The sequence below is a fragment of the Enterococcus sp. C63 genome (assembly GCF_040887215.1).
Classification (GTDB): Bacteria; Bacillota; Bacilli; order Lactobacillales; family Enterococcaceae; genus Enterococcus_B; species Enterococcus_B hirae.
In genome coordinates this window covers 403,699-461,369 of record NZ_JBFOFI010000002.1, presented here as the reverse complement: position 1 = coordinate 461,369, position 57,671 = coordinate 403,699, and the positions used below count along the sequence as shown (strand labels likewise).

The window sequence follows — 57,671 nt, the reverse complement described above, 5'->3', positions numbered from 1 at the left end:
CTGTTCTCCGTCCATCGTTCGAAAGATAAACGAACTAACGATCAAATCGGTGTCTGGATGTTTAGCTAAAAGCTTGTCATAATCAGATAAAACTTCTTTTTTCGGCGTATCATCCGCATCAAAAAATAAGATGTAAGTTCCTTGGGCTTGCATAATCCCTTCATTTCTTGCTAAACCAGGCCCTTGATTAGCCGTTGTGATCAGTCGAAATTTAGGGTCGTTCTCAATAAGTCTCGTAATGATTGCTTCCGTTTGATCTGTCGAACCATCATTGATTAACAAAACTTCATAATCAGTAAAATCAAATTCTTTTAAAGATGCGATCGTACGAGCAATCGTGCTTTCAGCATTATAAATGGGTATGACGATACTAAATTTTGGGTTACTCATTTTTCACTACCTCTCAACTAGCGAAAGATTTTCTCTTTTGGAAAAGCAATCTCTGCCAATGAATGAACATTCTCATCTTCTTCCAAGCCTTGAGAAGACATCTTATCAAAAAGAATTTTAATGGTTTGTAATAATATTTTTAAATCGAGCAATAAAGAATATTTCTTGATGTAAAGTAAATCAAACCGTAATTTACTGTTGTAATCTGATACGTATTTCCCATAAACTTGCGCATAACCCGTTATCCCAGCACGTACATTGTGTCTCAAATAGTAATAAGGATTTTCCGCATTAAATTGATCAACAAAGAAAGGACGTTCTGGTCGAGGACCAACGATCGACATGTCTCCCTTTAATACATTAAAGATTTGTGGTAATTCATCAAAACGAACTGCTCGGATAAATTTACCCACTGGAGTGACACGAGCATCGTTGCTCTTAGCCAAAACAGGTCCTGATTTGGCTTCTGCAGTCGCAGTCATCGAGCGAAATTTATAGATTGAAAATTCTTTTTGATTTTTAGTGATCCGAATTTGTTTATAAATAACCGGACCCGGTGAAGTAACTTTTACTAAAATAGCAGTTAATAACATGAAAGGTGAGGCTATGATCAGTAAAATCAACGAAACGATAATATCAAACAACCGCTTGAATAATTCATATTCTGGTGGAATCCTGAAGCCTGAAGCTTCAATAATACTTTCATCTTCAAAGTTCATGATGTTTGGATTGATCATCGTTAAGTTTTCAAATGTCGTATTGAGAAATAATTTCTTCTCATTTTTTGTCACTAGTTGATAGATTTTTACTTTTTCTGCTTCTTCAATATGTGAAGCCAGATAGACGATATCCATTTGATCAATCATTTTTTTCACATTTTCATAGTAGTGATCGATGACAACCGCTTCTACTTTATGCTTATTATTTTTTTTAGAACTGAAATTTTGTATGGCCGGTGCCACATCTTTTTCTGATCCAACGATCACGACTTTCTTATCACGACTGACTTTCAAGTACAACTTATAGATTAATATTCTGTAAAGACTCAATAAAATGGTCGCTAGCACAAATGACAGTAAAATTACGCCTCGTGGGAAAGCAAACCAGCGTCCAGCAAAGGTGACGACCATGATCCCCAATGTCATTAAGACTTGACCAATAACCGTGACAAACACGATATCGCTGACCGTTCGATTATAAAAAACATATACGCCCAATAAGATATTCAAGGCAATAAATATAACAGAAATAAAGATTGCTGAATGTTGAAAAGTTTCAAAATTCCGCATGGGTATTTCCCCATGAAATTTCAGTAAGAAACTGCTATATATGGCTACATTGTACATCAAAACATCCATTAAAATAATGAATATTCGTCTTGCAGCACTCCATTCCCCATTTTTATTCATATATACACTCCTAATCACAAAATAATGCACCTATTATCTTACCATAGCAGGGTTTAAAAGCCTAGTGAATAAACAAATTGTAACAGAATTACAAAAAACTACTGCTCTACAATTATAACGCTTGCTTTTAATATCTCATTTTACGAAAAAAAACTACCATGCTTTCTTAACTGATTGCATGATAGTTTCTATTTTCATTTCTTAATTAATCTGGTCTTAATGAAAAATCTCCAATTCCTTCTTTTGTCAGATTATCGTTATAAAAAGGATCATGGTTGATATATCCTGGCCATTTCACTTGCATTTTCTTTATCTCACCTGCAAAACGTTTTTGCTTCTCAGGCGTATCTTCATAGCCTCTTGATTTTGATTCAAAATGATAAAGTTCAACTTGATGGGCATAAACGTTATATCGACCTAGCTCATAAATTTTCAGGCATAAATCCACATCATTGAAAGCGACTGCTAATGTTTCATCAAAGCCATGGACCGCATGAAAATCACTGGCTTTGACCATCATACAAGCAGCTGTTACCGCTAAGTAATTGACATCGATGACTAACCGACCAAAGTAACCACAGTGTGTTTGGTCATAGTTGTTCAACGCATGACCAGCAACGCCACCAATACCAACTAACACACCAGCATGTTGTGTCGTATCATCTGGGTAGTAAAGTTTGGCACCGACACAGCCAATTCGATCAAATTGCGCATAGGCAACCATATTGGTCATCCACTCAGGCTCAATAACTTCCGTATCATTGTTTAAGAACAATAAATATTTGCCACTTGCTTTTTCTGCCGCTAGATTGTTGATCCTAGAATAATTGAAAGGTATATCGATCAATTCCACTATAAAACGTTCATTTAGTCGTTGCTGGTATTCCTTAAATAGTTCTTGCATCTTAGGATCGGTACTACCGTTATCAGCAACAATGATCTCATAGTTGGAATAGGTTGTTTTGTCAATAATTGAGTCGATACATAGTTTTAAGTCATCATATCCGTTTTTAGTGGGAATAATGACACTAACTAAGTCTTCCTGCAGCACTTCATAATTGACCTCGTAGAAACCAGAGATTCGTCCAGGACGAACTTTTCCTTTAATTCCTCTACGATCGAGTGCATCAGTCAATGCCTTGACTCCAGAATCATAAATATAGCTCTTCGCTTCACCATTGCTGGCAGTAGATCCCGGAATCGTGCGCCAGTGATACAGTACTTTATCAATGTGATAAATGTGATCAGCTGGGATCTGCTCAGTGATTCGTAGTACCAAGTCATAATCTTGAGAACCTTCATATCCTTTTCTAAATCCACCGATTCCTTTAACTAAGCTGGTACGATAAACCCCTAAATGTGAAATATAATTATTGCCCATTAAAGTATCTGGTGACCAATCCGCTTTAAAATGAGGATCAAAACGCTGACCTTCTGCATCGATCTTATCTTCATCGCTATAAATGACATCAAGTTCAGGACGCTGATTCAAGACGCTTGCGACTTCAAACAACGCATAAGGCGGTAGTTCATCATCATTATCTAACAACGCTATGAACTCTCCTGTTGCCATTTCCAAAGCAGAATTGGTCGCTAGACTGATATGCCCATTTTTTTCTCTAAAAACGACTTTGATTCGTTGATCTTTAGCTTGATACTTTTCTAAACATTTTCTGATTTTAGGATCAGTTGATGCATCATCACTGATACATAGTTCCCAGTGATCATACGTTTGTTTTAAAACAGAATCAATACATTTTTCCAGCCATTTGATTTCGACATTGTAGACTGGCATAAGTACTGAGATTAAGGGACGATATTCAAATCCTTTAGCATCTTGACGTTGCTTTTGGAGATCAAACTGTTCATGACGTTTGATCCATTCAGTATAATCCACAGAAGCTGGTTTCATTTCAAACTTGACACGTCGGATCGCTTTTTTCACTCCGTGTGTCCGTGCATAATTGAATCCTTTTTGAAGCAATCTTTTTTTCTTTTCCCAGTTTGTTTCAAGGCCATCGTCATATGGATAACGACCATTCAATTTCACCGCAATCCCATTTTGATGGGATTTTGTTTGGAAATCTAAAATCGCTTTACCTTTCATCCTTCCAGATAATCGGATGTTGAAACCACTTGGTATTTTCACATCCAGATTGTATAAATGATTGATATCCAAACGAACAACATTGGTGACTTCGGCAGATACTTTGTCCTTATCGACTTTAATGATCGGAATTTCTTTCGTCACCTCATCGACCGCCCAGCCAACAATCAATAAATCCCCAGTTGCTCTTTCACGAGTAATTCGGTCTATAAATACAGCAATCTCTTTTTTTTGCACGAGCTTTTGTTCTCCTTTATTAAAAATAAGTTCGTTCTTATATCTCGATAAACCAGGATTCGCCATTTTCAGCAACAGCTTCAATTAAAAAAGATTTTTCTCGTTCACATCTTATTTGCAATTCAAAACCAGCTTTTGTTCCCGCTGGCAATTGTTCCGCCTCATTTACTTCTGGCCGTTCAAACTGCAAGGCTTGAAAAAATGGTGCTTGGTTCACAGATAACTTATAGGATAACGGCTGACGTTGTGCGTTAGAAATTCCCCAACCATTGATTGTCAAAATTTTCGTTTCTGGGTCCCAATGCTTACTATCCACACATAGAGAAATCGCCTTTGCTTGAATTTTCTTTGCTGTTTCTTTCGATCGAAGCTTGCGGTTTCTTGGTTTAATTGCGAATTCTTCCTCAGTTATCAGTTTACAATAACGGTCAGTCGTCATCTGTAATTCGTTATCTAATTTTTCATTTGTCAATCGCACTTGTTCATTTTCTTTTTTCAGCGAAGTGATTTGTGCCATTAGACGTTGCTCGATCTGCGCTAAAGGTTTGACTGCCTCAAGTAGTTCTTTCATGGTTTGTGTCAATTCCCCGATAAACCGATAATGACAATGGATCGTCAATTCTTGACCTGCGACATCAAATAGAGTAAATTGTGGCGTTACTTCACCATCAAATAAATAGCAATCATTTTGTGTTTTGATTACTGCATTAGATTGGATGAAATCAATTTTGTTCCCCGCCAATTCCCCGCTAAATTCGATAAAACTTGGTTGATCAGCAAATTTAAAAATGACCGATTCGACATCCCCGGCAATTGGAAAAGTCAATGTTTGGTTTTCTCCCGTATAATTGTTGAAAGGATATTTTTGGGAGACTTCTTTGTTTGCAGTCTTTTGGATCACTTCCACCATTCGAACATAATTCGAATTTTGTGGTTGTGAGATGTGACTATTCTCAGTGTGTTTTTTCAAAGAAAAGAAGTATTGATAAACTTCTCCGAAAGGTCGCATTTTGAACTCATAGCGAACTGCTTCGGGTAATTCTTCATAAGTTGAATTTAATTCTGTGTCTCCGACAGCTAAGTAAAGGTAATCCTCAATATTAATAGATAAACCAGCTTTTTCAAACACTTTTTTAAAACCTTCGTGTGTGTAAAAAGAATTATGTGTTTCATCTAATAAGCCATAAGAAGCCCATGGTAACTCATTGTTGAATAAATGGATCAGCACAGAATTATGGACTAAATTCGGAAATGTGATTAAAATTTCTCCATCTTCGTTGAGAAATTCTCTCACTTTTTTTAATGTTTCAGCTGGGTTCACTAAATGTTCTAAAACATCGGCAAAAAGGATATAATCAAAGGTTTGCCCTGCATAATAGTTTGCCCACTCAAAACTTTCAATATCTCCATAAAAACCATCTTGTGAAAATTCACTGACAAAATCGAATAATTCTTTATCTAATTCGACGATACTTACTTGACAATTTTTGGCTCCGATTAAATGTTTAGTCAATCGGCCGTTTCCCGGTCCAAATTCCAAGACTTTGCTGCCTGGTTTAATTTGGGCAACAATTTTCCCTACACTACTTTGTTCATCTAAGTCCATTTCAAAATCATACTTCATCGGCTAGATAACCTTCTTCCCATTTATGGTCTAAGACCACGATTCCTTCCCCAATATATGAGCCATTAACAAATAAGTTCATATATTTTGTTTTGTAAACTAAAGGTACGGTGGCATTTTCTTCAAAAATTGCCACATCAAAATAATATTCACCAGCTAGCAGGCCTAGTTTTTCATATTCTAAATAGAAAACATTTTTGCCTTTTTTCCAAGGGATTTTGATGCCGTCCAACAGTGTATTTAAACCACAAACGTAAAAATTATCGACAGTTCGTAAGGCAATCCCTAAAACAGGATTCTTGATCGAATCATCTTTTACTTCATAGGTTACTTTGACATACAGTGTTTCGCCTTGATCAAGCACGTCAACAGGATTTTTTTCTTTATCCAATAATTCCGCACTCAGTACATCAACGATGTCAGGCGCTGCAAAACGTTCCATTTGATTTTTATTTCGATCAACTGTTTTGACTGATTTTTTCTTTAAAAAGTTTTCATAGTTTGTTGTGACATCCATGGTATCCCCATATTCAACTACTTCACCATTTTTTAGCCAATAGGATCGATCACAAAAACGGCGGATCGAACTGATGTCATGGGAAACGAATAAGATCGTTTTACCTGAGTTCTTGATTTCAGTAAATTTCTCCATACATTTCAACTGGAACTCAAGGTCCCCTACAGCTAGAGCCTCATCGACAATCAAGATATCTGGATTGACATTGATAGCTACCGCAAAGGCTAAACGAACAAACATCCCACTGGAATATGTTTTTACTGGTTGGTAAATATGTTCGCCGATATCAGCAAATTCAATGATGTCTCCGACCATTCCATCGATTTCTTCACGAGAAAAACCTAACACCATGCCATTCAAATAAATATTGTCATAGCCAGAATATTCGGGGTTGAACCCAGAACCTAGTTCTAATAGTGCAGATATTTTCCCTTCAATCTCCATTGTTCCAGATGTGGGCGTCAAAACGCCAGTAATGATTTTGAGCATGGTGGATTTTCCTGAACCATTTTCTCCGACAAAACCGATCATTTCCCCTTTTTTAATTTCCACATTGATATTTTTCAACGCATAAAAAACGTCATGGTAAGATTTTTTGAAGGGATTCAAAGCTTCACGAAAACGGTCAGATGGTTTTGCGTACATATTATAAGATTTTGTAATGTTTTTTAATTTAATCGCATATTCAGTCATATTCATACTCCTTACAGCACATCTGAAAAATGTGGTTTCAATCTACGGAACACAGCAGATCCAATAACGAAGATAGCTAGCGTAAATACCCAGAAATAGAGAGTATACATTCCGTGTTCCCAGAACCAAGCTTGTCCTAAGAAAGACTCACGATATCCTTGCACGACATAATAAAGTGGGTTTAGTTTTAAGATTTGAACGATCACTGGATTGAACTGACTCGGACTCCAAAGGATCGGCAATGTCCACATAACCAACTGTAGGACAATCGTGATCAATTGCATGATGTCTGGTAGAAATGGTTGAATTGATGCTGTCAACCATGTTAAGCCGGTTAAAAAAGCACACATACAGAATAAATAATAAATCAGTTGGAGCGTCATCCAAGTTGGATAGATTCCATGTCCAATAACCACCACTAAACCAACGAAAATAAAGAAAAGATGTGCATATAGATTCGATAAAATTTTCGTAGTTGGTAAAATGCGGATATTAAATACAACTTTTTTTACTAAATAAGTGTATTCTCTGAAAACTAACGTCGTTGATGTAAACGCGTCAGAAAAAAAGAACCATGGGATCATTCCCGTAATCAAATAAACAATAAAAGGATATTTTCCATCTGTCATCGCTGCCTTTAATCCAAAACCAAAGACCAACCAATAAATCAATACGGTAAAGACAGGATTAATGAATGCCCATAAAATTCCCAAAAAAGAGCCCGCATAGCGAGACTTAAAGTCATTCACTGAAAACTGAAGCAAGAGCTTTCTATTCTGGTAGATATCCTTCATAAATAAAAACAGATCTTTAAACATTTGTGTTCCTCCAAGCAAATTCTGTTAATTACAGTCATGTGCCATTTTACCACACTTTTACTCACGGACTGTGATATTCTTAGTTTCTTAATTTTCTATTAAGCAACTTTACGCTAACATTTTTATTTTACATAAGAAATAATTTAATTGCAATGAAGCAAAAAGCTAGCTGACCCAAGAATAACTTGTTTCAACTAGCTCTTATCTAAGTGTTTAATATCGACGTGCTACTCTTGATAGAGAGCCGTCTGTCGTTTCCCTCGTTTGTTGATTCGCTATTTTTCGCTTGTTTGCAACGTTTTTTAAACCATCATAGCGATGACTTGCCATTCCCAATAACAGATAGATGATAGGTACCCACGGAAAAGAAGTTAAAGTATCTTCCATAAAGGATTGGATCATCACTGCAAAGAATGCCCATAAAAAGGTTACTTGTCCATTCGATAAATCTGCTTTTAAGGTCAATCGACCTACATAGATTAAGACTAGTACCCCTGCGATGATGACACCCAGCAATCCATATAGATTTAAAAATGAATTATAACTATTGTGATTTCCTAAAAATTGATTTCCACGTTGAAAAATGAACGGTTTCATTCCAACCCAGACTTGTTCGCTTTTTTCTGAAATAGTCTCATAGAATTTCAACCAAATTTCTTCACGACCAGTAAAGAGATTTAGATGCTCGGAATGAGCTGCTAAGTAAGAAACTGGCAACGCAAAAATCGTGACAATCATGTAGGCTAAAAATGGCGCTCGTATTATTTTGAACAATTGTTTTGGCCAAATATCCAGTAAAACAAATACGATCATCGCAACTAAAGCACCTTTTGATTGACAGACCCAGATACCAATAATCCCAGCAATCACACTCGGAAATCCAACGAATACCCGAACATACCAGCGCTCAAATGAACTGGCAAACCCACTGATCAGTAAGGAGAGGGTCATTAAAGTACTACCAATCGTATTCGTGTTGATCCAAATATCGGAAACTTTATTATCAGGCAACCAAATACTTTCACCATCAGGAATTTTTATTTCAGTAAAAATGCGGTATAACGTAATGCCAAGAAAGACATAACATACTAAAATAAAAATCGAACGATCTAACTTATCAAACTGAATCCATTTAACCGTCAAACAAAAGACTATGATTAGCGGGATCAAAAGATCTACATTCATAGAACTTGCTCTTACTTCACGGAAATGATCAAACAGAAAATAAATAAGCATTGCCGCTGCTAAATAAATAAAGTCAGCTCTTCGTCCTTTATATACGTTTAAAATAAATAAAATGACAATGCCAAACGTAACAAATTGCGCACTGTTGTCATATAAAAAAAGCGCTTGAGCATTGCCTAGGCCTGCTGTCCATACAAAATAAATAGCAGAAAGAAATAGAATCAGTAATCCAACACTCATTTTATTTATTAATTTTCCAATAACCGTCTGAATAATCTCCATCCTCCTTTCATACTGTTTTATTATACTGTTTTTTAAAAACAAACGGCAATGCTATTTTTAGATTAATTGATAAAAAACTCACTTTTAGTGCTTCATCCAGTCTTTTTAAAAGAAAAAACATGGAACCTAAAAATAGGTACTGAGCAATTTCAGAAGAAGCAGTAAAGAAATTTACTTCCTTACACTCCCATATCAATTACTCAATACCTAATAATTACTTTCTCAACCGCCTGTATACGACCATTCATCTACTTGGTTATCCGTATTATTCACAGCATTATTGGCTGTAGATGGATCGTTTTCAGGATAGGTTACTTCAAAAATCATATAACCATCTTTATCAGGACCGTATAGTTGAGTGAATTGTGCTTGGTACAATTGATTATAATCAGTTAACGGGCGTTTGCTGACCACGTATTTGATTCCAAGCTTTTCAGCATCTTTAAAGTTGAGGGTCACAGAAAACATATCTGGACGATCTAAAACAAATGAAGTTTTTTCTTTAGCAATAAAGGCACGTGTGTGGGCATATCGATTATAATATTTTTCATATTTTTTATCTGGATCAATTTTAGCCCATGCCTTCATGTCTGGATAAAAGCGTACCGAATTAAAAGCTTTTACGCCTAATGTTGGTGTAAAGTTATACAGCTCATCTTCTGTTAACCATACTTGTTGTGGATCTGCCTGATCAATTGCTTTTATCTCTTTTGCCAGAGTCTTTTCAAAGATCGCACCAGTTCCTTCTACAACTGGGTTCACAAAGAAACCTGAAGCTACAATCAAAGCGATAAACGAAAGATAGAACAATCGACAACGTCGGAACAGAATAAATGCCAGGATTAACGTACCAACAATCACGATCATGGTGATCTCTAATTCAGTAAAGTATTTTGTCATTTTGGAATTGACCAAAGCATACGTAAAGATTCCCGCGTTCGCCAACAATAGGAAAAATTTATACCATGTTGGGATCACATCTTCTTGCCAAATATAGGCAATAAACCATATGGTTAAGAGGCAAGCTGCAAAACTAAAGGTTAAGATTGCTCTAAAAGGTGGCACGTAAGATAATAAAGTGAGTTCAGCGAGCCATTTTGGTAATCCTAAAGTAATCCAATAAATTGAAAACAGACAAAAGAGCATTAAAATCCGTCCAAACAGTTTTTGTTCACTATTTTTTTTACCAAATAAAACAAATGGGCTTGCTAAAAAGACGGTTGGGAAGAAATGATAAAACAGAGCAACTTCAGAATTATTAGAAAAATTGATATCTTTAAACGAAATTTTCCAGTTTGTCAGAAAATAAAAGAACTCTCCTAAATGCCATTTTCCTCCTGTACTTACTCGTTTTCCTGGATATAAGGTATTTAAAGAAGCCAGTAACGCATCTTTAGAGGTTAACCAAAAGTGGATCAGTACGCCACCTATAAATAATATTGCCCCAATGATCAGTACTGCATCAAACCAATCCCAAGTGATTCGCTTCCCATAATAGAGCAATAACCCAACAAAATAAAAGACAAGTAAATAAGCAAGCATAACTTGATGGGCTGGATAAATCACCAGGATAAAACCTAGACCAAATATGACGATCAAACTCATCATCATTGCTCGTACCCATTTTTTTTGATGTTGGTAAAAATAATGATAAAAAGCAACCATTAGTCCTAATGTGAAGAAAATCAAATCTCCCACGTGTTGCATGAACCACCACTGGACTGCTGGTGAGAAAGTTAAGGCAAAGGCGCCTACGAGTGATAAAGCTTTTTTTCTTTTTGTCAAAATCATTAAAACTTCATACCCCAATAAAACCATGACCACTAATTTCATTGCCCAATAAAACGAAAGCCCACGATCTCTTCCCAAGAAAAAGAATCCCCAATTGAATGGTTTACCAATAACTGTGATATCTTTAACAGGAGAATTATAAGCAATGATCATATTTTGTCCATTTAAGGAATAATCGGGATTTACTAAAGGATAGTCATTTTCAGCTTGTGAAAGATAAAAAGGTGTTTGCACGAGCCATTCATCTGAACGAACTTCCCTATTTTGCCCGAAGATGACATCAGTTTTCTTTCCGTCATCTCGTTGCGATACATATTTATCCCATACACCCAATGAACTACCATTCAAATTAAACGTTACAATAACTACAATGACTAGCAATCCGATGAGGTAACGAAGTTTTAGAAAGACATCAAGAACAGAGTGATCTGTGCGCTCAGGCTTCACGGCTGTTCGTTGCGCGCGTCTTGTTTGTTTTTCCATGCGATTCTCCAATTTCTAGTTTGTTCTTTTTTTACGGAAAAACAAGTTTGCTATTTCAAACTTTCAGCTGCTTCCAACATTTTTGCTAATGCTTCTTGCCATGTCGGAATGACAAAGCCTAGATCTTCTGCTTTCTTTAGACTCATCACAGAATATTGTGGGCGAACTGCTTTTTGTGGATACTCTGCTGAAGTGACTGGTGCTACTTCGACATCCGTATCTTTTAAGATTTCTTTGGCAAATTCATACCATGAACAGCTATTTTCATTGGATAACTGATATACGCCATAAGGTGCTTGTTTTTCAATCACATATACCATAAATTCAGCAAGTGTTCGAGTCCAAGTTGGGCGACCATATTGATCATTGACAATAGTTAAACGATCATGCGTTTCGGCTAAACGTTGCATTGTAAAGACAAAATTATGTCCATAGACACCAAATACCCATGAAGTACGGATAATATAATAGTCTTCTAAGATTTCTTGAACTGCTTGTTCCCCTAGTAATTTTGTGCGACCATACTCATTCAATGGGTTAGTTGGATCGTCTTCGCGGTATTCTTGGTCTTTCTTTTTGCCATCAAAGACATAATCCGTACTGATATATACTAATTTAGCATTCACTGCTTTTGCAGCCAATGCCACATTTTTAGTTCCATCAACGTTAATCTTCTCATCTAATTCTTTGCCTTCTTCTTCTGCTTTATCAACGGCTGTATACGCTGCACAATGAAAAATAATTTCTGGCTTTAAGTTTGTAATATACTCCATTGTTTTTTCTGCATCAGTAATATCCAGCTCAGCAGCATCAGTTGACACATAAGCCATTCCTTTTTCATCTAATAAATGGCGTAATTCCGTTCCAAGTTGACCATTTCCTCCGGTTAATAAGAACATTCTGATCTCTCCTCTTTTTTGTTTTAAAAAGGGGTCTGCAACATCTGTCACAGCTCCCCTTACAATTGCCAATAAACAATTCCTATTTTTATACTAATTTTTTTCTGCACGTTTTACAACTTCATGCGTGTCTTTTTTACCCGAATTTTTTGAGAGTTCCTTAAATCCGGCTTATCATCATTTATTGACCATTTTTGGCATAGGCTGCTTCCACAGCTTCTTTTTCTTTCTTCCACCAATCTTGGTGTTCTTCATACCATTTGATTGTATCAGCTAAACCATCACGGAAGTTGGTAAATTCAGGTTGCCAACCTAGCTCCTCACGTAACCTTGTCGAATCAATTGCATAACGTAAATCATGTCCTGCACGATCGTTGACATGGTCGTAAGCATCTTTGGGTTGTCCCATAAGTTCCAAAATCAATTCCATGACTGTTTTGTTATCTTCTTCCCCATCGGCACCGATCAAATAAGTTTCACCGATTTTTCCTTTAGTCAAAATCAACCAAACCGCAGATGAATGATCATTCGTATGGATCCAATCGCGAACGTTTTTTCCTTCACCATATAGTTTTGGACGTATACCACTTAAGATATTAGTAACTTGACGAGGAATAAATTTTTCAATATGTTGATATGGTCCATAGTTGTTTGAACAATTTGAGATCGTTGCTTGCAACCCAAATGAACGAACCCAAGCTTTCACTAATAGATCAGAGCCCGCTTTAGTTGAAGAATATGGACTTGATGGATTATAAGGTGTTTCAGCTGTAAATTTTTCCCCTTCGCCTTCTCCATGACCTGGTAAATCTTCACGTAAAGGTAAATCCCCATACACTTCATCGGTGGATACATGATGGTAACGAACATTGTATTTACGACAAGCTTCTAACAGGGTGTACGTACCAATAATATTGGTTTGGACAAAAGGAAATGGATCTTTTAGCGAATTATCGTTATGCGATTCTGCTGCATAGTGGACTACGGCGTCTGCTTCTTTGACTAAACGATCCACTAATTCTGCATCCGCAACATCACCAACGACCAATTCTACACGGTCACTAGGTAGCCCTGCTAAGTTCTCTTTATTCCCAGCATAAGTCAATTTATCTAACACCGTAACATGAACCTCTGGATGATGATTGACCACATAGTGGACGAAATTTGAGCCGATAAATCCGGCACCACCAGTAACAATGATATTTTTCATATAAAAATTCTCCTTGCAATCCTAAATTTCACCATAAACAAATGGATTTTCTGCTTCAAACTCTTTTAAAGTTGGATGATGCTGATCCTTTTCAGACATAATCGCTTTGGAAAGATCGATAGGCCAATCAATCGCTAAGTCTGGATCATCAAAGGCAATCCCACCATCAGCTTGTGCATTGTAGTAATTATCACATTTGTAAAGAAAATTGACATTTGGTGTCAATGTCACAAATCCATGAGCATAACCTTTAGGCACCAAAAGTTGTCGATGGTTGTGTTCAGATAAGATAAAGCCTTCCCATTTACCATAGGTTGGACTTCCTTTACGAATATCGACAATTACATCTAAAACAGCACCAGAAGTTACCCGAATCAATTTCGTTTGTGCTGCTTCTCCTTTTTGGAAATGCAGTCCGCGGATAACACCAGCTTCTGCCGATAATGAATGATTATCTTGAACAAAATCAAAATCTAAACCATGTTCAACAAATTTTGCTTTGGAATAACTTTCGGTAAAAAAGCCACGATGATCACCAAAAACATCCATTTCAATGATCTTCACATCTGTTAAATTAGTATCAGTTACTTTCATTACTTCAGACTCCCTTAATTGTTGGCCAACTGTAAAAGATATTGACCATATTGATTTTTTTTCAACGGTTGAGCTAATGCAAGTAATTGCTCTTTAGTGATATATCCCATTCGGTAGGCGATTTCTTCTAAGCAAGCTACCTTGAGATTTTGACGTTTTTCAATCGTTTCAATAAATGTGGATGCCTCTAGAAGAGATTCATGCGTGCCAGTGTCTAACCAAGCAAAACCTCTACCCATCAATTCAACAGATAGTTTTCCTTTTTCTAGATAGACTTTGTTTACATCAGTGATCTCTAATTCACCACGTTCAGAAGGTTTGATGTTTTTCGCAATCGAAATAACATCATTATCATAAAAATATAACCCTGTTACTGCATAATTTGATTTTGGTAGCGCAGGTTTTTCTTCGATTGACAGAGCCTGCATCTTTTCATCAAATTCTACAACACCAAAACGTTCTGGATCATTAACGTGGTAACCAAACACTGTTGCTCCAGTATCTTTAGAAGCAGCGCGTTGAAGCATTTTAGATAAGCCACCACCGTAATAGATGTTATCTCCTAAAACTAAGCACACACTATCATCACCGATAAATTCTTCACCGATAATAAAAGCCTGTGCTAGCCCATCTGGACTTTCTTGCACTGCATACTCAATTTGTAATCCTAACTCTGCCCCATTACCAAACAGTTCTTTAAATCTTGGTGTATCTTGAGGAGTAGAGATAATCAGGATTTCTTTGATACCCGCTAGCATTAGTGTAGACATTGGATAGTAGATCATTGGTTTATCGTAGACTGGCATCAACTGTTTTGAAGTTGCCTTAGTTAGAGGGTATAAGCGTGTACCACTTCCCCCAGCAAGAATGATTCCCTTCATGAGTATAAATTCTCCTTTTCAATTTAAAATTCACCTTGTTATTATCTCATCAAACTTGTTATTTGTCATGGAATTATTAACGATTTAACTATCTTTTATTAATTCCAAACCATTTTCTCTTCACAAGCGCCTTGATCAGATTCAACCGCCAGGTAATTTTTTGGGTTAGTTTAGTGTTTGTTTTGATTTCACTCACATTAAAATCATGTCTACGATAAAGTGTCAATGTTTCTCTAATAAACCCAACACGAGTTCCACCTAACATCCCAATCCACATATCATGCATTGGTACTTCAGAAGGAATTGGTACTATTTCTTTCTTTAATGAAGATCGAAAAGCCATGCCGGCACCGATATAATTACTCCGAATCAAATTATTGAGCCAGCCTGTTCGGGAATGCCGATAGGAAAAATACGACGCGTGTATCTCATTGAGTTGACCATCCACAATCACTAGATCACTCACTACTACTAATTGTTGCGGATTTTCTTCAAAATATGCGGTGATCTTAGCCACCTTATTAGGTAGCCAAACATCATCTTGGTCTGCTAAAAAAATGATGTCACCTTTAGATTGTTGAATGGCATGGTTGAAGTTGGCAATGACACCTTGCCTTGGTCCTTCAACAAATTTGATTCGATTGTCTAGTTGCGTGTATTCCTTTATAATTTGACAAGTTTCATCTGTCGATCCATCATCTGAAATAATCAATTCATCCTCAAGTGTCAGTTGGTTTAAAATACTATCCAATTGTTCTCTTAAATATCTGCCACCATTAAAGGTAGCCATACAAACTGATCGCACAAATTCACACCCTTCAGTTTTCAGTAAATGATTGTAATGTCAAACGCCATATTTTACGATTTCTGACTGTTAAAAATTGTTTTACTGTACGTAACAATAATTGTTTTCGATGACGCGGTAACATTTCTTTATCATAATTTTGATAAAAAGTTTTTTCAGCTTTCAGTATCGACTGATACCTTGTAACAGAAACTTTCTGATAATCAAGAACTGAAAGATCATGTTCCATTTTTTCAGGTAAGATAAAAACCGTCTTTTTGAACTGATAGATCGTCCAAAAAAGCCAATGATCCAAGAAATCAAGGGGGAAATCTAAATTAAAACCGCCAATTTCCTTTAAAAATTTGATAGAAAAAACAGCGCCTGAATTAATCGCCATGATTCGTCTTTGACTGAGCTGTGATCGCTCAACCTTTTCAACTTGACGATTGATATAGCGATCCGCAAAAACAGGCGATATTTGGTTGCTTCCAGCATAAACCAACGGAACTGCTGCAACCAATTCATCTGTCCAATCAATCGTTAATAGCGTATCAAAATACGTTGCAGTCAATTGACTATCATGATCAAGTGTAACGAAATAGCGAATATTCTGCTGCGCATGATTCAACGCATAATTATAAGCCGTAGCCAGACCAGGATTTGATGGATCATGATAGTAGCTTATATCTTTGTCTTGTTCTAATAATGGCTCCAATTGCTTAACGGGACTATTATCATAAACAACCAGTTGAATCTTCTTCTCTTTGACAGCTTTCATGAGCAGATCAAAAGAAGGCGATTGACTAAAACGCTGCTGGTATAATACGATAACGACTACTATTTTGGGTATGGTCAAAAGAAAGTCCACCCCCACTTATTGAAAAATTTCACCATTGACTGTAAAAAGATACGAAAAAGTTTAAAATTGCGATGAGCACCTTTTCCATATAAATGAACAATCGTGTATAACGGCGTATAAAGGAGTTTTTCTCCTGCTTTTTCAAAAGTTAAGCAAAGATCATTATCTTCAAAATACATAAAATAGCGATTGTCAAACCCGTTGACTTTTTTAAATTTATTGACATCAACGACCATAAAACTACCAGAGATCATACGCACGTAGCTATTGGTTGTTTCTGACAAATCATGGCATTCGAATTTTGCTAAACGTTGAGCAAACAACTGCTTGACAAAACGAGCCGGAATAAACCGCAATACATAATCGAATACATCTAATTTTTGGCGAATCAAATGTTGTGTCGTTCCATCTTCATTTAATATTTTAGGTGCTAACATGGCACATTCTGGATGTTCCTGCAAAAGTTTGACCAAATCAACGACTGTCTGCTGATCCACCAGAATATCTGGGTTAAAGATCACAGCATAAGAAAAGTCACTCGTTAATAAATTATGGTTATGTCCATAACCAAATCCTTTATTTTCCTGATTAAAATAGATTTTGACAAACGGATACTTTAGATATTCTTTCAATCGTTCTTGGTAGTCAATCGACGAAGCATTATCGAAAATCAAGATCTCAACCATGGCTTGGTCATTTATGCTGGCTAGAAGCGTATCTAACGTTTGAAAAATCTTTTGACTATTAGCCGTTACGATGCTAATTAAAATCGGTTGTTTTTGATTTATTTTCATTAGTGTCTAGTCCATTTCCTTTTATATTTCTGTATGACTTGTGTTCGATATTCTTTATTGCCTAAAAAACGTAAAGTTTTAAGAATGTACTGATGCTTCTCGTTGATCAATCCAATCAACTCAAACAATAAAATAGCCGCAAATAGCATCGAAACGATCAAAACAATCGAACCGAGACGCCCAGTATAGTTCATGATCATGGCAGTAAATGAAAACATCAATGCCATAGCATAAATGGTCAAAACTGCTCCTTTATGCGTAAAACCTAGACTCAATAATCGATGATGTAGGTGTTTTTTATCTGCTGTAGAAAAAGAGACACGGTTCGCTTTTCTGCGAATAATCGCAAAAAATGTATCAGTTACTGGAACGCCCATCACAATCAATAATGAGATGGAAGAAACAAATGTTACATTCTTCAGACCTTGTAGAGAAAGAACAGCCATCATAAATCCTAAGAACAATGCCCCAGTGTCTCCTAAGTAAATTTTGGCAGGATAAAAATTATAAGGAAAAAAGCCAATAATGCTTGCCACTAAACAGAATATGACGATTGGTATGTATACTGTAGAAGCATGTAGGAAAAAATATCCGATAATACCAATTGTAATCAACCCGATCAACGAGATTCCGGTTGCCAAGCCGTCTAATCCATCAATCAAATTAATTGCATTAGTGATACCGAAAATCCAAAAAACGGTCACAGGAAAACTCAGCCAACCCAATTCGATATAACCAAAAAAGGGCAATGTTACTGAATCAATGTGAATATCTGCCACAAAATAGACGATCAACGCTGCTAATAAGATCCCGACAGACTTTTGTTTAGGCGTCAACTCGTATTTATCATCCAGTACTCCCGTTAGAATGATCACTAAGGAAGCTAGTAAAATAGGAATGATATAAAATTTGGGAATGATGTCACGAAAAAACAATAAGGTGGATACGACAAATGAAATAAAAATGGGTAGTCCCCCAGCTGAAGGCATAGGTATTTCATTAATACGTCGCGCATTCGGTTTATCCACCATTCCGGTTTGGACAGAAATAATTTTAAATATGGGCGTTAGTACTAAAGATAACAAGATTGTTAAAAAAAATTTGACAACCATACTAAATGAAACAAGCATATTGGCACCTACTTTAATTAAGAGTCTAGAATTATTATAAAACACTCAAGCAATAAAAACTCGCAGTTCTATTTTTTTTTATGAGAAAATTTATTTTTGAAACGAATCCACCATTTATTTGTAGAAACTCGTCTTTTCTTGATTTCGTTACCTGTTATGTATTCTTGCACAACAGCATTGATGATTCCGCCAAATATAATGATTGTAGCAGCAAAATTGAGCCATAGCATCAAGACGATGAAACTCCCGATGATTTGGTATCCACTGACTCTTGTTGCAAAGTATTTTGCGTAGATTCCAAACACCTGAGATAGCAACATCCAGCCGACAGTAGCAAAAATCGTTCCCGGAATCACTGCTTTTAGTTTTAATTGCGCATTCGGTACTATCACATAAATCAAAAACATAATGATAAATAAGACAACTAAGGTAATCGGCCATTTCAAAGTTTGGAACTGGATGATCACATTGCCAGAAAAATTAAAAATCGGTTGGAGCGCTTCAAGTATCATTTGACCCAGTCCTAAAAAAATCGTTACTCCACTAATCGCAATCATGAAAAGCAAAATCACTACTAATGAAAAGAAACGGACGATCAAAAAATTCTTTCTATTTTCTACACCATAAGCCTTATTCATGGCAATTTGTAAAGCGTTGATACTTTGACTGGCAGACCACAAAGCAGCTAAAGCAGATAACGACAACAAGCCACCGGAACTTTGCGTTAACAAATTTCGAATTGCAGGACCGATAAACTGATAGACCGTCTCAGGGATGATTTGCCGCACATAAGTCAATACTGTCTCTTGATCGATTTTTAGAAATGGCAAAATATTACCAAACGCAATAATTAGGGGAAATAAAGACAATAATAAATAATACGCCACAACAACTGACGTGGTACCCATTTCTGAATCAGTGATCCGTTTTTTTGTTGTTGCAATAAAACGCATTAAATTTTCGTTTTGCTTTATTTTCCCTAATAATTTCATCAAATTCTCCTTATTGATCTAGCTTCTCAATACGTACCTTCTTCACCTTGAGAAGTTAAGATTCTTGGTCCATCTTTCGTAATTGCCAGTGTATGTTCATATTGGCAAGACAAGCCACCATCTCTTGTATAAGCAGTCCAGCCATTTGGATCCATTTTCATTTTCCAAGTTCCAGTATTAACCATTGGCTCAATGGTAATAACCATCCCTTCTTTTAACCGTAGACCTTTTCCTGCTTCACCATAATGAGGGACAGCAGGTTCTTCATGGATCGTTGGACCCACACCATGCCCAATAAAGTCACGGACAACCGCTAAGTTTTCACTTTCAACATAAGTTTGGATAGCATGACCAATGTCGCCAATTCGGTTCCCAACTTGCGCTTGTTCGATTCCCAGATACAAAGCTTTTTTTGTCACTTCCATCAAGCGGTCAATTTCCGGTGTTGACTCTCCCACTACATAAGCCCAACAAGAATCAGATATGCCGCCTTTTAAATCGATACACATATCCACTTTCACTAAATCGCCATTTTTCAGCGGTTTTTTACGTGGAAATCCATGACAAATTTCGTCATTGATGCTAATACAAGTCGCATACTCATAGCCTTCAAATCCAATTTGAGCCGCAATCCCACCATGGCTTTCAATATAGTTACGAACAAAAACTTCAATATCCCAACTCGTCACGCCTGGTTTGATAAAATCTCGCAGATTTTTATGTACATCCGCTAACAACGCGCCAGACTCAGCCATTGTTTCAATTTCTCGTGCTGATTTCAATGTAATCATATTTTCGTCTCCTTTTTACAAATCTTCCTCATTTTACCATAGTGTCCGGTCGTTCGCCAAATCAGATTCTCTTCACATGACTTGTTTTCTTTTAGTAAAGGTTTTGGTATAATCTGTAAATGTTAGAGGATCATATATCAATAAGTAGGAGGCAACCCATGGCTTTAGCAAAAATCGTTTACGCAAGTATGACTGGCAATACAGAAGAAATTGCTGATATCGTAGCAGAAGCTTTTGAAAATTTAGATATTGATGTTGAAATCAATGAGTGTACTCAAGTGGATGCAGATGAATTTGAGGATGCAGATATTTGTGTCGTCGCAACTTATACATACGATGATGGTGACTTACCAGATGAGATCGTAGACTTATATGAAGATTTACAAGAACTTGACTTGTCTGGAAAAATCTATGGCGTTTGTGGTTCTGGAGACACTTTTTATGATGAATTTTGTAAGTCCGTAGATGACTTCGATGCTGCCTTTGCGAAAACAGGAGCAGTCAAAGGAACAGAAAATGTTAAAGTTGATTTAAACGCTGAAGAAGAAGACATCGAAAAACTCGAAGCATTTGCTAAGGCGCTTGTTTCAAAATTATAGGCCAAAGCAGTCAGCTCACAGCTGAGAACTTTTGGCAAAACTTCAATTATTTGATAAAAAGAACGTGTGATGCTGGAGAGAGTTAGCATCACACGTTCTTTTTATCATGTTTTTAGAAGCTTTTTTAATTTCAAAAAATCAATGTGTATGTTTGAGAAAGACTTTCGAGAAATACTTCAAGTAGTTTGTTTAATTCACTTGGATCGTTTCTTTCGTATTTAGCGTCGCATTGATGCTATCTTGGATCATTTTTTCAATTTGTTCCTTGGTCGGATGAATGATACTTGAAGACATCAGTGCCGCTAATCCTGTAGCGATGATCCAAATTGTGTTATGCAAAGACTCAATTTGTTCCGCAGATAGATCAGCATACTCTGGATCTTTCTTGACCGTCTCGACAAAATAATTATAAGAGAAGTTTTGCATCTCCCTTCCCCCACCATATTCTTCTAAGTACAGAGAACTGTATAATTTTTTCTCTCGATTGGCAAAATCAATATAGTTTACAGCTAAATCGATAATGGTATTTCCTGTATGTACAACTGGGAACACTTCATGCTTCAAGTACTCGTAAATCTGAGCAAATAAGGCTTGCTTCAGATCATCCATGTTTTTGAACTCAAGATAAATCGGTTGAGTCGAACAATTCATTTTATTTGCAATATTCCTTGCCGTAAATTTTGAAAATCCTTCTGTGGTAGCCACTTCAAAAGCGGCTGCCAAAATCTGATCTTTTGTGATCGTCTTTTTTCTTGCCATAATTTTTTAATCTCCTTGAAATTATTTATAACGCTTCCACCATTGATTAATTTAATTGTAACATGATTATTTTGTTATGCACAACTTGTTTTTTTATTTTTAAAAAATTACTTTAAAAACAATCAATTTTATAAATTTTAGACATCATTTAGAAGAACACCCATTTTTTATTTTACGATTCTGGCAGATTGTCTCTAAAAGAATTAAATGTTATCATACAAATAGCTATTGGATGAAACATTAGGAGGAAATGGATTATGTTAGAAAATTTTAATGAGAACCTCGAAAAATATGCACGATTAATTGTTGAAACCGGCGTAAACGTCGAAAAAGACCATACAGTTGTTTTACAAATCAACGTCGATCAAGCCCCATTAGCTCGCTTGATCACCAAAGAAGCCTATCGTTTAGGTGCAGCTGAAGTGATCGTACAATGGACGGACGACGTGATCCAAAAAGAATTTCTTTCTTACGCTGCACAAGACCGTCTTGAAACTGTTCCACAATATAAAATTGATCAGACTGATGATTGGATCGCTAAAGGTGCTAGCCGAATCAGTGTTGTATCTGCCGATCCAGATGCTTTTGGTGGCGTAGATGGAAAACGAATCGCTACGTATCAAACTGCCGCTGGCAAAGCAATGATGAATCTAAGAAAAGCGACCCAAGCAAATAAAGTAAGCTGGACTGTAGTCGCTGCGGCTGGTAAACAATGGGCAGCTAAAGTTTTCCCAGATTTACCAGAAGAAGAACAACTGGATGCGTTATGGGATCAAATTTTTAAAACAACTCGTATTTACGAAGAAGATCCTGTACAGGCTTGGAAAGAACATGATGAAAAATTAGCGAAAAAAGCCGATGAATTAAATCAAGAACAGTTTACTGCCCTGCACTATACTGCCCCTGGCACAGATATCGTCATTGGCCTACCAAAAAATCATCTTTGGGAAGGCGCAGGAAGTTACAACTCCCGTGGAGAAAAATTCATGGCAAATATGCCTACTGAAGAAGTGTTTACTGCACCTGATTACCGACGGATCGATGGTTATATCTCTAGTACAAAACCATTGAGCTATGCAGGTACGATCATCTCAGGGATGAAGTTTACTTTTGAAGCTGGAAAAGTCATTGATTTTTCTGCTGAACAAGGTCAAGAAGTATTGGAAACCTTGCTCAACACTGATGAAGGCGCACGCTCATTAGGGGAAGTAGCACTCGTTCCCGATCCTTCGCCAATTTCTCAATCGGGTATTATCTTTTACAATACGTTATTTGACGAAAACGCGTCGAATCACTTAGCTCTAGGATCTGCGTATGCCTTTAGTGTCGAAGGTGGTACTGAAATGACCGATGAAGAACTTGTGCAAGCTGGTCTTAACCGTAGTCAAACCCATGTTGATTTTATGGTTGGTTCTGACCAAATGAATATTGACGGTATCCGTGAAGACGGTTCTACTGTTCCAGTATTTAGAAATGGTGACTGGGCTTAATCTGATAAAACGATGCAAAAAAAGAGGAGAAATCTTAAACGACCTCCAAAAGTTAGATTTTTGGTCTAACTTTTTGGGGTACTACAGACTTCTTCTCTTTTTTGTGATGATTATTTCTATTACAGACAACACTTTTCCCCGCTACTCACTGAAAGATGGTCGAATAAGCGATTTTTTGATCCTGTTGTTCAAGTTTTTTATAAAAATTATTTATACTATCTATCACGAAATTCGATTAATACATTTTCTGTTTTTTGATAAGATTGACAAAAACAACATTCATTATTAAAAATTAGAAAAAATGATGGAGAGATAGTATGCCTTTTATTGTTTATTTTTTTGTCTTACTATTAACACTTTATATCCCTCTGCCGACTGTATTATTATTTTTTCATCGTTTAGCTAACCAACATGATATGCTCACGACTATTCACAAATTCATTTTGCTATTTTTGGTTTGTTTAGATTATCGGTTCAGTTTCTACTGTATTTATCAATGTAAAATAAAGAAACAATACTACTTGTACCTTATCTTGATTAATATTATCGAATTAGGTATTCATTTTTATTTACTGGTCAAGTATCAAACTGTTTGTTTAACTATCATCACTTTGAGCCAATTGTTGTTGCTTATTTGTATGTTTACTTTTCCTTTATCAAAAAAATTTAGAAAAGCTGTCTTTCACTCACCAGAAAAATCGAATGTAGCGTAGAAAACTATCTTGGTCCCACACAAACAAAAAAACCTGAACCACAACGGTTACAGGTTTTTAACGTTCCTGACTGGAATTGAACCAGCGACCTATCGCTTAGGAGGCGATTGCTCTATCCTACTGAGCTACAGGAACAAGTTCTCAATAGTATTATTTTAGCTTGTTTAGGAATCACATGCAAGCTTCTCTTAGAAAAATCATTTTTCTTCCTAAGCAAAACGTTTCCACTAGCTTTTGACGAGTGATAAAATAGAGTTATCTAACAAGTGATGAGGGAGGTTTTATTTATGAAAGACAAACCAAAAGAAGAAATATACGCTGAACGCTTTGATGCTTCTAAACAAGAACGAGAACAACTATCAAAAGAAGCCATTAAACAGCATGAAGATGAAAAACCTTAGAAAAAAGAAAGTCGCAAATTCAAGTTTACTAAAAAAGAAGATTTGCTGTAGAGAAATGAGATAAATCAGTGGCAAAAAAGCAATCTGATTTTCAGAATGATATCGAAAAAATTTCAAAATAGCTTTTTATACGATAACGCCCTCCAAGAATTCGTCGAAAACCTTGGAGGGCGTTATATGCGTTGAGCAACAAATATTTTACGTTCATTTTAAAAATAATCATTTAGAATAGGTTGCTGACTTGGAAAGCATGGCGCCATTTCTAATAGAGCTTCAGTTGACAATTGGATGTGATTGTAAAAAACAAGTTCTTCCATCTGACGATACCCCATTAATAATTGAGTCATGCGTTGAATGGTTCCACTGATGGTTGGTAATTTTGTTTCTGTTACTTTTTCAATTTTCACCTCTGCATTTGATACAGTGATCTCAAAGATCCCTTCATTCCACAGTGCGTAAGGATCTTCTGTTACTTCTAAAGCAAAAGTGAGCGCTTGTTTTTTGAAAGGATAGTCTTTCAGAAACAACTCAAGATCAACAATTCTGCCCATCATATATGGCGTAATCGTCATTTGTGCAAAAGGATTTTTAAGCAAATAATTTTGATCACTACCTGAATAACCACAAGCATAGTCAAAAGAAGCAAACGCCCCACTATGGGAACTAACAAACCTCACTAATCCTTGAAAGGCTTCATGATTCAAATAGCCCCATTCCACTACTACAAATGTTGGTGCCGTTAACTGGTAAACCACATATCCCGCTGCTTGACCAGATTCATCGTAATACAGCGCATAATGATTATCTGTCTTTTGCTTAAACTTATAGGTATACCACCAGTCTTCTCTACTTAATCCACCACGCTGATTCACTGGCATTTGTTTATAAATCATTTCTATGACTTCTTTTGCTTGTTCAAAAGTCACTCGTTTCATTTTGCCAGCCGTCTTTTTCACGTTCGGTACATCTCGACTATCCAATTGATAATTGATTTTATCAAACAATTGCTCATAACCGTAGCGACGATAAAATGGGTAAGAAAATGGAGCAAGATAAGAAAGACTTACTTTTCTTTCACGGCAATCTTTTAAGATTTTTTCCATGATTTGATTGATCCCACCTTGTCCCCTAGCTTCAGGATAAGATGCTACATAACCGATTCCTGCCATTAAATACTGCTGCCCATAAAATTCAACAGAAAAAGGCGTCGCCATTACTTGGCTAGTGAGTTGCTCTTCCTCGTCAAAAAAACCATAATTCCATGAATTTTCAACGATCAGTTTGAATCGTTCACGTCTTGCAGGTGTATCCTGCGCATTAAATGCATAGGTTGCTAGTTCAAACATCGCTTCTTGATAAGCAACACCAAGTTCTTTTACTTCATTTGCCATTTTTGTTACCCCTTCCATCAAAAACAATAAAAAATTGTGTCAAGTTCAGTGATCCAACCATAGTCACTTTATCAAAATAAAAATGTTATTTCAATAAATCACTATTTAGCTAAATCAACTGCTTCTTGCCACAATTAGTTTTTTACTAGTAAGTTTCTTCGATCATTACTAACATTTTTTTGAAGCGACGTTTTTTAAAATACATCAACATCGTTCCTAAAATCATATCATTTAATTTTTGTAGCATCCCATATGATTTCATTTGTTCCGTATAACGTACTTCGCAGATTTTATCATCTAACGCTTTGATTTGATAATGGACGACATAATCATTTTTTGTGGTAGATGTTCGAAATTTATACGACTGATTTTCAATAACTTCCTCGATCTTGATGCGAGCGCGGCTATTTTGTGAGAATTGTTTGACGTATTCAAGGTTTTTAAGTTGTTTACGAGTAACCGATTTTCCAGTCGCTTTACGTACATCAAAAAGGACAGAGTCCATCACTTTATCATAGAAAAAGGATGCTGGAATATTTAAAGTTTTAACGATTTCCATTAGCTATTTTTCCCCTTTGCTTCTTCTCTTTTTTTCCCTTTTAAAAAGAAATGTATACCTAAACCTGCCAGAAATAGTCCTGTAGCCATACTATACAAATCATAGTTTTGCGAACTAGGATTTAAACAATACAATACGATCAGTGAACCAATACTACATAAAAATAAGCCGTTTTTCATCATTTTGAACCCTTCCTATCTTACAACCAGTTAAACTGCTGTTGCTTGAAAATATAAAACAGTGCCCCATGGTTGTGCTTTGATTAATGCTTTTGCTTTTTGTGCTGCTGCTTCTTTATCTTGTGCGCTCGTCTCAAAAAACAATTTGATCCCTTGTTTTTCTTTAAATGTATATGAAAAGCCATCTTCATTGTAACCTTCTAATAACTCTTTGATAGCATCTTGTTGCATGGCACTTGCGATTGAAATCATTTTAGTTCCTCCTAGATTATTATTTAGAGAGCAGAAACAAAAAATGCTTCTGCTCATTGATTTTTATTGTTCGCCTGCTGCTGGATCCATCTTATTCGCTGAGATAACGAACGGTGCCCAGATCAAGAAAGTAACAACCATACATACTAATGTCACGATTGGCGCACGCCAGTCTGCTCCGGTAGCTAGGAACGAGAGTAAGAATGGTGGAACAACCCATGTGACTTGTTGCGATACTGGGGCGACCAAACCAAAGTAAGTTGCTCCCCAACCTATAGCTGTTGCAACAACAGGTGCTAATAAGAATGGGATGAACATGATAGCGTTCAATACAATCGGCAAACCAAACATAACTGGTTCATTGATGTTGAAAATACCAGGTCCAATCGACAATTTAGCAACTGTTAAATAATCAGCACGTTTAGAAAGGAGTAAAATAGCAATCAATAGAACGATCGTACCACCAGAACCCCCGAACCAAGCGAAGGCATCAAAGGATCCACGAACCCACATATAAGCCTTACCATCTTCAATTGCATCTAAGACTGCAGGTGTTCCTGTTTTGCCATTGTAACCTTTTTGGAAAATATCGATATTGATCAATTGTGCTTGACCCCAAATTCCTTCTAAAACTGGAGCTAACACGTTTGGTCCATGAATACCAAAGAACCAGAAGATCTGAACAAAGACCGTAACGATCAAAACAGCACCGATCCCTTGAGATAATCCCAAGAAAGGTTCAGCGATATATTTTTGAACTAAATCAATGATCAATTGTCCGTCAGCGATACGGCCAACGATATAATTAATAATAGCAATGACATATAAAGCGATCGTTGCTGGCAGAATTGCGGCAAAAGCCTTCGATACTGCTGGTGGTACAGAATCTGGCATTTTGATCGTAATGTTGGCTAACATTAATTTACAGAAAATAATGACAGAAATAGCACCCATGATCATGACTGTGAAATAAGAGTTTCCATTTAAATGATCAAGTTTTAGCCAACCCCAAAGACCAACAGATAAATTTCCATCCGCGATTGTTGCCCCTAATTCTGTTCCATTGATGGCATCAACGATATTTTGCGGAACATTCACGTTCAAAGCGGCTGACAATGAAGGACCAAAAGAAATTCCTTGGATCAAAGTTGCCAGACCAACGATCCCTCCGGCTAGGTCATTGACCCCATATGCTCTCGCAAGATTGTATCCCCAAGAAAAGGCAAAAATCAAGCCGGCAATTGCTAATGTTCCATTCCATACAAATCCATTAATTCCAATAATAACATTTAATACTGCAAAAATTCCTTTGTCCGCTGCTAAACTATCTGCATACGTACTATTAAATTGCTGTGGTAAATCTCGAATAATTGCATTGATCATTACAGCGACTGATCCCGCCATTGTTGCAGGTAAAGTACCGATAAAAGCGTCACGCAAAGCAACTAAATGTTTCTGCGCACCAATTTTTGCGGCAACCGGAAGGATGTATTTCTCCATCCAATTTGTTAATCCGTTCATTTTTATATCCTCCTATAAGTTGTTTATATAAAGAATTGCTTCCTCATACCAAATTAAAAAAATCCGTTCAAAATTTTTTCTTCTTCCGTTCAAAAAAGAAGGTTCTATTTTCGTTCATCTGTCTTTATTCGACATTGATTCTTCGGTAAAGTTCAATAAGTTCTTCTGCTAAATCAGTAAAAGCAATCGACGTCATTAAATGGTCTTGACTGTGTACGGTCAATAACGTGACCTGAACATGGTTTCCTTGTGCTTCTTGTGTCAACATTTGCGTCTGTGAATGATGGGCTTGGACTAATGATTCCTTTGCATCCATTATTTTTTGATCCGCTAACTCGAAATTACCTTTTTTAGCCGCAGAAATCGCTTCCATTGCATCGCTCTTGGCATTACCACCAAACATGATGAGTCCCATGATGGCTTCGAGATTTTGTTGATCTTCCACATTTTTTCCTCCATTTCCTATAGATTTATTGCATCAAATTTTCGGCTTGTTCTAGTACTTTTGCACCATTCATCATGCCGTAATCTTGCATATTGATTACATCTAGCGGAATCCCTTTCGGTGCTAATTTTTGCTCAAATTGAGCTTTCATAAACCGTACTTGAGGTCCTAAAAGTAAGACATCGACATTTTTTGCTTCAAGATTATTATCAGCATCTGAAGCTGAAACAGCAAAAATATCTGCCTCCATTCCTTTTTCTTCTGCAGCTTTTTGCATTTTCGTAACTAGCAAACTTGTACTCATCCCCGCAGAGCATACTAACATAATCGTTTTTTTCGCCATTTTCTCCACTCCTTTTAATTTGTTTTACACATTTTTATAATGCAAGAAGCATGCCAAACAAAAAAAGAACCAAAATAGCGTTTTCATAGCCTTTGGTCCTTCTTTTCTGTGCGCACACTGATGTTATCTGTGTAAAAAAATAGATTAGTGTGTTTTATTTTTTAATTTTATTTTCAATAAACATTTGCGTTAAGAAGGCAATCTCATTTTCTGGGATATTCACCTGATATTTCCGTTCCAATCCAATAAGATTCGTTCGAACGATGTCCATTTCTAAACGATAAATTTTTGAGAAAGTAGACAGATTCTCAAATTCTCGGGTCTTCTCATGCTTGATCAGTCCATCCAGTAAAAAGGCTAAATGAATCACGATCCCAATGTCTACTCCTGGCTCTACTATAATTGAGAGATCCGTTTGGATTTGCTGGATGTTTTTTTGTAAAGAATGGATCAAAATCTCTACCGAAGAAATCGAATTTAAAGAATCTTTTAATGAATCAACGATTTTGGCAGTTGGAACTTCATCATCAGCGATCCGCTTGAGCATATTCAATTTCTCATCGTTGAAGACATCATACGCTGAGAAAAACGGAATATTTTGGTAATCCACATCTACCGTGCCCGCAATTGCTTTGATCTCATATTCTTCTAATAATGCATCAATGTGTCGCTTAAATGATTCTCGTTCTAAAAACTGCATTTGGATCACTTCGACCTTTTTCTGGTCGATTACAGGAACAATCCGCTGGTATAATTTAGCTGCTACACCTTCCCCAGTAAAACAAGTAACGATCACCGCTTTTTTACGTTCATAGGTCTCAGTTTGTTCTTCTTTGAATTGGTCCTTGACGATCGTTTCAAAGGAAATCTGGATACTTTGATAGATATCTTCCAAGCTCCGCCCAACATTCGCCATCCGTAATGCCTCAATCACGATCATCGTACTACTCATTGTAATTGCTTTCGTTTTGATTCCAGTCTCTTCAAAAATCAAGTCACCAAAGGTATTTAAAGAACCCATATCCGTCAGTAAGATCAATCCATTCGTCAGACTTGCCTGACGATTTTGAACATAAGCCAGCACTTCTTCATACATCGTTTGGACTTCCATGGCTAACGGCATATTAAATGCTGTACCTAATTTCGTTCCTAATAATTCTTGCGCCATTTCCAACATACTTGAGGCGGTTTGTCTGCCGTGCATCAAAACTAAGACCTCAACTTTATTTTCTTTTACTGGTTCACTTTCGCCAAGATTAATGGAAAGAAACATACTGATAAAACCAATTTCGTCAAACGGAATTTCAATTTGTTGTTCTTCTTCAATGATCGTAGATAAATCAATGGCTACTTGAAATTCCTTTTTAAAATTTTTGCGTACGTTGTTGAGATCAGGATGAACAATCATGTGTCCTTCTTTGACCCGATCCAATGTACTTTGCAAATGAAGGGCAAAGGCAAATCGAGCTTTTTCATTGTAGATTCGATCCAATCTAGCTTCTGCAACATCGTATAACTCGTTGGTTAACCGCCAAATATCATCTGGCAACAGATCTTTTGGAATCGTACTCTTTGTCAGCTCTTTGACATAAGTTTGGAAATAAGCATCCACATCTTTCGAGATCAAAGTTTCTAAATCAATACTTTCGACACCCGTTTCTGATAAAGAAAGCATTTTTTCTTCGATATCATTATAGACCTGCATGTTTCGTTCTGGATCTTGTGACCAAACAACATCAGCAAAACCAGGCTCAAAAGTCAGGTATTGACTCTTACTATCCATAAAGCGATCCAAACGTTCAGGTACTTCTTTGATTTTCAACAACCCTTTTTGTACTTGGAGAGACAGTTCTTCTTTACGAATAATCAGTTTTTCTTCATTATGTGTCCGATAATGTAAAAATGACTTCGCACATACTAATTTCAAATCACGCTTGACTTGTCCGATATTTCCTTCTGCATCATAAAGCATAAATGCCAAAATGGCTTCTTTTTCGATATCTATACGTTGATTCAAACGATTGGCTTCTTGTTTGATAAATAAAGAAATGATTTCATAACGTTCATCTAATGAACGAGAAGCCAGATTTGGTAATGTGATTGCCATAGGAATTCGGCGATTAAAGGTTGTCAAAAAACTTTCAGATGACTCGGTGGTTGCTCCAATGATCTGAACAGATGCTTCATGGACGTGGGCGCTTTCTCCCAACGGACGGTAGACCCCTTTATCAATAAAAGTAAACAACATTTCTTGTCCTTCCGGTGGTAAACGATGAATTTCATCAAGAAACAAGATCCCACCATTCGCTTTCGCAATCAACCCTTGACTATCTTGCGATGCCCCAGTATAAGCTCCTTTTTTGATTCCAAAAATATGTCCAAACAGTAACTGTGGATTCTGCGCATAATCCGCACAATTAAAGGAAACAAAAGGTGCATCTTCTGAGAGCATTTCAGAATCAATCGCAAAATGATACATACATTCTGCAAACATCGATTTACCCGTTCCTGTCTCACCAAAAATGATTGTATGCAATCCTCGAGGAGGATATAATATGGCTGCCTTAGCTTGCTGGATGCTTACTTTCAAAGAATCATTTTCACCAACTAGTGTATCAAACGTCACTTGGGTCGATGCATCAACGTGAACTTTGTCAGAGGCTGTTTTTTGCGGAGGCAATGAATAGACAACTGGTCTGCCGGAACTTTTGATAATATAGCGGTCTTTATAGAGATCGCTGAGATATCGACTTGCATTACTTCGATCGATTTTTAGATGTTTTGCCACATCACTTGCCGTCAATCCTTGCTGTTTCTCATGCAATAGATCCAATATTTCTTCTTGTCTTTCGTTCATACAATCCCCCACTATCCTCAAATAACGCTGATTGCGTTTTCAATATAATAACACAAAAAGGCGCTTATTTGCGCCTTGCTCCTTTATTTTTCTGCTTTTTTTGTTTGTTTTTAAGCTTTTTCTTTGGCGTACTATTTTTTTCAACTTGTTCTTTTTTCGAAGGACCAAATGGAGCAGTTTTTTTTGTGTTTTTGTCATTGGCTTCTTCTTTTTGTGAGAGTTCTTTTTGTGGCAATTCTTTGACTAATTGTCCACCATGAAGAAAAATCTCTTCCATATCAATCGCCATATGACGTGTTAATTTTTTCAACTCTTTAACAGTATGATCTTGCACAAATGTGATCACGGTTCCGTCTTTCCCCATCCGTCCGGTTCGCCCTGAACGATGCAAATAAGCTTCTTCCGTTAAGGGAATTTCGGCATTCACAACATAAGGTAATTGTTCGATATCTAATCCTCTGGCTGCTACGTCAGTCGTGAACAACATCGTGATTTTCTTATTCTTGAATTGATCAAGTGCTGCTTTACGTAACAATTTATTTTGATCGGAAGCTAAGCTGCCAACTGAAACACCACGAAATTGTAATTTTTCTTCCATTGTCCCTAATTCATTGAGTTGGTTGAAAAAGACTAGTCCATGAAAATCTGTGACATAAGCAAGCCGTCTCAAATATTCTTCTTTTTTACGAGGTGGTATCCTTAAATAGTAATGTTGCTGACCTTTTCTAGAGTCATCGTCTTTTGTGACATCAACAACTGGGATGGAAGCCTTTGTGATTTCTTCAATTTTACTGATTGAGCGATCAGCTGTTGCTGAGAAGAATACTAATTGATAGTCCACAGGGGCTTGTCGCACAATTTGTTCCACTAATGAACGATTCCCTTCATCAAACAATTGATCTGCTTCATCAAAAACAATCGTTTGCAACTGATGAGCTTTTAATTTTTTGGTCTTCATCAATTCCAGCACCCGTCCAGGAGTCCCTACTAAGACTTCTGGTCGTTTTTTCAAACCTTCGATCTGCCTTTTGACGTTAGCTCCGCCCACAAGTGATTGGACTTTTAATGCCAATCCTTTTGACCACTCACGAGCCACTTCTGCGACTTGAATTGCTAATTCTTGTGAAGAAACAAGGATTAGTAAAGTACTTCCCCCCTCTTTAGGGACATTCAGCAGCAAAGGTAAAAGATAAGCTAATGTTTTGCCTGAGCCGGTTGGTGAAATACCAATAATTGATTCTTTTTCTTTAAGCGGTTGAAAAACAGCCTGTTGGATCAGAGAGGGTGTTTGAAATCCCTTTTCCTGCCATTTTTCTTGCCAAGCTTGTGGAAAGTTTTTTACAAATTCATTCATTTTAAAAATCGTCCTCATTATCGGCATCAAATTTGATGCCACCATTTATTCTAAGATCGTAAACTACTTGGTTCACATTGCGAGCAAGTTCGATCCATTCTTCATATCGTAATCCCCAAGCTGGATCGTTTGGATGATTGATCACATTGGCAAAATCAGCTGCCTCTTCTGCCATGGGATTTTCAGCTGCGGTAATTGCTAATGCATCAATTTCCTGATGTTCTCGATCATGGAACTCTGCCTTTTCAATCGCATTGACCCCATTCATGACTAATGTTCCTGAATTAAAGTAGATTTCTGAAGGTAAGTAAGAATCCCCGATTTTACCAGGTTGAATCGTGACATCAAAGGTCTCATAACGCAAGATCCCCCAACCTAATCCATCAACACCAGTTGAGATCTTTCGTGGGAAATAGTGAGCTTCTGAAGGCATCCCAAACCATCCTATCGTAGCATAAACGAGATAAACGCCCAGATCCATCAGCGCACCACCAGAAAAACGGGTAGAGAAAATATTTGGTACTTCTCCTGCTAGTACTTGATCGTAACGAGAAGAATATTTCATATAACTAAAGTTGGCACCGAGGATCTCATCTTTCAATGGAAGATAGTCAGCAATTTTTTTGAATCCTGCTTCATGGATGTTTCGTGCAGCTTCAAAAAAATAAACATTTTTCTCATTCGCTAGATGAATGATTTCGTCCATTTCTTTAGGCGTACTAAATGCCGGTTTTTCAACAATGACATTTTTTCCTGCTAAAATGCCTTGTTTTGCTTGTTGAAAATGCAGGCTGTTAGGCGAAGCAATGTATACCGTATCAAGATGTTCCAGACCAAAAAAAGTTTCTAAATCTGTCGCATAGGCAATATCTCCCTCATACTTGGCGCCAAATTCTTGTGCTTTTTCTAAATGTCTCGAATAAACTGCTGTTAATTCATATTGTTTCGTGCTTAATGCTGCTTGCACAAATTGATGGGTGATCCAGTTGGTACCAATAATTCCTAAATTGATCATTTCATTTACCTTCTTTCTATTTATTCGGGTCTTCAAACGATGCCTCTACATCAAATGGTATGGCTTGTTTCAAATTGACACAATCCGCTGTTACCTGACAATTATAGGCTAAAACATTCACGCCGTTTAACTGTCCGTAGCGTATGATATTGGCTAACTCCGGTTGCATTGCTTCGTTGATTGTTGCCAGATGAAGGTGTTCAAACTGTGCGATAAACAACACGTAAGTTTCATAGCCTTCCTGTCGCGCTTCCACTAATTCTTTCACATGTTTTAAACCTCGTAACGTTGGCGCATCAGGAAACGCCCCAATTCCTTTATTTTCTAAAGTCATTCCCTTTACTTCGACGAACACTTTTTGTCCTGAATCTGTTTCTAAATAAATATCAAATATGGACTGTCGATAGCGGACTTCACGCTTGAACTTAACGATTTTTCCGATCAACGATGGCAACTGGATTGTTCCAGATAAAATTCCTTCTAATGCCAAACGGTTGGGAAGTTGACTATCGATATTGAACCAGTTATCCCCTTTTTTCACAGCAATTAAATCATAATCTGTTTTCCGTTTTAAACTAGGTGTATATGCAACCGCTACTTTCGCTCCTGGGAGCAGGACTTCTTTACCTCTTCCAGTGTTTTTCACATGTGCTACGATCACTTCTCCTTGTTGGTTCAAGCAATGAGCGATGAAACGATTCGGTCGTTCAATAAAAAAAGCGATTTCTACTTGCTGGTACTTCAAAAACGGTCACCTTTCTTCCTACTATGTATCCTACCATAATTTCACAAAAAACTCTTGAAAAACCAGTCGAAAGTCCTAGAGAAATCTTTATTTTTTTTAGGTACAATGAAACTGACAGAAAATGATCGTTGGAATTAAAAGAGGTTAGGAGTGACAATCGTATGATACGTAAAAAAACACTTTATGGAATCCTTGCATTTTTTGCTATTTTATTTGGAAAATTCTTTCTGAAAAAGAAACAGCCAACCACCAAAGACTTTGATCCAACGCAATATCATGGAACCTGGACCTTTATAGATAAAAATCAACAAAAACAACAACTACTGGTCACAGAAACGTTTGATTTATCTATCAACGGTCACTCCTTAGTAACGGAATTGGTCGAACTAACTCCACAGCAACTCGTCTTGCGAGATCAATATGGTTTTTATTTGATCCTATCATACAGTGATACGACCTTTTATGATGAATCATCCGATACTTCTTATACGTTGACAAAACAAAATAGCTCCTCAAAAGAGGGTGTGACAAGAGCGGCTAACTCTGAAAAATAAGTCGAAGAATTTCCAAAAATCTCCTCCTGTTTTTGGAATTCTTCGGCTTATTTTTGATAGAGCCACTTCTTGAACGACTTTTAGAGCAAGTCCTGTATCCCAAACTCTTTTCATTCCCTTAATCATTGATTTACCTTTCTGTATTTCTTCGTTTATTTTACGTTTTTTGTCTAGAAAAATAGTCATTTGATGTTTTTTTTGATAAACTTACTAATGATGGTTTCATACCATGAAAGGATGATTAAACATGACACCAAATCGAGAAGATTACTTGAAAATCATTTTGGAATTAGGCGGAGACACGACAAAAGTAAATAATAAACAAATCGTTTCCAGTCTTGCTGTGTCCCCAGCTTCTGTTAGCGAAATGATTTCCAAACTTGTGAAAGAACAACTCGTTGAGCATTCTCCTTATCAAGGAGTTCAACTTACGGAGACTGGCTTACAAAAGGCAAGTAGTTTGATTCGCAAACATCGTTTATGGGAAGTTTTTTTAGTCGAACATTTAGATTATAGCTGGAACGAAGTCCATGATGATGCTGAGGTGTTGGAACATGTGACTTCAGAACAACTTGCTGACCATTTAGAAGACTATTTGAATCATCCTATGCACTGTCCACATGGTGGAATTATTCCTAAAAAAGAACAAGTGGTTCATGAAGAACGTAGACAAACATTAGAGTCTTATCCAGTTGGTTCTAAAGTTCGCATCGCTCGAGTGTTGGATGAAAAAGAACTATTGGACTATCTTGTGACGATTGACTTAAACATTGATGAAGAATATGAGATTGTAGATGTTGCCGCTTATGAAGGACCGATCACAATCCAAAATCAACAAAAGAAAATCCCTGTCAGCTTTAAAGCAGCCAGTACGATTTTTGTCGACAAATTATAAAGGAGTACACCCATATGGCTAATGAAAAAAATGTCTTATTTACAATCTTTGGTGGTACAGGTGATTTAGCACAACGCAAATTGTATCCTTCCTTGTTCCGCCTTTATAAAAAAGGAAATCTAGGAAAACATTTTGCAGTAATCGGTACTGCTCGTAGACCTTGGAGTGATGAACATTATCGTGAAGTGGTCGCTTCGACGATCCAGTCCTTGAATCCGACTGAAGAAGAAGCAAAAGAATTTGCTAGTCATTTCTACTATCAATCACATGATGTAAATGATTCTACCCACTACAATACTTTAAAAGACCTAGCTGACCGCTTAGATGAAACCTACCAATTAGCTGGCAATCGCATCTATTATTTAGCCATGTCTCCAGAATTTTTCGGTACGATCGTTTCTCATCTTAAATCGCAACATATCGTTACTGAAAATGGTTATAATCGCTTGATCATCGAAAAACCATTTGGTTCAGATTATCAATCTGCATTCGAGCTGAATGAAAAGATCCGTCAAGTCTTCCCTGAACAAGATATTTTTAGGATTGATCATTATTTAGGTAAAGAAATGATCCAAAATATCTCAGCAATTCGTTTTGCTAATAACATTTTTGAATCACAATGGAACAATCGCTATATCGATAATATTCAGATTACATTCGGTGAAGCTTTAGGTGTTGAAGATCGTGGTGGCTACTATGATCACAGTGGTGCTTTAAAAGATATGGTCCAAAACCACATTCTACAAGTACTAGCACTTTTAGCGATGGAACCTCCTGTCGCCTTTTCTGAAAAAGAAATTCGTGCAGAAAAAATCAAGGCACTGAAAGCTGTGCGAATCTATGAAAAATCTGAAGCATTAAAAAACTTTATCCGTGGGCAATATGCACCTGGTGAGTTAGATGGTAATACATTTAAAGGCTATCGTGAAGAAGATAAAGTAGATCCTGAATCTACTACCGAAACTTTTGTAGCTGGGAAGTTTGTCATTGACAATTTCCGCTGGTCAGGTGTTCCCTTTTATGTACGCACTGGGAAACGTTTGACAGAAAAAGGAACTCGGATCAATATCGTCTTTAAACAAGTCCCAGTCAATGTTTTTAAAACTTCGGTCGAAGATGAACCTTGTGAAGATAGGACATTACCACCAAATGTTTTAACGATTTATATCCAACCAACGGAAGGTTTCTCTTTAACATTAAATGGAAAAGAGGTTGGACAAGGGTTTAACACTGAATTTAGAAGATTAGAGTACCGCAATAGCGCTGAAATGGTTGAAAACAGTCCTGAAGCTTATGAGAAGCTGCTTTTAGATGCTTTAAAAGGTGATGGTACAAACTTTTCACATTGGGAAGAAGTTGCTCAATCTTGGCATATCGTCGATGTCATTCGTAAAGCTTGGGATCAAGTGGAACCTGACTTCCCTAATTATAAAGCTGGAACAATGGGACCAGAAGCTGCATTTGAATTGCTGGAAAAAGATGGGTTTGAATGGATCTGGCAACCAGATGGCTGGTACCGTGATCGTGGAAAGCTAGAAGACTAGCTGTGTGTAACGTTTAAAGTAAAAATTTACTAACATTAAGAGTCTGGGATATTAATCAGTTATGTTCTGATTAATATCCCAGACTTTTTGGCTCCTCTCGACTCTATATGGATAATGAAATCACTCTATTAAAACGAAAAACATCAAAGCTAGTAACTCTTACTAACTTTGATGTTTTTTAGATAACTTTCCTTTAGTCACCAAACATGACCAAATTTTTATTCAAATCCTTCTGCCACTGCTTCTGGATAGTTTTCTTCAACGATGTGCGCACAGCGTCCACATAAGTGTGGTAATTTTTCATCAACGCCTACGTCTTTGCGGATTTGACGACAACGATCGCATGTTTGTCCGTCAGCTTTTTCTACTAAAATGGCTACGTCATCAAATTTCACCGCAGCTTCTGGTACTTCTGCGTTAGCTGACATCACTTCATAGTAATCTGGTGACACGATCAACAATTGTGGAATATCCGCATCCACAGCTGTCAGCAATCCACGAACTTGTTCATTTGGATAGATCGTCAACTTCGCTTCCAAAGATTTACCGATCAATTTATTGTTTCGTGCTTCTTCTAAAGCTTTTAACACTTTATCACGGAAGTCCATAAATGCTGCCCAAGTATCCATCAATTCTTCTTGATTTGGATACTCTTGGTAACCTGGAAGTTCACTTAATTGAACAAACTCTTCTTCTTCTTTTAAGAAAGACCAAATTTCTTCTGCAGTATGTGGAATAATCGGTGTTAATAATTTTGTTAAAGCTACTGCTGTTTGATAAAACACAGTTTGCATACAACGGCGTTGGTAATCATTTTCTGATTCGATATAAACAACATCTTTAGCAAAATCCAGATAGAATGCAGATAGATCTACTGTTAAAAAGTTCATTACGGTACGATAGATGTGCATGAAGTTATATTTCTCATATCCTTCTTCACGAATTTCTTTAATCACTTCGTTCAATCGGATAGTCATATATTTATCTACAGAACGTAATTCTTCAAATGAAATCGTATCTTTTTGTGGATCGAAGTCTTCAGTATTTGCAATCAAGAAGCGCATCGTATTTCTGATTTTGCGGTAAACTTCTGCTACTTGGCTTAAAATATCCATGGATACACGTACATCTGCTTCATAATCCACACTAGCTACCCACAAACGTAAGATATCCGCGCCAAATTGTTTGATCACTTTATCTGGCAAGATCGTGTTACCTAACGACTTACTCATCTTACGCCCTTCGCCATCCAGAGTGAACCCTTGAGAAAGGACAGATTTATACGGTGCAACCCCATTGATTGCCACACTTGTAGTAATACTTGAATTGAACCAGCCACGGTATTGATCAGAACCTTCTAAATACATATCAGCTGGGAATGATAGTTCTGGACGTTGACGCAAGACTGCTTCGTGAGAAGAACCTGAATCAAACCAAACATCCATGATATCTGTTTCTTTCGTAAACTGTCCATTCGGTGATCCTGGATGCGTAAAGCCTTCTGGAAGAAGATCTTTCGCTTCTTTCTCAAACCAAATGATTGAACCATGTTCAGCAAACAATTGCGCTACGTGTTCAATCGTTTCCGGCGTAATGATTGCTTCCCCATTCTCAGCGTAAAAGATTGGCAATGGCACACCCCATGCACGTTGACGTGAAATAACCCAGTCGCCACGATCACGGATCATATTATAAAGACGTGTTTTCCCCCAAGGAATGATCCAATCTACTTTTTCTACTTCCTCTAAAATATTTTGTCGGAAATCGTCGATTGATGCAAACCATTGTGGTGTAGCACGATAAATCACAGGTTTTTTTGTACGCCAGTCATGAGGATAACTATGCGTAAAGAAGTCAAGTTTTAATAAAGCACCTTTTTCTTGTAACAAATCAGTAATCATTGGATTCGCTTTGTCGTAAAAGACCCCTTCAAATCCTGGTGCTTCTTCTGTATAAACCCCTTTTGAATCCACTGGAGAAACTACTGGCAATTTATATCTGTTTCCTGCAATATAGTCATCTTCCCCGTGACCTGGTGCTGTATGGACTAATCCAGTACCAGCGTCTAAAGTTACATGGTCACCTAAGATGACTAATGATTCCCGCTCATAAAACGGATGCCAAGCAGTCATGTATTCCATTTCCTGACCAGCAATCTCTTTCAACACCTGAACATCAGACCAACCGATTTCAGTTTGAACTTTTTCTAATAAATCTTTTGCAACGACAAATTTACGTCCATCTGCTTCGATTAAAACGTACGTATAAGTTGGATTTACTGCAATTCCTTGGTTTGCTGGTAATGTCCATGGCGTAGTTGTCCAAATAACGAAAGCTGTATCTTCATCTAACAACCCTTTGCCATCTTTCACATTGAAAGCCACAAAGATAGAAGGAGACTTCACATCTTTATATTCGATTTCTGCTTCAGCAAGTGAAGATTCACTTGACGGAGACCAATAGATTGGTTTCAATCCTTTATAGATATAGCCTTTTTCAGCCATTTTACCGAAAACACGGATTTGTGCCGCTTCGTAAGAAGGATCCAACGTGACGTATGGATGCTCCCAATCGCCTGCCACTCCTAGTCGTTTGAAATCTTCTCGTTGTTTGTCGACTTGTGAAAGGGCATATTCACGACATTTTTCTAAGTACTCTGACATTGTCATTTCTTTTCGTTTGATCCCTTTATTGGCTAATACTTGTTCAATCGGTAAACCGTGAGTATCCCAACCTGGAACATAAGGTGCACGAAATCCTGACATTGATTTTGAACGGATAATGATATCTTTACTGATTTTATTTAATGAATGTCCTAAATGGATATTTCCATTTGCATAAGGAGGTCCATCATGTAAGATGAAACTTGGCTTTCCTTCATTTAATTCTTGTCTTTTTTGATAAATTTTATTTTCTTCCCATTCTTTTTGCCAATCCGCTTCACGATTAGGCAAATTACCACGCATTGGAAATTTTGTTTTACCTAGTTGTAAGGTTTCTTTCATTTTCATAAACCAGTTACGCTCCTTCTTTCATCATTTTAAAGAACACAAAAAAGCATGTTCATCCAAAGGGACGAACATGCCGTGGTACCACCCAAATTCAGTTACATGATCATGTAACTCTTAAAAACCAATAACGAGGTCAACCGTTGTTTCTTACTCCTATTTCAGAAACAATCTTCGTAGAGGATCTTTCACTTTGCAGGGTCTTGCCGAACTTCCACTATCATCGGCTCGCTGAAAAGAATGACAAAATGCTTTTCTGTTCTACTCTTCGTCATCACCAGGAATGATCGAAATATCGATCGCCTGTGTATCAAATGCAGTCATTGGTGCTTCCATGATGCCTGTGTCTGAGTTTACATCAGTTTGATTTTCATTGTCAAGTTGTTTTGCTAAAACTTCTTTGATCACTTCATGACTATCTGACACATAGCTTGAGAAAGGTTGTAAAATTTCATCCCATTCTGGACTTTTTACTTGTTCTAATTGAGATTCTAACATCAAGCTGATTCGTTGGTGGAAAACTCGTGTTTTTTTCTTTAAGTCTTCTGTTTCAACTGCTAGCTGTTTTGCTTTTTCAGTTGCATCTGTTAGGATTTGTCTTGCTTTTTCTTCCGCATCTGTCGTTAATTGGTGCGCACGTTTTTCAGCCGTAGCCACTAATTCATCCGCTTTGTTTTGAGCAGATGTCACGATTACTTCGGACTCTTTACTTGCACTTGTTTTAACTTTATCCGCTGTGTCTTGAGCAACGATGATTGACTGATTCAATGCATCTTTTAGTTCATTGAAATATTCTAATTTTTCTTCTGAATGTTTCACTGCTTTTTCAAGTTCACGGTTTCGTTGCGTGATTTCTTCATAGTCACGAACAACTAAATCTAAGAAATCATCTACTTCGTCTTGATTGTATCCCCGCATTTTTGTGGGGAATGTTTTGTTTTGGATATCTAATGGAGTTAAAGCCATGTGTAAACCACCTTTTTGTTTTATTTACGTAATACACCAAATAATACCCTGTATTTTTCTTTTTTGGTTTTTCCTTCAAGTTCTTGAATTTGGATTCGACCAAATCCTCTGATCGAAACGATATCTAATAACTCAAGTAAAAAATCAGGGCGTGTATTTTCTGTCCAATTTACTTTTACTTTTCCAGACTCAATCAGCTGCTTCGAACGCTGTCTGGAAATATTATAAATCTCCGAGATCACGCTGTCTAGTCTCAATGAAGTCACTGTACCTCTTTCTTGTGTCCAACCATCTTTTGGCACAAGTAATTCCGTATACTTGATTGGCTCCATCCGAACAGAGACTTTGCCGATTTTTGTTACTTGCGTTGCTACAAACTGTTCAACTTCTCTTGCAATGAACACTTGCCAGCGATCACCATCAGAAATGATATCACCAAAGTAAGCTCGTTTGATACCTGTACCAACCAATGTACCTAATACTTTTCCATGAGTCAAACTAGCAAACTTACTCGGATAATGGATTTCATAAAGTGACACCTCAAAATCTTCGTCAGTAGGCTCATAATAGTCAGGAAAAATCAAACATCGCTTCCGTTCTGCTTGCTCATAACCGCCATAAAATGAAAAGTGTAATTCACTATCTTGACGGATCAGCGTCTCTAGTATATAGGATTGTCTTGGATCAAGAAAGTCAGTAAGATAAGGTGCATATTGCCCTTGTACCTGTTCGATCCAATCACCTACTGAATCGATGAAAGAACGTTCATCTGCACGGAAATGCTGATAAACATTAGCATCCATATTTTCCCCTCCTATCAGCTACTCCTTTGATCGTTTTAATAAATTGCCATGACTATCCATAAAACGATATGTTGAAGACCTTGTATTGCTAAGTTTAAAATCAAGATCGCAGCTAGAATCGTAAAATCAATTCCACCAAATCGAAGTGGAAGTCGATCAAATAACTGGATATACGGTTCACAGATTTTTGCTAAAAAGCGACCAATCCCTGATTGATATCCTCCTGGAAACCAGGATAAAAGTGCATAAACCATTAACAAAAGACTGTAAAAGTAGGCTGCTCGTCCCAGCAGATTAAGTAATATAAAAATAATATAAATTGTCGTTCCTCCTCTTATAGGTCAAATAGGTTCACGTCTGCAAAAGATTGTGCTGTTGAACTATCGATTTCCATTCCAGTTGGCGTGCATAGAAAAATCTCGTCACCTACTCGCTTAATGTCACCATCTAATGCATAGACAGTGCCAGTTAAAAAATCAACGATTCTTCTCGCTTGTTTTTCTTCTACTAAATGGAAATTTACTAATGTTGCTTCACCAGCAATGATTCGTTTAGCAATAGCCATTGCTTCAGAATAAGCTCGTGGTTCCATGACCGTAATTTTTCCAGCTAAATTTGTTTTAGGTGTAAAAGAAGTTTTTGCTGTTTCTTCTTTACGTGTTTTTTTAGCTGGTGTTTGATGTAATTCAATCACTTTTTTTGTTTCATTTGCCGCTACACTTTCACGAGCAACAGGACGTGTTGTTTGTTGCGCACGTGGCTTTGAGACAGCTCTTGGCTGGCTCATTTGAGATTGTGTTGGCTGTATTGGTTTCTTTTTTGTTGTAGGCTGTGCTACAGCCGGCTTAGATGTTTCAGGATACTCCTCGTACTCTTCCTCATCAGCTAATCCGAAAAAATTAGCAATCGCACCTCTATTTAAAAGTGGCATTATTGTTCCTCCTCGTCTTTGAATAGCGCTGTTCCTACACGGATGAATGTGGCACCTTCTTCGATTGCCAGTTGAAAGTCCTGACTCATTCCCATGCTTAATTCCGTACATGGTGCATGCGAAAAACCTTTCGAATGAACAAGATCACGCAATTCTTTCAGCGTTCCAAATACTTTGCGAATTTGTTTAGCAGAAGCCTCTTTAGGTGCCATCGTCATTAAACCAACAACCTTTATTTTAGACAAAGCAACTAAAGATTCGATAAAAGGAACCAGCTCTTCTGGCGAAAAACCATGTTTGGATGCTTCACCAGATACATTCACTTCCACAAAACAATCGAGGGGTTTTGTTGCCCTTTTTTGTATTTCTTCTGCTAATTTCAAACTGTCTAATGCGTGAAAGCAATCAATTTCATTTATAATCAATTTTACCTTTCTACGCTGCAAATTACCAATTAAATGCCACTTTACATCAGGATAATTAACTAAATCTTGTTTTTTTTGTAACAATTTATCTACGCGGTTTTCTGCGCAGTTTTTTACACCCTGTTCAATCAATTTTTCTGCCGTAGCAGAATCCACTGATTTGGTGACAGCGACTAGTGTGACTTCTTTCGGATCACGATGAACAAGAGCACACGAGTCCTGAATCTCTTGCTCGATTTTTAGCAAGTTGTCAGCAATCATGTGCTCTTCCTCCTTTATTTTTTACGACGGAAAAATGGTGGTGTACTTAATTCATCGTCACCTTTTGCTTTTGTTTCTTCACGATTGAATGTATCAAATTCTTTTTTTTCGATAGGTTCAAAATTCGTTTCTTCAACTCTAGGACGGACATTTTGTTCACGTCTGATGTCCCAGTCACCAAAACTGCTATTTTCTTCTTCAGCAGAGATTGGTTTTGCTTGATCCATATCTAAAACTGTTTTTTGAGTAGATGATTGCATTTGTGTTTGTCTAGCCGGACGACTAGACTTGCGTTCCTTTTTTGATTCGTCGATACCCGTTGCAATAACCGTTACACGGATTTCATCGCCCATTTCTTCATTGATTGATGTACCTAGAATGATGTTAACATCGCCTGTAGCAGCATTTGCTACGATATCTGAAGCATCTTGAGCTTCAAATAAAGTCATGTCTAATCCACCAGTGATGTTAAGCAAGACTTGCTCAGCTCCATCGATTGATGTTTCAAGAAGTGGAGAAGAAATAGCTTTCTTCGTCGCTTCGATCACACGTTCTTCACCGCTTGCTACACCGATACCCATTAACGCTGTTCCTTGGTTTTCCATAACAGTTTTCACATCAGCAAAGTCAAGGTTAACGTAACCAGGGGCTGTAATCAAATCTGAGATCCCTTGAACCCCTTGACGTAATACATTATCAGCTTCACGGAAAGCTTCTAACATTGGTGTTTTCTTGTCAACTACTTCAAGAAGACGGTTGTTTGAGATAATCAATAATGTATCGACGTTTTCTTTCAAACGTGCGATACCTTCAGCAGCAAATCTGCCACGTTTTGGTCCTTCAAAAGTGAATGGTCGAGTTACGACACCGACAGTTAAAGCACCAAGTTCTTTAGCAATTCCTGCTACGATTGGAGCAGCACCTGTACCAGTTCCGCCTCCCATACCTGCAGTAATGAAAATCATGTCAGCGCCATCTAAGGCTTCGCGTAAAGCTTGTTCACTTTCTTCGGCAGCTTTTTGACCAACTTCTGGTTGAGAGCCTGCACCTAGTCCGCGTGTATATTTAGGTCCTAATTGGATAACTGTTTCAGCTTTTGAATTTTTCAATGCTTGGACATCTGTGTTGGCAGTGATGAACTCAACACCTTTTACATTTTCTTCAATCATACGGTTAACAGCATTTCCACCGCCGCCACCGACACCGATGACTTTGATTACTGCGCCGTCATTGATATTATTATCAATTGAGAATTCCATATTTTATTCCTCCCAGGATGAATTAATCAAAAATTTTTGAAAAGAAACCTTTAATTTTAGTTGTTACATCTTCGTCTGATTTCTTTTGTTCAGGTTCGTCGTAGACCGTTTCTTCTGGAACATCATAGCTATCATTATCATATGATGTCACTTCTTGTTCTACAGTTGTGTGATGCGCGACCACTGTTTCACCTGTCACAGCAATTTTAGCCAATTGATAGACTTCACTCAAGTTAGCTGAGTAATCCACGATGCTGATTACATTAGTAAAGACTGGATTACGAAGTCCCATTTGGTTAGGTACATATAGCTTAACATTCACACCAAAAATCTCTTGTGCCAGATCAACAACACCTGGAAGGCTTGCAGCACCACCAGTTAGTACGATACCACCAGGTAACTCTAGTGCTTCGATTTGGTCTAACGCTTCTTTGGCTTTATTGAAAATCTGTTCCATACGGGCTGAAATCACTTCTGATAAATAGCGTTCATCCACTTTGACAGGTTCAGATTGACCGATCACATCTACTGGAAACTCTTCATTTGCAGAAGTACGTTCTGGATAAGCATCCCCATAATTGATTTTTAACGCTTCAGCATTATTGAATGACGTATTCAACACAATCGAGATATCTTTTGTGACGAACTCGCCACCTTCTTGATCTAGACTAGTGAACTTCAATTGTTTGTCATGCATAACAGCTGTTGTCGTTTGTCCACCGCCCATATCAATCACGATCGTTCCAAAATCTTTTTCTCCATCTGAAAGGATTGTTTCTGTTAAAGCTAATGGTGTAATGACTAATTCATTGACAACCAATCCTGCATTTTCTACACATTTACGGATATTATGAACAATCGTCTTTGGCCCAGTAAATAACAAGCCATACATTTCTAATCTGACACCGATCATTCCACGAGGATCTTTGATTCCTTCGAATCCATCAACGGTAAAGTCTTGTGGCAAAATTGATACGATTTGACGTTCAGGAGGAATTGAACGAACAAGGGCAGCTGAAGCCACGTTTCTGACATCTTCATCGGTGATTTCTTTCGAATCCCCGTTTACTGCAATCATTCCTTGGCAATTTTCCACTTCAAGCAAGTTTGCTGGTAGACCAACACTAACCCCTTTGATCTGTATTCCTGCTTTTTCTTCTGCTTGTCTTACTGCTCGTTGTATCGCTTGGACCGTTTTATCGATATCAACGATAATGCCGCGGTTAATCCCTTCTGATTTTGCGTTTCCTACTCCAATAATATTCATTTGGCTGTCGATATATTCAGCCACGACAACTTTGACAGATGTCGTTCCAATATCAAGGCCTACATACATTCCTGTTTTTGCCATGAACGGGATTCCCTCCTACTTACTATTCCATATACAAGCGAACAACTAACGTCCGTTTTTAAATATACTTTAATAGATATATTCACTGCCTTCAATTCTACCATAAATTACCGGTTTTTAGAAAGTAGATTATCACTTTTTAAAGCTGTTTTATTAATTTTCGGTTAAATCTGAAGACGATGAACTTGAATTGTCATCGATTTGGCTAGATTCACTTGTATTCTCTGACTGACCTGCTTGATTTGACTCAACTGATTCCGAAGATTGGTCTGACTGATCACTTGATGCTCCCGATTGTCCTGTGAGATTTTCGGTAGAACTTGTCTGCACAGATGGATCTGTTACTCCGCCATTCTCCTTCTTGCTTTCACTGTAAGGATAAGAGAAAATCCCTACCTCCATATCAATGACGCCCTTTTCCTTCATCTCTTTAGCGACTTGTGGATAATATTTCATTTGACTGGCTAGATTTTGAATATTGACGATCACTTGGTTCCCATCATTCATATTTAGTTGGATCAAATTTTTATTGCTCTCTTTTGGTGTATATTTGATTTCTGAAATTGCTTTTTGTAATTCTGAAGTTAATTGATTATATTCTTTAACCAATTGACTAATTTTGGCGTTATCTGTGAAATTCTCTAGAATTGGTAAATTCTTAGTCGGATTTGCTACTTTTTCCTTTAAGACTTTCCCATTTTCGATTACAGGAAAATATTCGCCGTCCTTCATCACTAAAGCAATCTCTTTGTATTCTTTGATAGCCAACTCAAAAGTATTGATTGACTTAAAATGCAATTGTGCGCTCTCTACTCTTGGTTGTTCTTTTTTCAATGTATCAAGATATTGGTTTTTATGGAAATACTGACTCCAAACATTTCCATCAATTGCCAAATGAGAGTCGGCAATGGCTGTTTGACTCGTAATCATTTGGTTCCCTGAAACTGTTATCCCTTGCAGTCGACTATAAGGGGAAACATAATAAATCAAAAAAATCAGTGGGATCGTTAGGATTGAAATAATAAAAGTCAGTCTTCGATAAAGAACTTTATTTCGTTGATTTTTCAGATTCGGTAGCCGATTTAAAAAAGAGCCATTATAAGGACTACCAATTTTTGGTTGTTCAATTTTTTCAAATGGCTCAGAGTCTCCTTTTTTCATTGGATCAGAAGCGGTTGCTTCTTGCTTCTCACCTTCCGCTGAGTCTGCTTCTTTAGTAGCGGAAGTGGATGCTGCCGGCTCATTTGTATTTTCATTTTTTTCTTCTTTTTGCTCTTCTTTTTGTTCTTCCTTTTTTTCGTGTTCTGCCAAATATTTCCGGTTGGCCTTTTGCCAAGGAGTTAGATTTTGTTCACCCTCAGATTCATTTGGCAGCTTGTCTGGCTTTTTTTTCTTACTCACTAAGACCACACCACCTTTATTTTTGAATTAATGATTTTACTAGCTCGTACATTCTTTCTGATGCGTCTGGGATTCCTTGCTGTTTAGAAGCTAAAGACATTTGTTTTTGTAATTGATCATTAGTCATGATCTCTTCAATCGCTTGTTTTAGGGAACGTCCATCTAATTCGTCATCTTTGATCATCTTCGCTGCATTGTTTTTGACTAAGCTCATTGCATTTTTTGTCTGATGGTCATTCGTCACATAAGGACTTGGAATTAGAATAGCTGGCAAACCTAAAGCTGTTAATTCAGCAATCGAAGTCGCACCTGCTCTACCAACCAATAGATCGCTTGATGCCATTACTTCTGCCATTTTATTGATATAAGGCTGTATGCTGACATTGGCACAAGCAGGAACTTTCGTTTGGATATCTTTATAATAGCGTTCGCCTGAGGCATACAGAACCTGGTATTCCTGATCGAACGACATTAAAAATTCTGTCACTGCCTGATTGATTTTTAAAGCCCCTTGACTACCACCAAAAATCAAGACTGTTTTTTTCTCTGGATCAAGTCCATAAGTGGCTAAAATTTTCGATTTATCCATATCCGCAACTTCTTGCGCCCGAGGATTACCGATCAAAGACGATTTTTCTGCAGGAAAAAATGGAGCAGCATCTTCAAAAGAAAGTGCGATTCGATCCACATAGCGACTTAAAAATTTATTGGTGATGCCAGGCACACTATTTTGTTCATGGATGATCGTAGGAATCGCTAACTTAGATGCCGCATAGACTACTGCACCCGACACGTAGCCCCCAGTCCCAATCACCACATCTGGTTTAAATTCTTTTAAAATTTTTTTTGCTTCTCGAATACTTTTTAAAAAAAGTTGGATAGTCTTCAGATTATCTAGCGAAAGCCTCCGCTGAAATCCTTGTATTTCTAGCGTACGAAAAGGCATCCCGGTCTCAGGAACAATCTTATTTTCTAAGCCTCTTTGCGCTCCAACGTACATAAACTCAGTATTCGGCTCTTTTGTTTTTACATAATTGACGAAGGCTAGTGCTGGATAAATATGCCCGCCAGTTCCGCCACCAGTAACCAAAATTTTCATTCATTCTCGCTCGTTTCTACTTTTGTATAGTTAGTTTATTGACAGCTTCCATAAACCGTTCGCCTCTAATTTCAAAATTAGGGTATTGATCCCAACTTGCATTTGCTGGGGACAATAAGATCGAATCACCCTCTTCACTCAATTCAAGGGCGATCGGTACAGCGGCTTCTGCGTTTTCAGCTGCCTTGATCACAGGGATACCTGCTTTCTTGCCGGCATCCGCTAATCTATTTTGAGTTTCCCCAAAAGTGATCAACGCTTTGATGCCTTTTAAAGCTGGTATCAACTCATCAAATGAATTTCCCCGATCCAGACCTCCAGCGATTAATACTAATTGATCTAACTGAAAACCACTTAATGCCATTTTAGTAGCTAAAATATTAGTTGCTTTTGAATCGTTATAAAACTTCCTTCCTTGAAATTCCCCCACATACTGTGTACGATGCGGTACTCCATGGAAATGGTGTAAAGCATTTTTGATCGCTTCATTTGAGATACCATATAATTTAGCAACTGAGATGGCAGCTAGTGCGTTCTCAACATTGTGTGAACCAGGAACACCCAATTCTGTAATATCCATGATTTGTTCTTGGTTATAGTAGATACTACCATCTAAAGAATAGGCACCTTTAGGTAGTTTTTGTTCCGTCGCAAAAGGTAACACCGTTGCTTTAGTCTTTTTACTGAGTTCTCTTAGCTCTTCTTGATTCCAATTCAAAATCAAATAATCTTTCTCTGTCATATTCTGTTGTAAATGCCATTTTGCTTTTACATATTCTTTTCTCGTTTTGTGGTAATCGATATGAGCCTCATAAATATTGGTTACTACTGCTACATGGGGACGAAAATCAGTGATTCCCATCAATTGGAAACTAGATAGTTCCATAACGATTTTATCGTCAGCTGTTGCTTCTTGCGCCACACTACTAGCTGGATAACCGATATTCCCGGCTAGGCGAGCTGTTCCTGGCAAATCACCAGCGTTCAATAACAAGCCTGTCATAGTTGTTGTTGTAGTTTTACCATTCGTTCCTGTAATCCCAATAATCGGACATTCCGCTACCTCGTAAGCTAATTCCACTTCCGTAATTACCGGAATACCCAGTTCTTGTGCTTTTTGAACAAATGGATGACTATACGGAATCCCCGGATTTTTCACCATCAAAGAAAATTCTTCATCCAATAATTCAATCGGATGGCTTCCAGCAATCACTTTGACTCCCAGTGATAGCAACTCTTGTGCTTCTGGATTTTCATCAAACGGCTTTCCGTCATTAACAGTGACAAGTGCGCCCAACTCATGTAACAGTTTGGCCGCACTAAATCCACTTTTCGCTAATCCAAGAACAAGGACTTTTTTGTTTTCATATGTTGAAATTTTTTTCATTTCCTGTCATCTCCTACCAAATGAACCATAGTGTTATTAAAGAAGTTACAATACTTACTAACCAAAAAATGATGTCGATCTTCCATTCCGACCAACCACACATTTCAAAATGATGATGGATAGGAGACATTTTGAAGATACGTTTTCCTGTTAATTTGAAAGAAGTAACTTGAAGCATTACACTTGCTGTCTCCATAACATAAATCAAACCAACTAATAACAATGTCCACTCTTGGTTTAGCATAATAGAAATTGCTGCCAATAATCCACCTAATGCCAGAGAACCAACATCGCCCATGAATATTTTGGCTGGTTTACGATTATAAGCAAAAAAGCCAAGTAACCCACCAAGCACACTTAAACAAATAATTAAGACATCATATTGTTGCTGATGCCAAGCAATGATCCCGTACGTTGCAAAAGAGATCGTTCCTAGTCCAGCAACTAATCCGTCAATCCCATCTGTCAGATTAACCGCGTTTGAAAAACCAACAAGCCAGAAAATAGCAAATACCCCATAGAATAGTCCAAGTGGCAACTCTATTCCAAAGAAATTTAACGTACCAGGATAGCCTTCTGAACGATAGACAAGATAAAAAATGATCCCGCCAATGATCTGCCCTAGCAGTTTTTGTTTAGAGTTTAGCCCCATGTTTCGTTTTTTAAAGATTTTAATGAAATCATCTAAAAATCCGATCACACCATATAAGGCTAAAACAAATAGTAGGATGAAAAGAGTAGGCGTCAACTGATTTTGCCAAGCGCCAACCCAAATTCCGGTTAATATTGCTGCAACTAAAAACACCAATCCACCCATCGTTGGAGTTCCGGCTTTTACATTATGCCATTTTGGTCCTTCTTCACGAATCGCCTGCCCTTGTTTTTTCATTTGAAAATACCCAATAAATAGTGGCATTGCTGCAATAGTCATTGCACAACTACTAACGATAGGAATCAATGCTTGTGTCCACTCCATACTCTTTTTCTCTCCCAATTCTATTCTTATTCTTCTAATGTAAAACTTAATTTTTTATCAGTGATTTTTTCATAGGGTGCTAAACTTTGCTCCTTACAGTAACCATCGCCATGGAAGGTGACTTCAACCCCTAAGATTTTCCCTAACTTCATAATATCTGCTTTGGACCAATCGGTGACATCAGGCATTAGTTTTTCTCCACCTGTATACAAGATCAGTTTTTCGCCAGAAATCAATTGATCACCATTTGCAGTAGATTGTTTCTTCACTTTTTTCCCATCACCTACAACGATAGGTTGCAATCCACTTTTCTGTGCATCTGCTGCGGCAACGTCAGCACTTAGATTACGGTAATCTGCTACAGTGATTTTTTCTGTTTTTGCTTCTGGTGAATTTTCTTCTTCACTTTCTTGGAAGTCCATCGCACGTTTCATCAATGGATTAGCGATTTTAGCTAAAGCCATTCGATCGTAAGTCTTAGGATGTTTCATCGTAATGTATAAAACATACTCTGGATCTTCAGATGGAACCATTTCGACGATGGAATATAAGTATGCTGTATCGCCAGTTTGGTACCCACCTTTATCAGAAGCAATCTGTGCCGTACCAGTTTTAGCTGAAACATTATAACCCGGCACACTATATACCCCATATGCACTACCATAATTTTCGCTTTCAACTACGTCACGCATATATTCTCGTACTTTTTCGGTCGTTTCTTTTGAAAATGGTTGCCCCAATACTTCCGTTTGCGTTGTACGCTCTTCATTCGTTGCAGGATCTACAACTTTACTGATGTAGCGTGGTTGGATCATCGTTCCATTATTTGCGACGGAAGTGAAAGCTTTCATCATTTGGAAATTTGTAACACCAATCGCTTGCCCATAAGAACTCATTGCGCGGTCAACGATATTTTCTGTTGGCAAAGCACCATTTACTTCATCATCTAGACCTGAATGAGTACTTTGACCAAAACCTAATTTTTGTAGGTAGTTGTACCAAGTACCGCCCATTCGTTGCTCTAGCATTACCATCCCAACATTACTTGACCAAGATAACGCTTGTCGCATCGTAAGAACTCCTTTTGCTCCAAAATCGTGGTCGTTGATCGTCGCATCAGCAACTTTTATTTTCCCAGATTGGTACGTTTCATTCTCATTGAATTTCCCTTCTTGGATCGCTGCTGCAGTCGTGAAGACTTTCATAGTTGAACCAGGCTCATAGCTATCTTGCACTAAGAAATTACGCCAAACAGCATCCTTGCCGGTTAAGCCTTCCATCGTTTCAGGATTAAAAGTAGGTCGTTGACCCATTGCTAGAATTTCTCCAGTTTTCGCTTTCATCAACATGGCTGTTAATTCTTCTGGTTGGTATTCTTCATTCACTTGATCCATAAGCGTTTCAAGATAACTTTGTAAACGACTATCCAACGTCGTATAGATATCTTGTCCGTCAACTGCTTTCACTTCTTCTGCCACTGTTCCTGGTAGAGGATTTTGGTAGTTGTCTTTTTGGTAAACGATCTTCCCATTTTTACCACTTAAAATATCATTATAAGCAGCTTCTAGTCCGAGCTTTCCAACTAAGCCATTTTCATTTTTATCTGGAACAGCATAGCCGATAAAGTGGGAAGCAAATTCGCCGTTAGGATACATCCGTGCGGGATGATCTTCAAAATACAGACCGACTACTCCTGCTTTCTTCATATCGTCTTCTATATTCTGTTTGGTCTCTTGACTGATATTTTTTCCATAAGAACCAAATTCAACTTGATATAGATTATTTTTGGCGCCATCTTTTAAGATTTGTAAGGCATCGTTCTTTTCTATAGAGAGATTTTTATTTAGTATCTCGGCGATTTTGTCAAAGTTCTTTTCTTCGGCATACAATTTTTTGTCACCAGAAGTATAAGTTTTTGAAAGGATTGCTTTGATTGAGTAAGAAGTGGCATCTTCTGCCAAAGCGACCCCATTCCGATCATAGATCGTTCCACGTTTTGCTTTTACGACCTCGCTCCCTTTGTAAAGTTGTTCGGTCTTTTCTGCCAAAGAGGTTCCTGCCACGTGACCACCGATCACGATATAAGAAAAACGAACGGCAAATAAAAAGAACAATCCAATACTCGTAGCAAATAAAATGATACCTACTTTTTTGCGATTGTTCGTCGGATTTAGATTTTTCTTTTCCATAAACCGCCGGAATTTATTTTTAAGACTCATTTACTTCACTTTCCTTAAATTGTCGTCATTGATTGACAACCCTTTTTCTTCTGCGATTTTTTTGATTCGTTCAGTACGTGATAATTCATTTTTTTCCTGTACTAAACTAGTTTTTTCTTGGTTTTTTTGAGTGATCTCTGTTTGAATCGTTGTGATTGCTTTTTCGACACCACTGATATTTGTTCGTAACATGACTGTTAAGACACATAGTGCGATCACTGAAAAAATAATACTTACTACTGCTAATTTTTCTAAAACAGAAATATGTTTTAGGCGTTTAGCCGGTGATTGAGGGCGTACGATTTCTTGATTTGAATCTGGCAATTGTTGTTCTGGTTGATCAACCACTTCTGGTAAATCATATGGATATTCTTGGACTTTTTTTAATTCTGCCATTACGCTACTCCTCTTTCACTCGTATTTTTTCAGCAATCCGTAATTTTGCACTACGTGATCGATTATTTTCACTTAGTTCTTCTTCTGATGGAAGAATCGGTTTTCGATTAATCAACTTCAGCTCTGGCTGAAATTCTTCAGGAACAACCGGTAATCCGGGTGGTAAATCTTGAACGGTACTGTATTCTTTGAACATACTTTTGACAATTCGATCTTCTAATGAATGGAAGGTGATCACACTGATTCTTCCATTGATTTTTAATAGCCGAATCGCCTGTTCTAATGAAGCTTCTTCTGCACCTAATTCATCATTTACTGCAATTCTTATTGCTTGGAAAATTCGTTTAGCTGGGTGTCCACCTTTTCTTCTTGCTGGTGCAGGAATCACATCTTTAATGATTTCTACTAATTCACCAGTTGTTTGGATCGGATGGATTTTTCTTACTCGTTCAATTTCTCGAGCAATTTGTTTAGAAAATTTTTCTTCGCCATAACGAAAGAAGATTTTTACTAATTCATTATAGGAATACTCATTAACAACGTCATACGCTGACAGAGGTGCTGATTGATCCATACGCATATCCAAAGGAGCATCCTGATGATAACTAAAACCTCTTTCAGCTTCATCTAATTGTGGAGAAGATACGCCTAAATCATACAAAATACCATCGACTTGAGGAACATGCTCTTTTATCTTTGCTTCTAATTCACGAAAATTCGCTTTGATAAAAGTAACCATACCTTTTTCAATGTATGGGGCTAACCGTACTTTTGCATGATCAATGGCTTTTTGATCCTGATCGAATGCATAAAGGTGCCCGTTTGTATTTAATTGGCTCAAAAGATATTCACTATGTCCGGCACCGCCTAGTGTACAGTCTACATAAATGCCATCTGGTTTGATGTTCAAGCCATCTACCGTTTCTTTCAACATGACTGTATAGTGTTGAAATGTCTCAGTCATTAGTCAGCCTCTTCCTATTCTTATAGTCCAAAATCAATCATATTTTCAGCAATTTCATCAAAGTTTTCTGCTGCCACTTCAGAAAATTCTTGCCATCGTGCCTCATCCCAAATCTCGATTCGATTGGATACACCAATGACAACACATTCTTTCGTTAAAGCAGCGTAGTTTCTTAATGTACTGGGAATGTTGATCCGTCCTTGTTTGTCTAATTCACATTCAGTGGCCGCCGAGTAAAAAAAACGCACAAAAGTTCGAGCATCTTTTTTCGCTAAAGGCATGTCGTTCAGTTTTGTTTCTAAATTCGCCCACTCTTTCATTGGATAGCCAAAAAGACAGCCATCTAATCCACGCGTGAGAACGAATTGTTCACCTAACTCTTCACGAAGTTTTGAAGGTACGATCATACGACCTTTTGTATCAATATTATGCCGAAATTCGCCCATGAACATTGAAACTACCCCCATCTCTCCACTAACTAAAATTAGTCTACCACAATCCCCCACTTTCTACCACCTTTTATGGGAAATCAGAGAATAACTTTTTTATTAGTAAAAAAAATTTTAAGAATCAAGCTGTAAAAAGTCTTTAAAAAGTCTTTTTACAGCTTGATTGGCTTTTTATCAAAGATACGAGAGAAGATTTAAGACGATTAAAACGACATAAAAACCACTTGTTAACAAGAAAGCTAAACGCCAAGTCATTTTAAGATAACGTGAATAGATAATTTCATCATAGTAATACGCCTGGAATACAGCGATACAAATCGCCATCAACAAAAGTGAAATCATAAAGAAAGGCAGGAAGGAAACTGTCGCAGAATTGCGTGACAATGCATGCATCCCTCCCCATAAAAAAGGAACGGTAAGATCAGGCGCTTTGATTTTAAAACGACGATCTAATGAAAAAATTTTCACTAAAAAATTACAGCCAAACAACACGATGGCTGGAAAGATATACCAAAATAAAACAAGTGGCGTAAAAGTGCCCATCTAACAAAACTCCCTTTCATAGTTGGTTCAAGTATACCTGATGTATTTTACACAACTATTTCATTTATTTTAAATTTATAAAGTTTTCTACTATTTTTACTTCTTAGATAAAGATCTAATCCAAATTGTATGAGTCCACTCCTTTAATACTACCTTTTTCCTGTTCCTAGCCAATCCCATTTTCCAAGCTCTTTCACTGTGTTCTATTCTGATATTCGTTATAATAGATGAAAGAGCGTATTAGGAGGTTCAAAAATGATCAAGTATTTTTCTATCGAGGATCGACAATTGGTCAATACTCAAAAAGAAACAGCAGATACGATTTGGTATTGCGTCGAACGTCCAAGTGAAGATGAAATCCAACAAATCACACACCAATTTCAAATTCCGTCTGATTACATTACTTCTATTTTAGACGATGCTGAAAATTCACGAGAAGAAGAATTTAATCAGACCAAATTAACAAAACCAGCGTTATTATTATTGCAATACCCGTTTCCAAAAACAAGCCCAAGTGGCTATTTTCAAGTAGATACTTACCCTTTTTCTATTATTGTGACACCTAAAAAAAAGCTTATCACAATTACGAATCATGAACCACTCTTTTTGAAAAAAGTATTTAGTCAAGCTTTTACTGAAAATGATTTACCAGCCAACTTAAATATCTTCATGCAATTATTGTGGCAAATTACTTTTTCCTACAATACTTATCTCAGCACCTTACAATCACAATGCGATGTCTTGGAAAAACAATTGCGTGTCTCAACAGAAAATAGTCAACTGTATCAAATCATGGATATCCAAAAAAGCTTGGTTTATTTCAAAGAAGCAACCACGGCTAACTTGACCACTTTAAAAACCTTAGTAAAAAACAAAACGATTCAAGAAAACCACGCTTTAAAAAATCATCTCCATGATGTGATTATTGAAACAGAACAATCACGCACTACCGCTCGAATTCAATTAAAACTAGTTGAACAAATGAATCAAACCTTTTCAGCGATTGTTTCTAATAATCTAAACAATATTATGAAAATTTTAACTTCTCTAACGATCATCTTAACGATCCCGACCATCATTGGTAGTCTATATGGAATGAATATCAAGCTTCCTATTGCAGGAAGGGACGATGCGTTTTTATGGA

General features: G+C 37.2%; 54 protein-coding genes and 1 tRNA gene (2 of these 55 only partly in view). 7 read left to right on the top strand and 48 right to left on the bottom strand.

Annotated elements, in window-relative coordinates; all coding sequences use genetic code 11:
* From AB3H90_RS04775 to map, 18 genes are all read right to left on the bottom strand, one after another.
* Positions 1-390, bottom strand: partial view of a glycosyltransferase family 2 protein gene (locus AB3H90_RS04775; RefSeq protein WP_010738173.1) — the 5' end (the start) only. Its footprint begins 651 nt before the window's first position; only the first 390 of its 1,041 coding nucleotides appear in the window; the start codon lies at positions 388-390; its stop codon lies off the left edge, out of view.
* 17 nt (positions 391-407) lie between these two features.
* On the bottom strand, positions 408-1,799 hold the full coding sequence (locus AB3H90_RS04770) for a sugar transferase (protein WP_010738174.1): 1,392 nt from the start codon (positions 1,797-1,799) through the stop codon (positions 408-410).
* Positions 1,800-2,004: 205 nt separating this feature from the next.
* The gene (locus AB3H90_RS04765) at positions 2,005-4,143 is read right to left on the bottom strand and encodes a glycosyltransferase family 2 protein (protein WP_368016281.1); all 2,139 of its coding nucleotides are present in this window, start codon (positions 4,141-4,143) and stop codon (positions 2,005-2,007) included.
* A 37-nt stretch (positions 4,144-4,180) separates the two neighbouring features.
* Positions 4,181-5,767: a class I SAM-dependent methyltransferase gene (locus AB3H90_RS04760; RefSeq protein WP_368016280.1), complete on the bottom strand. Its 1,587-nt coding sequence runs from the start codon at positions 5,765-5,767 to the stop codon at positions 4,181-4,183.
* Entirely contained in the window at positions 5,757-6,977 is a 1,221-nt protein-coding gene (locus tag AB3H90_RS04755) for an ABC transporter ATP-binding protein (protein ID WP_010719738.1), read from the bottom strand. Before AB3H90_RS04755 ends, AB3H90_RS04760 begins: the two co-directional genes overlap by 11 nt.
* 11 nt (positions 6,978-6,988) lie before the next feature.
* Positions 6,989-7,795: an ABC transporter permease gene (locus AB3H90_RS04750; RefSeq protein WP_010719739.1), complete on the bottom strand. Its 807-nt coding sequence runs from the start codon at positions 7,793-7,795 to the stop codon at positions 6,989-6,991.
* 213 nt (positions 7,796-8,008) lie between these two features.
* Positions 8,009-9,262 (bottom strand): EpaQ family protein, encoded by a 1,254-nt coding sequence (locus tag AB3H90_RS04745; protein ID WP_368016279.1) that lies wholly within the window; start codon positions 9,260-9,262, stop codon positions 8,009-8,011.
* Positions 9,263-9,484: 222 nt separating this feature from the next.
* Positions 9,485-11,536, bottom strand: a complete 2,052-nt coding sequence (locus tag AB3H90_RS04740) for a hypothetical protein (protein WP_181914858.1) — start codon at positions 11,534-11,536, stop codon at positions 9,485-9,487.
* A gap of 50 nt (positions 11,537-11,586) precedes the next feature.
* Positions 11,587-12,435 carry a dTDP-4-dehydrorhamnose reductase gene (gene rfbD, locus AB3H90_RS04735; RefSeq protein ID WP_014834184.1) on the bottom strand — a complete coding sequence of 283 codons (849 nt, stop codon included), beginning with the start codon at positions 12,433-12,435 and terminating at the stop codon, positions 11,587-11,589.
* A gap of 181 nt (positions 12,436-12,616) precedes the next feature.
* A complete protein-coding gene (rfbB, locus tag AB3H90_RS04730; RefSeq protein ID WP_010719743.1) occupies positions 12,617-13,645 on the bottom strand; it encodes a dTDP-glucose 4,6-dehydratase in 1,029 nt (342 codons plus the stop codon).
* A 21-nt stretch (positions 13,646-13,666) separates the two neighbouring features.
* Positions 13,667-14,239: a dTDP-4-dehydrorhamnose 3,5-epimerase gene (gene rfbC, locus AB3H90_RS04725; RefSeq protein WP_010719744.1), complete on the bottom strand. Its 573-nt coding sequence runs from the start codon at positions 14,237-14,239 to the stop codon at positions 13,667-13,669.
* A gap of 14 nt (positions 14,240-14,253) precedes the next feature.
* Complete coding sequence (gene rfbA, locus AB3H90_RS04720; RefSeq protein WP_010719745.1) at positions 14,254-15,120, bottom strand: glucose-1-phosphate thymidylyltransferase RfbA; 867 nt, start codon at positions 15,118-15,120, stop codon at positions 14,254-14,256.
* A gap of 88 nt (positions 15,121-15,208) precedes the next feature.
* Positions 15,209-15,925, bottom strand: coding sequence for a glycosyltransferase family 2 protein (locus tag AB3H90_RS04715; protein WP_126344441.1), 717 nt, complete (start codon positions 15,923-15,925; stop codon positions 15,209-15,211).
* A 13-nt stretch (positions 15,926-15,938) separates the two neighbouring features.
* Positions 15,939-16,763, bottom strand: coding sequence for a glycosyltransferase (locus AB3H90_RS04710; RefSeq protein WP_081128592.1), 825 nt, complete (start codon positions 16,761-16,763; stop codon positions 15,939-15,941).
* Positions 16,760-17,560 carry a glycosyltransferase gene (locus tag AB3H90_RS04705; RefSeq protein ID WP_010719748.1) on the bottom strand — a complete coding sequence of 267 codons (801 nt, stop codon included), beginning with the start codon at positions 17,558-17,560 and terminating at the stop codon, positions 16,760-16,762. Before AB3H90_RS04705 ends, AB3H90_RS04710 begins: the two co-directional genes overlap by 4 nt.
* A complete protein-coding gene (locus tag AB3H90_RS04700) occupies positions 17,560-18,690 on the bottom strand; it encodes a glycosyltransferase family 4 protein (RefSeq protein WP_368016278.1) in 1,131 nt (376 codons plus the stop codon). Before AB3H90_RS04700 ends, AB3H90_RS04705 begins: the two co-directional genes overlap by 1 nt.
* Before the next feature lie 68 nt (positions 18,691-18,758).
* Entirely contained in the window at positions 18,759-19,682 is a 924-nt protein-coding gene (locus tag AB3H90_RS04695; RefSeq protein ID WP_010719750.1) for a YihY/virulence factor BrkB family protein, read from the bottom strand.
* A gap of 26 nt (positions 19,683-19,708) precedes the next feature.
* Entirely contained in the window at positions 19,709-20,473 is a 765-nt protein-coding gene (gene map, locus AB3H90_RS04690) for a type I methionyl aminopeptidase (RefSeq protein ID WP_010719751.1), read from the bottom strand.
* Positions 20,474-20,631: 158 nt separating this feature from the next.
* On the opposite strand from map, the gene AB3H90_RS04685 reads away from it, so the two are divergent.
* On the top strand, positions 20,632-21,072 hold the full coding sequence (locus AB3H90_RS04685; protein WP_010719752.1) for a flavodoxin: 441 nt from the start codon (positions 20,632-20,634) through the stop codon (positions 21,070-21,072).
* 189 nt (positions 21,073-21,261) lie between these two features.
* On the opposite strand, the gene AB3H90_RS04680 is transcribed toward AB3H90_RS04685, so the two are convergent.
* Positions 21,262-21,831, bottom strand: coding sequence for a TetR/AcrR family transcriptional regulator (locus AB3H90_RS04680; protein ID WP_010738183.1), 570 nt, complete (start codon positions 21,829-21,831; stop codon positions 21,262-21,264).
* A 257-nt stretch (positions 21,832-22,088) separates the two neighbouring features.
* Between AB3H90_RS04680 and AB3H90_RS04675 the strand changes: the two genes are divergently transcribed.
* Complete coding sequence (locus AB3H90_RS04675) at positions 22,089-23,321, top strand: aminopeptidase (protein WP_053766101.1); 1,233 nt, start codon at positions 22,089-22,091, stop codon at positions 23,319-23,321.
* Positions 23,322-23,638: 317 nt separating this feature from the next.
* The gene (locus tag AB3H90_RS04670; RefSeq protein ID WP_081128588.1) at positions 23,639-24,034 is read left to right on the top strand and encodes a hypothetical protein; all 396 of its coding nucleotides are present in this window, start codon (positions 23,639-23,641) and stop codon (positions 24,032-24,034) included.
* A gap of 61 nt (positions 24,035-24,095) precedes the next feature.
* Here the strand turns inward: AB3H90_RS04670 and AB3H90_RS04665 are convergent.
* From AB3H90_RS04665 to sfsA, 12 genes are all read right to left on the bottom strand, one after another.
* A tRNA-Arg gene (locus AB3H90_RS04665) sits at positions 24,096-24,169 on the bottom strand.
* A gap of 475 nt (positions 24,170-24,644) precedes the next feature.
* Positions 24,645-25,826, bottom strand: a complete 1,182-nt coding sequence (gene eis, locus AB3H90_RS04660; protein ID WP_368016277.1) for an enhanced intracellular survival protein Eis — start codon at positions 25,824-25,826, stop codon at positions 24,645-24,647.
* A gap of 145 nt (positions 25,827-25,971) precedes the next feature.
* Positions 25,972-26,385, bottom strand: a complete 414-nt coding sequence (locus tag AB3H90_RS04655) for a DUF3284 domain-containing protein (protein WP_368016275.1) — start codon at positions 26,383-26,385, stop codon at positions 25,972-25,974.
* The gene (locus tag AB3H90_RS04650; RefSeq protein ID WP_010719759.1) at positions 26,385-26,567 is read right to left on the bottom strand and encodes a DUF3188 domain-containing protein; all 183 of its coding nucleotides are present in this window, start codon (positions 26,565-26,567) and stop codon (positions 26,385-26,387) included. Before AB3H90_RS04650 ends, AB3H90_RS04655 begins: the two co-directional genes overlap by 1 nt.
* Before the next feature lie 27 nt (positions 26,568-26,594).
* Positions 26,595-26,816 (bottom strand): hypothetical protein, encoded by a 222-nt coding sequence (locus tag AB3H90_RS04645; protein ID WP_010719760.1) that lies wholly within the window; start codon positions 26,814-26,816, stop codon positions 26,595-26,597.
* 63 nt (positions 26,817-26,879) lie between these two features.
* Entirely contained in the window at positions 26,880-28,337 is a 1,458-nt protein-coding gene (locus AB3H90_RS04640) for a PTS sugar transporter subunit IIC (protein WP_010719761.1), read from the bottom strand.
* Between the two features lie 124 nt (positions 28,338-28,461).
* On the bottom strand, positions 28,462-28,782 hold the full coding sequence (locus AB3H90_RS04635; protein WP_010719762.1) for a PTS lactose/cellobiose transporter subunit IIA: 321 nt from the start codon (positions 28,780-28,782) through the stop codon (positions 28,462-28,464).
* A gap of 25 nt (positions 28,783-28,807) precedes the next feature.
* Complete coding sequence (locus tag AB3H90_RS04630; RefSeq protein ID WP_010719763.1) at positions 28,808-29,125, bottom strand: PTS sugar transporter subunit IIB; 318 nt, start codon at positions 29,123-29,125, stop codon at positions 28,808-28,810.
* 154 nt (positions 29,126-29,279) lie between these two features.
* Positions 29,280-31,982 (bottom strand): sigma 54-interacting transcriptional regulator, encoded by a 2,703-nt coding sequence (locus tag AB3H90_RS04625; protein ID WP_207433119.1) that lies wholly within the window; start codon positions 31,980-31,982, stop codon positions 29,280-29,282.
* Positions 31,983-32,046: 64 nt separating this feature from the next.
* Complete coding sequence (locus AB3H90_RS04620; protein WP_368016274.1) at positions 32,047-33,336, bottom strand: DEAD/DEAH box helicase; 1,290 nt, start codon at positions 33,334-33,336, stop codon at positions 32,047-32,049.
* A 1-nt stretch (position 33,337) separates the two neighbouring features.
* The gene (locus tag AB3H90_RS04615; RefSeq protein ID WP_368016273.1) at positions 33,338-34,351 is read right to left on the bottom strand and encodes a Gfo/Idh/MocA family protein; all 1,014 of its coding nucleotides are present in this window, start codon (positions 34,349-34,351) and stop codon (positions 33,338-33,340) included.
* A 16-nt stretch (positions 34,352-34,367) separates the two neighbouring features.
* Complete coding sequence (gene sfsA, locus AB3H90_RS04610) at positions 34,368-35,096, bottom strand: DNA/RNA nuclease SfsA (protein ID WP_010719767.1); 729 nt, start codon at positions 35,094-35,096, stop codon at positions 34,368-34,370.
* Positions 35,097-35,257: 161 nt separating this feature from the next.
* Between sfsA and AB3H90_RS04605 the strand changes: the two genes are divergently transcribed.
* From AB3H90_RS04605 to zwf, 3 genes are all read left to right on the top strand, one after another.
* Positions 35,258-35,650, top strand: a complete 393-nt coding sequence (locus AB3H90_RS04605) for a DUF4828 domain-containing protein (RefSeq protein WP_010738194.1) — start codon at positions 35,258-35,260, stop codon at positions 35,648-35,650.
* A gap of 247 nt (positions 35,651-35,897) precedes the next feature.
* Entirely contained in the window at positions 35,898-36,545 is a 648-nt protein-coding gene (locus AB3H90_RS04600) for a metal-dependent transcriptional regulator (RefSeq protein WP_010719768.1), read from the top strand.
* Positions 36,546-36,559: 14 nt separating this feature from the next.
* On the top strand, positions 36,560-38,089 hold the full coding sequence (zwf, locus tag AB3H90_RS04595) for a glucose-6-phosphate dehydrogenase (RefSeq protein ID WP_010719769.1): 1,530 nt from the start codon (positions 36,560-36,562) through the stop codon (positions 38,087-38,089).
* Between the two features lie 218 nt (positions 38,090-38,307).
* Here zwf and ileS read toward each other — a convergent pair whose 3' ends face one another.
* The 17 genes from ileS to AB3H90_RS04510 form a co-directional block, all read right to left on the bottom strand.
* Positions 38,308-41,100 (bottom strand): isoleucine--tRNA ligase, encoded by a 2,793-nt coding sequence (ileS, locus tag AB3H90_RS04590; RefSeq protein WP_010738196.1) that lies wholly within the window; start codon positions 41,098-41,100, stop codon positions 38,308-38,310.
* 258 nt (positions 41,101-41,358) lie between these two features.
* Positions 41,359-42,063: a DivIVA domain-containing protein gene (locus AB3H90_RS04585; protein ID WP_010719771.1), complete on the bottom strand. Its 705-nt coding sequence runs from the start codon at positions 42,061-42,063 to the stop codon at positions 41,359-41,361.
* Between the two features lie 20 nt (positions 42,064-42,083).
* Positions 42,084-42,866 carry an RNA-binding protein gene (locus tag AB3H90_RS04580; protein WP_010738197.1) on the bottom strand — a complete coding sequence of 261 codons (783 nt, stop codon included), beginning with the start codon at positions 42,864-42,866 and terminating at the stop codon, positions 42,084-42,086.
* Positions 42,867-42,901: 35 nt separating this feature from the next.
* Positions 42,902-43,171, bottom strand: coding sequence for a YggT family protein (locus AB3H90_RS04575; protein WP_368016310.1), 270 nt, complete (start codon positions 43,169-43,171; stop codon positions 42,902-42,904).
* A gap of 29 nt (positions 43,172-43,200) precedes the next feature.
* Complete coding sequence (locus AB3H90_RS04570) at positions 43,201-43,797, bottom strand: cell division protein SepF (protein WP_010719773.1); 597 nt, start codon at positions 43,795-43,797, stop codon at positions 43,201-43,203.
* Positions 43,797-44,483 (bottom strand): YggS family pyridoxal phosphate-dependent enzyme, encoded by a 687-nt coding sequence (locus tag AB3H90_RS04565; RefSeq protein WP_010719774.1) that lies wholly within the window; start codon positions 44,481-44,483, stop codon positions 43,797-43,799. The genes AB3H90_RS04570 and AB3H90_RS04565 overlap by 1 nt, the downstream gene beginning before the upstream one ends.
* A gap of 14 nt (positions 44,484-44,497) precedes the next feature.
* Positions 44,498-45,742 carry a cell division protein FtsZ gene (gene ftsZ / locus AB3H90_RS04560; protein WP_010719775.1) on the bottom strand — a complete coding sequence of 415 codons (1,245 nt, stop codon included), beginning with the start codon at positions 45,740-45,742 and terminating at the stop codon, positions 44,498-44,500.
* A 22-nt stretch (positions 45,743-45,764) separates the two neighbouring features.
* Positions 45,765-47,093 (bottom strand): cell division protein FtsA, encoded by a 1,329-nt coding sequence (gene ftsA / locus AB3H90_RS04555; RefSeq protein ID WP_010719776.1) that lies wholly within the window; start codon positions 47,091-47,093, stop codon positions 45,765-45,767.
* 153 nt (positions 47,094-47,246) lie between these two features.
* Positions 47,247-48,494: a cell division protein FtsQ/DivIB gene (locus tag AB3H90_RS04550; RefSeq protein ID WP_368016272.1), complete on the bottom strand. Its 1,248-nt coding sequence runs from the start codon at positions 48,492-48,494 to the stop codon at positions 47,247-47,249.
* Positions 48,495-48,510: 16 nt separating this feature from the next.
* The gene (gene murG, locus AB3H90_RS04545; RefSeq protein ID WP_368016271.1) at positions 48,511-49,593 is read right to left on the bottom strand and encodes an undecaprenyldiphospho-muramoylpentapeptide beta-N-acetylglucosaminyltransferase; all 1,083 of its coding nucleotides are present in this window, start codon (positions 49,591-49,593) and stop codon (positions 48,511-48,513) included.
* A 16-nt stretch (positions 49,594-49,609) separates the two neighbouring features.
* Positions 49,610-50,980 (bottom strand): UDP-N-acetylmuramoyl-L-alanine--D-glutamate ligase, encoded by a 1,371-nt coding sequence (murD, locus tag AB3H90_RS04540; protein ID WP_368016270.1) that lies wholly within the window; start codon positions 50,978-50,980, stop codon positions 49,610-49,612.
* A gap of 13 nt (positions 50,981-50,993) precedes the next feature.
* Entirely contained in the window at positions 50,994-51,956 is a 963-nt protein-coding gene (gene mraY / locus AB3H90_RS04535) for a phospho-N-acetylmuramoyl-pentapeptide-transferase (protein ID WP_368016269.1), read from the bottom strand.
* A 26-nt stretch (positions 51,957-51,982) separates the two neighbouring features.
* Positions 51,983-54,175: a penicillin-binding transpeptidase domain-containing protein gene (locus tag AB3H90_RS04530; RefSeq protein WP_010719781.1), complete on the bottom strand. Its 2,193-nt coding sequence runs from the start codon at positions 54,173-54,175 to the stop codon at positions 51,983-51,985.
* Positions 54,176-54,571: a cell division protein FtsL gene (ftsL, locus tag AB3H90_RS04525; RefSeq protein WP_010719782.1), complete on the bottom strand. Its 396-nt coding sequence runs from the start codon at positions 54,569-54,571 to the stop codon at positions 54,176-54,178.
* Positions 54,572-54,575: 4 nt separating this feature from the next.
* Complete coding sequence (rsmH, locus tag AB3H90_RS04520) at positions 54,576-55,535, bottom strand: 16S rRNA (cytosine(1402)-N(4))-methyltransferase RsmH (protein WP_053766114.1); 960 nt, start codon at positions 55,533-55,535, stop codon at positions 54,576-54,578.
* A gap of 20 nt (positions 55,536-55,555) precedes the next feature.
* Positions 55,556-55,987 (bottom strand): division/cell wall cluster transcriptional repressor MraZ, encoded by a 432-nt coding sequence (gene mraZ / locus AB3H90_RS04515; protein ID WP_014834189.1) that lies wholly within the window; start codon positions 55,985-55,987, stop codon positions 55,556-55,558.
* A gap of 171 nt (positions 55,988-56,158) precedes the next feature.
* Positions 56,159-56,527, bottom strand: a complete 369-nt coding sequence (locus AB3H90_RS04510) for a DUF3397 domain-containing protein (RefSeq protein ID WP_368016268.1) — start codon at positions 56,525-56,527, stop codon at positions 56,159-56,161.
* Between the two features lie 255 nt (positions 56,528-56,782).
* On the opposite strand from AB3H90_RS04510, the gene AB3H90_RS04505 reads away from it, so the two are divergent.
* On the top strand, positions 56,783-57,671 hold the 5' portion of the coding sequence (locus AB3H90_RS04505; protein WP_010719786.1) for a magnesium transporter CorA family protein. 68 nt of this gene lie beyond the right edge of the window; only the first 889 of its 957 coding nucleotides appear in the window; the start codon lies at positions 56,783-56,785; the stop codon falls past the right edge of the window.

Coding starts and splice junctions, on each gene's coding strand:
- AB3H90_RS04770 (WP_010738174.1), bottom strand. CDS start 1,799: ATGAATAAAAATGGGGAATGGAGTGCTGCAAGACGAATATTCATTATT.
- AB3H90_RS04760 (WP_368016280.1), bottom strand. CDS start 5,767: ATGAAGTATGATTTTGAAATGGACTTAGATGAACAAAGTAGTGTAGGG.
- AB3H90_RS04755 (WP_010719738.1), bottom strand. CDS start 6,977: ATGACTGAATATGCGATTAAATTAAAAAACATTACAAAATCTTATAAT.
- AB3H90_RS04750 (WP_010719739.1), bottom strand. CDS start 7,795: ATGTTTAAAGATCTGTTTTTATTTATGAAGGATATCTACCAGAATAGA.
- AB3H90_RS04745 (WP_368016279.1), bottom strand. CDS start 9,262: ATGGAGATTATTCAGACGGTTATTGGAAAATTAATAAATAAAATGAGT.
- AB3H90_RS04740 (WP_181914858.1), bottom strand. CDS start 11,536: ATGGAAAAACAAACAAGACGCGCGCAACGAACAGCCGTGAAGCCTGAG.
- rfbD (WP_014834184.1), bottom strand. CDS start 12,435: ATGTTCTTATTAACCGGAGGAAATGGTCAACTTGGAACGGAATTACGC.
- rfbB (WP_010719743.1), bottom strand. CDS start 13,645: ATGAAAAATATCATTGTTACTGGTGGTGCCGGATTTATCGGCTCAAAT.
- rfbC (WP_010719744.1), bottom strand. CDS start 14,239: ATGAAAGTAACTGATACTAATTTAACAGATGTGAAGATCATTGAAATG.
- rfbA (WP_010719745.1), bottom strand. CDS start 15,120: ATGAAGGGAATCATTCTTGCTGGGGGAAGTGGTACACGCTTATACCCT.
- AB3H90_RS04705 (WP_010719748.1), bottom strand. CDS start 17,560: ATGAAAATAAATCAAAAACAACCGATTTTAATTAGCATCGTAACGGCT.
- AB3H90_RS04700 (WP_368016278.1), bottom strand. CDS start 18,690: ATGCTTGTTTCATTTAGTATGGTTGTCAAATTTTTTTTAACAATCTTG.
- AB3H90_RS04695 (WP_010719750.1), bottom strand. CDS start 19,682: ATGAAATTATTAGGGAAAATAAAGCAAAACGAAAATTTAATGCGTTTT.
- map (WP_010719751.1), bottom strand. CDS start 20,473: ATGATTACATTGAAATCAGCACGAGAAATTGAAACAATGGCTGAGTCT.
- AB3H90_RS04685 (WP_010719752.1), top strand. CDS start 20,632: ATGGCTTTAGCAAAAATCGTTTACGCAAGTATGACTGGCAATACAGAA.
- AB3H90_RS04680 (WP_010738183.1), bottom strand. CDS start 21,831: ATGGCAAGAAAAAAGACGATCACAAAAGATCAGATTTTGGCAGCCGCT.
- AB3H90_RS04675 (WP_053766101.1), top strand. CDS start 22,089: ATGTTAGAAAATTTTAATGAGAACCTCGAAAAATATGCACGATTAATT.
- AB3H90_RS04670 (WP_081128588.1), top strand. CDS start 23,639: ATGCCTTTTATTGTTTATTTTTTTGTCTTACTATTAACACTTTATATC.
- eis (WP_368016277.1), bottom strand. CDS start 25,826: ATGGCAAATGAAGTAAAAGAACTTGGTGTTGCTTATCAAGAAGCGATG.
- AB3H90_RS04655 (WP_368016275.1), bottom strand. CDS start 26,385: ATGGAAATCGTTAAAACTTTAAATATTCCAGCATCCTTTTTCTATGAT.
- AB3H90_RS04650 (WP_010719759.1), bottom strand. CDS start 26,567: ATGATGAAAAACGGCTTATTTTTATGTAGTATTGGTTCACTGATCGTA.
- AB3H90_RS04645 (WP_010719760.1), bottom strand. CDS start 26,816: ATGATTTCAATCGCAAGTGCCATGCAACAAGATGCTATCAAAGAGTTA.
- AB3H90_RS04640 (WP_010719761.1), bottom strand. CDS start 28,337: ATGAACGGATTAACAAATTGGATGGAGAAATACATCCTTCCGGTTGCC.
- AB3H90_RS04630 (WP_010719763.1), bottom strand. CDS start 29,125: ATGGCGAAAAAAACGATTATGTTAGTATGCTCTGCGGGGATGAGTACA.
- AB3H90_RS04625 (WP_207433119.1), bottom strand. CDS start 31,982: ATGAACGAAAGACAAGAAGAAATATTGGATCTATTGCATGAGAAACAG.
- AB3H90_RS04620 (WP_368016274.1), bottom strand. CDS start 33,336: ATGAATGAATTTGTAAAAAACTTTCCACAAGCTTGGCAAGAAAAATGG.
- AB3H90_RS04615 (WP_368016273.1), bottom strand. CDS start 34,351: ATGATCAATTTAGGAATTATTGGTACCAACTGGATCACCCATCAATTT.
- AB3H90_RS04605 (WP_010738194.1), top strand. CDS start 35,258: ATGATACGTAAAAAAACACTTTATGGAATCCTTGCATTTTTTGCTATT.
- AB3H90_RS04600 (WP_010719768.1), top strand. CDS start 35,898: ATGACACCAAATCGAGAAGATTACTTGAAAATCATTTTGGAATTAGGC.
- zwf (WP_010719769.1), top strand. CDS start 36,560: ATGGCTAATGAAAAAAATGTCTTATTTACAATCTTTGGTGGTACAGGT.
- ileS (WP_010738196.1), bottom strand. CDS start 41,100: ATGAAAATGAAAGAAACCTTACAACTAGGTAAAACAAAATTTCCAATG.
- AB3H90_RS04585 (WP_010719771.1), bottom strand. CDS start 42,063: ATGGCTTTAACTCCATTAGATATCCAAAACAAAACATTCCCCACAAAA.
- AB3H90_RS04580 (WP_010738197.1), bottom strand. CDS start 42,866: ATGGATGCTAATGTTTATCAGCATTTCCGTGCAGATGAACGTTCTTTC.
- AB3H90_RS04570 (WP_010719773.1), bottom strand. CDS start 43,797: ATGCCACTTTTAAATAGAGGTGCGATTGCTAATTTTTTCGGATTAGCT.
- AB3H90_RS04565 (WP_010719774.1), bottom strand. CDS start 44,483: ATGATTGCTGACAACTTGCTAAAAATCGAGCAAGAGATTCAGGACTCG.
- ftsZ (WP_010719775.1), bottom strand. CDS start 45,742: ATGGAATTCTCAATTGATAATAATATCAATGACGGCGCAGTAATCAAA.
- ftsA (WP_010719776.1), bottom strand. CDS start 47,093: ATGGCAAAAACAGGAATGTATGTAGGCCTTGATATTGGAACGACATCT.
- murG (WP_368016271.1), bottom strand. CDS start 49,593: ATGAAAATTTTGGTTACTGGTGGCGGAACTGGCGGGCATATTTATCCA.
- murD (WP_368016270.1), bottom strand. CDS start 50,980: ATGAAAAAAATTTCAACATATGAAAACAAAAAAGTCCTTGTTCTTGGA.
- mraY (WP_368016269.1), bottom strand. CDS start 51,956: ATGGAGTGGACACAAGCATTGATTCCTATCGTTAGTAGTTGTGCAATG.
- AB3H90_RS04530 (WP_010719781.1), bottom strand. CDS start 54,175: ATGAGTCTTAAAAATAAATTCCGGCGGTTTATGGAAAAGAAAAATCTA.
- ftsL (WP_010719782.1), bottom strand. CDS start 54,571: ATGGCAGAATTAAAAAAAGTCCAAGAATATCCATATGATTTACCAGAA.
- rsmH (WP_053766114.1), bottom strand. CDS start 55,535: ATGACTGAGACATTTCAACACTATACAGTCATGTTGAAAGAAACGGTA.
- mraZ (WP_014834189.1), bottom strand. CDS start 55,987: ATGTTCATGGGCGAATTTCGGCATAATATTGATACAAAAGGTCGTATG.
- AB3H90_RS04510 (WP_368016268.1), bottom strand. CDS start 56,527: ATGGGCACTTTTACGCCACTTGTTTTATTTTGGTATATCTTTCCAGCC.